The sequence below is a fragment of the Pseudomonas sp. GW822-FHT02E03 genome, assembly GCF_058802325.1.
This window is the reverse complement of the sequence record NZ_JBXAOA010000026.1, coordinates 1-57,671: the sequence shown is the minus strand read 5'-3', so window position 1 is coordinate 57,671 and position 57,671 is coordinate 1. Positions and strand designations below refer to the sequence as shown.

Genomic DNA, 57,671 nt, shown 5'->3' with positions numbered 1-57,671 from the left:
TTGCCCCGCTGGTCGTTGCGCACGTACACCGAGTGCTCGACCGTGTGGCGGAACCCGTCGAACGGGCGCCAGTCACCGAATGAAGCGTAGCCGAGTACGCTGTTGTCGCCGTCGACGATCACCAGGATCGGATAGCCCTGGGTTTGCCGGGCGCTGAACCAGGCCTGGCGGTTGCCCAGGTCCACGGCCTGTTCGTTCCAGATCGCCGTGGTGTTGAGCACGGCGTCGTTGTAGATGTCGCGGATCGCTGGCAGGTCGGCGAGCAGCGCATCACGGATGTGGTAAGTCATGGCGCGGCCTCAGGCGATCGGTTGGTGAACGGTGACCAGTTTGGTGCCGTCGGGAAACGTCGCTTCGACCTGGATCTCCGGGATCATTTCCGGGATGCCTTCCATCACTTGTTCGCGGCTGAGCAGGGTGGTGCCGAAATGCATCAGCTCGGCCACGGTCTGGCCGTCACGCGCGCCTTCGAGCAACGCCGCGGAAATGTAGGCCATGGCCTCCGGGTAATTGAGCTTCACGCCGCGAGCCAAACGCCGCTCGGCCACGAGGCCGGCGGTGAAGATCAGCAGCTTGTCTTTTTCGCGTGGGGTCAGGTCCATCGTTGAGATCCATCAGGGGCAGATTAAAAAGAGTTGGATCTGCTTACACAGATCCCCTGTGGGAGCGGGCTTGCCCGCGATTGGGTCATCACATCCAATAGAGATGTGGTCTGTAAGACCGCTATCGCGGGCAAGCCCGCTCCCACAAAAAGCACACATCAGGTGCTCCATATTCTGGGCGGGACGGCTTCTCGCCCCAGCAACGCCGGGCGCAACAACCGCCACAAATCGATCAGCCAACCACGTGCCAACAGCGCTTCACTGGCCAGGCAACGAGCCACCAAAAGCCCCGGCAACTGCGTCAGATCCCCGCGTACGTCATTGGGCAGCGAGCGGCACCTCTCCAGCAATTCGCTATCAATGTCGCCCGTCACCAGCAACGTCGCAAACACCGGTTGGCCATCCAGCCCTATCGGCGAATCCAGCAAACCATCATTGCCGACAATGCGCTGGCGTTCGTGCCAGAGCAACTGGCCGTCGCGACGGATATCCAGGTGCGCCTGAAAATGCCCGAGGTCAAAGCGCTCACCGCTGGCCGGGCGTCCCAGTGCCACCACGTCCCAGTAGAACAACCGCGCATCGCCCTCAAGGTCGATGCGGGTGCTGAGTTCCGCCTGAGCGTCGCTGAAGATAATCGTCTCTTGCGGCAGCCACTCCAACGTAGCACCGGCGGCCACGCGCAGGTCGAGTTTCTGATAAGCCGGCCCTGCCGCGCGATACCACTTGGCGGCGCCGGGGCTGGTGATTTGCGCCCAGGCATGCGTGCCGACGCAGGCCGAGATGTCCAGCCGATCACCACCGGCAATCCCGCCCGGCGGGTGGACGATGATGTGCTGGCACACCTCGGGGCCTTCGGCGTACAGATGCTTCTGCACCCGCAGCGGGCCTTTGTGGCGACGCTGCACCGGGCGTGTGCTGTCGCCGAAACGGGCGTAGCCGAGTTCCAGCTCGGCATGCCAGCTGGGGGTGAACAGCGTGATAGGGGCAGGTAAATTCATGATTTCTAACTTATCGTCAGGAGGCTGCAGGTTAGATCGTAACCAGACCACGGACACCTTCGGCTTCCATATTTTCGCCGCGCCCTTGTTGCACGATCTCGCCTCTGGACATGACCAGGTACTGATCGGCCAGTTCGGCGGCGAAATCATAGAACTGCTCCACCAGCAGAATTGCCATATCACCGCGAGCCGCGAGCTGCTTGATCACCGCGCCGATTTCCTTGATCACCGACGGCTGGATGCCTTCGGTGGGTTCGTCGAGGATCAGCAAGCGTGGACGACTGGCCAATGCTCTGCCGATCGCCAGTTGCTGTTGTTGCCCACCAGACAAGTCACCGCCGCGCCGCTGTTTCATTTGCAGCAGCACCGGGAACAGCTCGTAGATGAACGCCGGGACTTCCTTGGCTTCGGAGCCGGGAAAGCGCGACAGGCCCATCAGCAGGTTTTCTTCCACGGTCAGTCGGCCAAAGATTTCCCGACCCTGAGGCACGTAGGCGATGCCGGCATGTACCCGTTGGTGCGGCTTGAACGTGGTGATCGGTTTGCCTTCCCAGTTCACCGCGCCCTCCTTGGCCGGCAGCAAACCCATCAGGCATTTGAGCAGGGTGGTCTTGCCCACACCGTTGCGCCCGAGCAGGCAGGTGACTTCGCCGACCTTCACCTCAAACGTCAGACCCCGCAGGATGTGGCTACCGCCGTAGTACTGGTGCAGCGTGTCGACTTGCAGCATGTTCAAAATTCTCCCCCAGTGATCGTTCCCACGCTCTGCGTGGGAATGCATCCCGTGACGCTCCGCGTCACCCGTGCGCAGGACTTGAGCCCTGCATTGTCAGCGGGACGCGGAGCGTCCCCGGCGGCATTCCCACGCAGAGCGTGGGAACGATCATCTCCACAGCTCTCAGCGACCGAGGTACACCTCGATCACCCGCTCGTTATCCTGCACCTGTTCCAGCGACCCTTCGGCCAGCACGCTGCCTTGGTGCAACACGGTGACGTGGTCGGCGATCGAGCCGACGAAGCCCATGTCGTGTTCCACCACCATCAGCGAATGCTTGCCCGCCAGGCTCTTGAACAGTTCGGCAGTGAATTCGGTTTCGGCGTCGGTCATGCCCGCCACCGGTTCGTCGAGCAGCAGCAGTTGCGGGTCTTGCATCAGCAGCATGCCGATTTCCAGAAACTGTTTCTGACCGTGGGACAACATACCCGCCGGGCGATTGACCGAGGCAGTCAGGCGAATGGTTTCCAGCACTTCGCTGATGCGATCTTTCTGCTCGCCACTGAGGCGAGCCCGCAGGCTGGCCCACACCGACTTGTCGGTTTTCTGCGCCAGTTCCAGGTTTTCGAACACGCTCAAGGCCTCGAACACCGTCGGCTTCTGGAACTTGCGACCGATGCCGGCCTGGGCAATCTGCACTTCACTCATCTGCGTCAGGTCCAGGGTTTCACCGAACCAGGCTTTGCCATGACTTGGGCGAGTCTTGCCGGTGATCACGTCCATCAGCGTGGTCTTGCCCGCGCCGTTGGGGCCGATGATGCAGCGCAATTCGCCGACGCCGATGTACAGGTTCAGATCGTTCAGCGCCTTGAAACCATCGAAACTGACGCTGATGTCTTCCAGGGTCAGGATGGTGCCGTGACGGGTATTCAGGCCAGGGCCGACGCGTTGGCCGAGGCCGATGGCATCGCGGCTGCTACCTGCATCTTTGTTGGGCTCTACGGGGAAAAACGCCGGTTCGAGCATGAATTCAGCCGTTGCAGTGATTCTCATGATTCGCCCCTTTTCTTCAGCAGACCGATCACACCCTTAGGCAGATACAACGTCACGACGATGAACAGCGCACCGAGGAAAAACAGCCAGTACTCCGGAAACGCCACGGTGAACCAGCTCTTCATGCCGTTGACCACGCCGGCACCGAGCAGCGGGCCGATCAGCGTGCCGCGACCACCCAGCGCCACCCACACGGCGGCTTCGATGGAGTTGGTCGGCGACATTTCACTCGGGTTGATAATCCCGACTTGCGGCACATACAGCGCGCCCGCCAAGCCGCACAGCACCGCGCTCAACACCCAGACGAACAGCTTGAAACCGCGTGGATCGTAGCCGCAGAACATCAAGCGGTTTTCCGCATCGCGCAACGCGGTCAGCACACGGCCAAACTTGCTTTGCGCCAGCCGCCAACCGATGAACAGGCTCGCCACCAGCAGCAACACCGTGGCGAAAAACAACACTGCACGCGTCCCCGGTTCAGTGATGCCAAACCCGAGAATGGTGCGGAAGTTGGTGAAGCCGTTGTTGCCGCCAAACCCGGTTTCGTTGCGGAAAAACAGCAGCATCCCGGCGAAGGTCAGGGCCTGGGTCATGATCGAGAAATACACGCCTTTGATCCGCGAACGGAAGGCGAAGAAACCGAACACCAGCGCCAGCAGTCCAGGCGCCAACACCACCAGACACATGGCCCAGAGGAAGCTGCTGGTGCCGGTCCAGTACCACGGCAATTCGGTCCACGAGAGGAAGGTCATGAACGCCGGCAAGCCATCGCCCGAGGCCTGGCGCATCAGGTACATGCCCATCGCGTAACCGCCGAGGGCGAAGAACAGACCGTGACCCAGCGACAACAGGCCGGCGTAACCCCAGACCAGATCGAGGGCCAGGGCGACGATGGCGTAGCAGAGAATCTTGCCCACCAACGTCAGGGTGTAGGCCGAGACGTGAAAAACACTGATGGGCGATAACAGCGACAGCAGCGGCAACGCCAGCAGTAAAACAAGGATCACCGCGCCAACAGCGAGGGTGACTTTTGGGCCGGCCTTTTGTGTGGCCGTGAGCAGTAGGGGCTGATTCATCAGTCGATCACCCGTCCTTTCAGTGCGAAGAGGCCTTGCGGACGTTTCTGGATAAACAGAATGATCAGCGCGAGGATCAGGATTTTGCCCAGCACCGCACCGATCTGCGGTTCGAGAATTTTGTTGGCTATCCCTAAGCCGAAGGCGGCCAAAACACTACCGGCCAATTGACCGACACCGCCGAGCACGACCACCAGGAACGAGTCGATGATGTAGCTCTGACCGAGGTCCGGGCCGACGTTGCCGATCTGGCTCAGCGCCACGCCGCCGAGGCCGGCGATGCCCGAGCCGAGGCCGAAGGCGAGCATGTCGACGCGCCCGGTCGGTACGCCGCAGCAGGCGGCCATGTTGCGGTTCTGGGTGACGGCGCGCACGTTGAGGCCCAGTCGCGTCTTGTTCAGCAGCAGCCAGGTCAGCACCACCACAAACAAGGCGAACGCGATGATCACGATGCGGTTGTACGGCAGCACCAGATTCGGCAACACCTGAATCCCGCCCGAGAGCCAGGCCGGGTTGGCCACTTCAACGTTCTGCGCGCCGAACACCAGGCGCACCAACTGAATCAGCATCAGGCTGATGCCCCACGTGGCGAGCAGGGTTTCCAATGGGCGGCCGTAGAGGTGACGAATCACCGTGCGCTCCAGCGCCATGCCAATCCCGGCGGTGACAAAAAACGCTACCGGCAAGGCAATCAGCGGGTAGAACTCAATGGCTTGTGGGGCGAAGCGCTGGAACATCAGCTGCACCACGTAAGTCGAGTAGGCGCCGAGCATCAGCATCTCGCCGTGGGCCATGTTGATCACGCCGAGCAGGCCGAAGGTGATCGCCAGCCCCAACGCCGCGAGTAGCAGGATCGAACCGAGGGACATACCACTGAACGCCTGCCCGAGCATCTCGCCGATCAGCAGTTTGCGCTTGACCTGGGCCAGGCTGGTTTCGGCGGCGGTGCGCACATTGGCATCGGCTTCGACGCCGGGTTCGAGCAACCCTTCGAGGCGGGTGCGGGCCAGCGGGTCGCCGGTTTCGCCGAGCAAGCGCACAGCGGCGAGGCGCACAGTCGGGTCGGTGTCGACCAGTTGCAAATTGGCCAGTGCCAGGCTCAGGGCGGCGTGAACGGTTTCGTCTTTTTCGCCAGCCAGTTGCTGGTCGAGGAATTTCAACTGCGCCGGTTTGGCGCTTTTCTGCAATTGCTGCGCGGCGGCCAAGCGGATTTTGGCGTCGGCGGCGAGCAATTGGTGGCTGGCCAGCGCGGTATCGATCAGACCGCGCAGGCGATTGTTCAGGCGCAGGGTTTTTGGTTGGCCATCGATGGTCAACTCACCTTGTTGCAGGGCGTTGATCAATTCGATACGAACCGGATCGGGCTGCGCGGCCCAGGTTTCCAGGAGTTTGGCTTGCTGCACGGGATTGGCCGCGACGAAGTCTTCGGCGTCGCCGGCGTGGGTGGCCATCGGCAATAACAGCGCGAGGGCGAGGATCAAGCGGTAAAGGGTGGGCATAACGAGTGTCCTGTATTGATCGTTCCCACGCTCCGCGTGGGAATGCAGCCCGGGACGCTCCGCGTCCCAAAGCGGACGCAGAGCGTCCGTTGAGGCATTCCCACGCAGAGCGTGGGAACGATCAGGCTAAGCGGGGTGAATCAGTTGCTCTTCACCGCATAGTCCGGCTTCTTGTCGTTACCCTGAATGAACGGGCTCCACGGCTGGGCGCGGATCGGCCCTTCGGTCTGCCACACAACGTTGAACTGACCGTCGGCCTGAATCTCGCCGATCATCACCGGTTTGTGCAGGTGGTGGTTGGTCTTGTCCATGGTCAGGGTGTAGCCGGACGGCGCGGCGAAAGTCTGGCCGGCCAGGGCTTCGCGGACTTTGTTGACGTCGGTGGACTTGGCTTTCTCCGCCGCTTGCGCCCACATATGGATACCGACATAGGTGGCTTCCATCGGGTCGTTGGTCACCGCTTTGTCAGCGCCCGGCAGGTTGTGTTTCTTGGCGTAGGCCTTCCAGTCGGCGACGAACTTCTTGTTCTGCGGGTTCTCGACCGACTCGAAGTAGTTCCACGCCGCGAGGTTGCCCACCAGCGGTTTGGTGTCGATGCCGCGCAGTTCTTCTTCGCCCACGGAGAACGCCACGACCGGAACGTCGGTGGCTTTCAGGCCCTGGTTGGCCAGCTCTTTATAGAACGGCACGTTGGAGTCGCCGTTGACCGTAGAGATGACCGCCGTCTTGCCACCGGCGGAGAATTTTTTGATGTTGGCGACGATGGTTTGATAGTCGCTATGACCGAACGGGGTGTAGACCTCTTCGATGTCCTTGTCCGCCACGCCTTTGGAGTGCAGGAACGAGCGCAGGATCTTGTTGGTGGTGCGCGGGTAGACGTAGTCGGTGCCGAGCAGGAAGTAACGCTTGGCGCTGCCGCCTTCTTCACTCATCAGGTATTCCACTGCCGGGATCGCCTGCTGGTTCGGCGCCGCGCCGGTGTAGAACACGTTCGGCGACATTTCTTCGCCTTCGTATTGCACTGGGTAGAACAGCAGGCCGTTGAGTTCTTCGAACACTGGCAATACCGACTTACGCGACACCGACGTCCAGCACCCGAACACCACGGCGACTTTGTCCTGCGTCAGTAATTGCCGGCCCTTTTCGGCGAACAGTGGCCAGTTCGATGCCGGGTCAACCACCACCGGCTCCAGCATCTTGCCGTTGACGCCGCCCTTGGCGTTGATCTCGTCGATGGTCATCAACGCCATGTCTTTGAGCGAGGTTTCGGAGATCGCCATGGTCCCGGACAACGAATGCAGAATACCGACCTTGATGGTCTCGGCGGCCTGGACAGTCCAGGCCATGCCCATCGCGGCAATGCTTGCCGATAGTGTGAAAGCCTTGATCAAACTGCGACGCTTCATTGTGCGATCTCCATGAACGTTAAAGTTTTTTATGGTTGGCAGATGCGGACGACTGAAGGGTCTTTAGCAAGGGCTGTGCCCGGTCGGGGAAGGGCAAGGAAATGTCGTATTAGAGCGGTTGCGGGGTTTGGATGACGCACCATGAAGGATCGCGTCTGGCGCGTTGGTGCGAGAAGATGCGCCACATTGGGGCGCAGGTGTCGTGCGCTGAATCTATGCACGACACAAGTCCTGTGGGAGCGGGCTTGCCCGCGATAGCGGTGTGTCAGGGGCGGGGATGTTGAATGTGCCACCGTCATCGCGGGCAAGCCCGCTCCCACAGGGACAGCGGTCATTAACAAAATTTGTGTACGGCACAAATCCTGTGGGAGCGGGCTTGCCCGCGATGAACGATAACGCGGTCTACGCCGGGTCGACGTTGTCCAGCGCCCGGTTCACCGCCAGTTCCGCGAGCATGATGACCTGCTGAATCGCCATCGCTGTATGGCGCTGCGGGCCGATCAGGTTGTTGGCGAAATCGCTGGCCAGGACACTCGCCGAGGCCAACGATTCACAGGCGTGGGCCAGCAGGCTTTCGGTGCCGGCATCCGGGGCAACCAGGAACAGGGTGCTGGGGCGGCGGGGTTTTTCGGTGTATTGCACCGGGGGATCGAGGTAGTAGTCGAGGGCGCGTTTTATGGCTTCGCGATCTTTGAGGAGGTCGTCGTCGCGTGATTTTTCGGCTTCGGGAATGGTGATATCGATGGGTGGATCGGGAACAATTTTCTTACTCATTGAAACGTCCTCTAAGCAATTGGAACCATCACTCGTCGTTTCTCACGCGACGGAGTGGTGGCAGCTATGTGCGGGGTGAGAAACCGGTAGAGAGGACTAATTCCGGCCGGACCGAAGTCCGCCCGCACACAGCCGCCATAGGACATTGCAGGCAGCGGATAAGCTGGCGGCAATTATGGTGGTACTGGCGGTGGATTAAAACCTCTACCGGGTTCTCACACCCGATCGCTGAGTTTTCAGCGACAGCCCAAGACTAGAGGGCCCACGTCCGACGAACAACCTGAAAACCCCGTGGGAAACTTCCCGGTTTCGACACATCCGTTAAACATTCAAAAGCGCAACGCGGAGCGTCCCTGGCGGCATTCCCACGCAGAGCGTGGGAACGATCAAGCAGACGCAGAGTTGCAATCCCTGTGGGAGCGAGCCTGCTCGCGATAGCGGTGGGTCAGCCGAGGTGATGTTGGATGTGCCGCCGCTATCGCGAGCAGGCTCGCTCCCACAATGGATCAGCGGCGGCGCATCAGGCCGATGAAGAACAACCCACCAATCGCGGCGGTGGCGACGCCGATGGGCAAGTCTTCCGGGGCGATCAGGGTGCGTGCGGCCACATCGACCCAGACGAGGAACAGACTGCCAAGCAACACGCATACCGGCAGCAATCGCCGGTGCTCCGCCCCGACCAACCGCCGCGCAATGTGCGGCACCATCAGCCCGACGAACCCGATGGAACCGCTGATGGACACCAGCACGCCGGTCATCAACGAGGCAATCAAAAACACCCGCAAGCGCACGGTGCGAGCATTCAGGCCAAGCGTCACGGCAGTCTGCTCACCGGCCATTAACGCATTCAACGGACGAGCCATCCCCAGCAACAACACCAACCCAAGCAACACACTGGCGGCTGGCACCGCGAGCAATTCCCAACGCGCCAATCCGAGCCCGCCAAGCATCCAGAACATCACCGCAGAACTCGCGCGATGGTCGCCAAGAAACAACAGCAAATTGGCAATCGCCATCATCACGAACGACACCGCCACGCCGCACAACAGCAGCCGATCACTGTCCAGCCGCCCATGACGGTTGGCGATCATCAGCACGATCAACATGCTCAACAACGCGCCGATAAACGCCGCAATCGGCAAGGTCAGCAGCCCGACGATTTCACCGACATGCAGCACCACGATCACCGCACCGAGGGTGGCGCCGGAGGTGACCCCGAGCAAGTGCGGATCGGCCAATGGATTGCGCGTCACCGCTTGCAGCACCGCGCCAATCAACGCCAGACCAGCGCCCACCAGCGCGCCGAGCAACATACGCGGCACGCGGATCAGCCAGACGATGTGTTCCTGGCCGGCCGTCCAGTCCGGCACACCGAAACCCAAAATCTTGTGCAGCAATATTCGCCACACCACGTCCACCGGCACGCGCGCGGGGCCTGCGCCCAGCGACACCACGCACGACACCAGCAACAGCGCGCCGAGGACGGTCAGCAACAAGGCATAGCGACGATCGATCATTCGCCGTGGAAACCCTTGGCCAGGGTTTCGACCGCCAACACATTGTCGATCCCGGGCGTGGCCTGCACGTAAGGGATGACGATGAAGCGCTGGTTCTTGATCGCATCCACCGATTGCAGCGCCTGGTTATTGAGCAGGAATTGCTCTTTCTGCTCCGCGGTAACTTCGCCGTAATCAACGATCACGATCACCTGCGGATTACGCTCGACCACGTTCTCCCAATTGACCCGAGTCCAGCTCGCCTCGACATCATCGAGAATATTGCGCCCGCCCGCCGCGTCGATCAGCGCTTGAGGCATGCCGAGTCGCCCGGAGGTCATGGCCCGATCTTCACCACTGTCGTAGAGAAACACCCGAGGTTTGTCCGTCGGCAGATCCTTGCGCACCTCGGCGACTTGCGCCTGCATCTGGGCAATCACGGCATTGGCGCGGTCCTGCACGTCGAAGATTTTCCCGAGGTTGCGCAGGTCGTTGTAGGTGTCTTCCAGGCTGGCCGGTGGGCGCTTCATCACGAAGGCGCAAGACTCGGTGAGTTCGTAAACGTTGATACCCAGCGGCTGCAGGGTTTGCGGCGTGAGATCACCGCCGACGCGCATGCCGTAATCCCAGCCGGCGAAGAAGAAATCGACGTTGGCGTTGAGCAGGGTTTCCACCGACGGGTACTTGGCCGCCAGCTCCGGCAAGCCGTCGAGGATGGTCTGCATCTCGGGCGTCACCGACTTCCAGCCGGTCACGCCGCTGTAGCCGGCCATCTGCGGTTTGAGGCCGAGGGCGAGCATCATCTGGGTCATGTTGATGTCATGGCTGACCGCGTGTTTCGGCGCTTGCTTGAACGTCACTTCGCGGTTGCAGCTCTGGACGGTCAGCGGGTATTTCGTGGCCTCGGCGAAGGCTTGGGCACTGCCCAGCAACAGAGTGAGACACAGCAGGGAACGCAAAGTCATGGTTGGGTTATCCAGGTGATTCGTGGGTAGCCGTGCAAGGGATGGTCGTCGATCAGGGCGTCGACGCCGAATACGTTGTGCAAAAGTTGGGCGGTCAGGACTTCTTTGGGTGGGCCGCTGGCGACGATGCGCCCGTGATTGATCACGTACAGCCGGTCGCAAAAAGCTGCCGCCAGATTGAGATCGTGAATGCTCGCCAGCGTGCCGATCTGCAGACGCTTGACCAGTTGCAACAGCTCCAGCTGATAGCGCGGGTCGAGGTGATTGGTCGGTTCGTCGAGGATCAGCAATTGCGGTTGCTGGGCCAGGGCGCGGGCGAGGATCACTCGCTGTTTTTCACCACCGGACAGGGTGGCGAAGGCATGGTCTTCGAAGCCTTTGAGGCCGACCGATTCGAGGGCGTGAGCCGCGAGTTTTCGGTCTTCAAGGGTGTCGCCATCAAACAACCCTTTGTGCGGCGTACGGCCCATGACGACCACTTCATCCACGGACAGGCCGAAGGCGTCGGGGAACTCCTGCAACACCACCGCGATGCGTTGCGCGCACCAGCGTGAGGATTGCTTCCAGACGTTGTAATGGTCGAGTTTTACCTCGCCGCGCTCCGGTTTGCTGAAGCGATAGGCGCAACGCAACAGACTGGTTTTGCCGCTGCCATTGGGACCGATCAACCCGACGAACTCGCCAGCAGCCACGTGCAACGATGCGTCACGCAGCTGGAACTGGTGATGGCAATGGCCGTGGCCCAGGGGTGTCCAGGCGAGGTTCGTGAGGTTCAGCGAGGTCATGCGTGTTCCCTTGGCATTTTCGGTGTTGCTGATGGCCCCATCGCGGGCAAGCCCGCTCCCACAAGGATTGCGCGATTCCTGTGGGAGCGGGCTTGCCCGCGATGAGGCCCTTGGATCAAAAGGTGCAGTCAGCGGTGACGAAAAACGATCGCGGATCGCCGAGGATCCACTGCCGGCCGTCATTGTATTGGCTTTACGCGTACGCGTATCTCGCCTGTTTCATGATGAAGGTGAGGTGGATTCAGTTTGTCTCTGTGGATGCCTTTTTAATCGCAAGAGCGCTCGGGGAACTATCAGTTATGAGAGTAGGCAGCCTCACTGAACAACGTTACCGTGACATATCCAGATGCAAAGGACTGCCCCTATGCTCAGGTTCATGTCGCTGATGGTTTCGGTGACAATTATTGCCAGTGTGCAATGCGCTCGCGCTCTGGCAGAGGAGCAATCCTGCTCATCTGCCTGGGAGCAAAGCGCTGCCCGTGCCAGTTGCAAGCCTCTAAAGACGGCGTCGTTGCCAGAGACACCACCAATGGCCGTATCCGAACCGCAAGGATGCCGGATCAGGGTCATCTGCCGGAACCAATTCGGAGGTGGTTCACCGGTCGATTATCCCAACCTTGATCGTCTCAGCGTCCAACGCCTGCGTAACTGCAATGGAGAATTGAAGATCGATGGCTGCTAATGATGAGGGACTGACCCAGGCCAGCCCCCGCACATTCTGAGTCAAGCCGCCGGGCCGGTTTCAGCCAGGCTATTCAGGCGAGAAAGCAGCACTCGATCCAACACCCACACCACCACCAACGAAGCCGCCACCAACGGAAACATCACTGCCAGCCCGAACATGATGACCATCGCGGTTTTCCATTTCGGCAGGTCGTGACGCAACGGCGGTACACCAAATTTTCCCTGTGGCCGGCGCTTCCACCAGATCACCACACCGCTGACGGCGCTGAGCAAAATCATCAGGCAGATCAGCAGCACGATGATCTGATTGAACGGGCCGAACATCTTGCCTTCGTGCAGCATCACGCCGACTTCCGTGGCCCGGGCGACGTTGCTGTAATGCGTCCAGCGCACGTCGGCGAGGACGTCGCCGGTGTACTGATCGACATGCAAGGTGGCATCGTTGCGCGGGTCGTCGGCGAACAAGGCGATGGTGAACACGCCGGTGGCTGTAGTGGGGAAGGTGATGCTGTAGCCGGGCTCGACCTTGCGCTGCACGGCGATGTTTTGCACGTCTTGCAGGCTGATGGTCGGCGCGGCCGGGCCGGCTTTAGTGCCGGTGTGAGCCATGTGTTCGGCGTGGTCGCCGGACATCGGCATCGGCGTGTTTTCCATGGCCCACGGCACGGTCTGGCGCGTGGCGCTGTTGAGGCTGCGGGCCTCGACGTCGGACTTCGGCACGTCATTCCACATGGCTACCGGGAAGCGGTTCCAGAGGTCGGCATATTGCTTGCCCCAGAACCCGGTCCAGGTCATGCCGCTGAGCAGCATCACCAGCAGCAATGCTGCGCCCCAGAACCCGGTCACCGCGTGCAGATCGCGCCAGAGCACTCGGCCGCGACTGTTCAAGCGAGGCCAGAGAATCCCGGCGGACTGGCCGCGCGGCCACCACAAAAATACCCCGGAGACCACCAGCACGACGCCCCAACCGGCGGCCAGTTCTATCAGCCGATCACCGACGGTGCCGATCATCAATTCGCCGTGAATCGAGCGCGCAATCGCTTGCAGATTCTTCTTCGCGTCTTGCTCGCCAAGGATGTCGCCGTGGTATGGATCGATGAACACATTCAGTTCATGACCTTCATTGATCACCACAAATTGCGCACTGCGTTCGGCGTTGACCGGCGGCAGGTACTGTTTGATCTGGCCCTGTGGATACGCCTCTTTCACCCGTTTGAGCAGGTCATCGGCGGAGACTTTGTGGTGAGCGGCCGGGACGTTCAGCAGGCTGCCGTACATCAACGGATCGAGTTGCGGTTTGAACAGGTAGATGATGCCGGTCAGGGCCAGCATCACCATGAATGGCGCGACGAACAGACCGGCATAGAAATGCCAGCGCCAGGCCAGGTTGTAGAAATTCGGTTTGGGCTGTTTCATTCGAGTGCTCCGCTAGGCTTGGGTCTTTTAGTTGTTTGGTAATTGATTGCAGACAAGGGGTGAACACCGGAACCCCTGTGGGAGCGGGCTTGCTCGCGAAAGCGGTGGGTCAGTCGACATCATTGTTGAATGTCAGTCTGCCTTCGCGAGCAAGCCCGCTCCCACATGGCCGGTGTTGAACCTGCCCGCGAAGCTCTTAAAAACTCATATCAACCTTGGTCCAGAGCGTGCGCCCCGGTTCGTTGATGGCTTGCGGATCATTGGCCGGGAAGCCGAAACCGGCGTTGCCGGCCAGGTTCAAGTGTTCGGCGTAAGCCTTGTTAAAGAGGTTGTCGACGCCGCTGCTGACCTTCCAGTTCTTGTTGATCCGGTACGCACCGTTGAGCGAGAACACGCCGAACCCCGAGCTCGTGTCGAAGTCTTTGCCAACCACGTTGCCCTTGTTCTGGTCGATGCGGTTTTGCGCCGCAACCACCCTCCACAGTGCACCGGCGCTCCAGTTGTCTTCGCTGTAGGTCAGGCCGAAACGCGCATCCAGCGGTGGCATTTGCGGCAGGGCGCTGCCGTCGCTGCTGTTCTTGCCCCAGGCGTAGGCCAAGGTCGCGTCGGCTTTCCAGTTGGCCGTCAGCTTGTAGGCCGCCCCGAGTTCGCCGCCCATGATTCGCGCGTCGATGTTCTCGGCTTGCGAGGTCATGCCCATCATCCCCGGCGTGTAGTTGAACAGGATGTAGTCGCGCACCTGTCCGACATAACCTGAGGCCCAGGCTTCGAGGTCTTCGGTCTTGTATTGCAGGCCGAAGTCGAGCTGGGTGGTTTTCTCCGGTTTGATCGAGTCGAAGGCATTCACCGAACCGGCGGGGCCGGACTTGGGCGAAAACAGCTCCCAGTAATCCGGGAAACGCTGAGCATGACCGAGGCCCGCGTACAGCGTGGTCGGGCTGTCAGCCAGGTCATGTTCGTAACGGACGAAACCGCTGGGCAAGGTGTCGGCGCGGGTGTCGTCGGCCGTCGGGTTCGGGCGGGCCATCATCCCGGAGCCAATGGTCTGCCGATAATCCTTGGCCGACGCGCGATCCAGTCGTGCACCGGTGATCAACCGATCACGGTCGGCGGCGTACCAGGTCAGCTCGCTGAACACGCCGTAGTTGTGGAAGTCGGCGTCCTTGTTGCGCGGTACATCCTTGTAGGCGTCGACGCCCATTGCGCTACGTTGGCGATGTTCGTTGGTCTGTGCATCCAGGCCGCTGATCAGTTGCACATCGGCCCAGCGCCAGGTGGCTTTGATCCGCGCGCCGAGGGTCCGGCGGTCGACATTGGAGGCCATGGGACCGGCCATCATCCCGGTGCCGGACGGCGTGCGCAGGGTGTAGTTGTCCATCACGTGGTCGGCGTAGTTGTAGTAGACCTGCGCCTCGACCTTATCCAGCACTTCACCGATATTTGACTGTTCGAAACGCAGGCCCAGGCTTTCGCGCAAGAACTGCGAACCGTCCATGCCGCGCCCGGCGTAACGGGCTTCGCCATCGCCCTTGCCGGCGGTCAGTTCCAGCAGCGTGTCGGCGCTCGGGGTCCAGCCGACAGCGACGTCGCCGTTCCACTTGTCATAGCGCGAGGGCACGGTGTCATTGTTGCCGTCCTTGTAGTCGTCGGAATGGGCGGTGTTGCCGATCACGCGCACGTAGCCCAGCGGCCCGCCGGCAGCGGCGTCCACCACTTTGTCGAAACGACCGTTGGAACCGGCCAGCACGCTGGCGTTCACCCGGGTGCCGAGTTCGCCGAAGCTTTCCGGCTCACGGTCGAACAGGACGGTGCCGGCCGATGCGCCGGGGCCCCAGAGCACGGTTTGCGGGCCTTTGATGACGGTGAGTTTGTCGTAGGTTTCCGGCGAGATGTACGAGGTTGGCGCATCCATGCGGCCGGGGCAGGCGCCGAGCATCATGCTGCCGTTGGTGAGGATATTCAGTCGCGAGCCGAACATGCCGCGCAGTACCGGATCGCCGTTGGTGCCGCCATTGCGCACCAGGGCGAAGCCGGGGATGGTTTTCAGATAGTCGCCACCGTCGCTGGCCGGCACTGGTTGGCGCGGGTCCTTGGGGTTGGTGACGATGGTCAGCGGCGAACTCGGCGCGATGGCGGTGATCACCGTCGGGCTCAGTTCTTCGGTGTGCTCGGCGTGTTCATCGGCCAGCACCATCGGTGTCAGCAGCAAGCCACAAAGAACGGCGGTGGCATGCCTGAAGCGAACGCGGGATTCGTTCAGGGCAAAAGAAGCCTGGGCAGCGCCCAAACGTGTGTCAGCAGAAAACCTGGACATGACAATTTCCATCGAACAGTCGTAAACGACACGGTCGGCAGCCTGCGGCTGTCTTCTAAACCGTGTGAGATCGGAGGTGGGTGTTTACGCGACGATGGGCGGGGCGCGGGTGCGGGCACCGGGGAAGAAGGTTTGCCGGGCGTGGCCCAGGCGGGTGGAGGGAGTGCTGAAAGTGGTTGTCTGTGGACTGTCGAAGGCGACGAAAGACTGACCGCCAGTGAGCGCCGGGCAATTGAACAGCAGGCTGCAATAGCCGCATTTTTCCCAGAGTGCGTGATGGTCGGCTTTGGGTGGGCAGTGCTCGGCGGCGGGTTGCGCGCCATGTTCCATGGCCGACATGTCCATGGGCATGTCCATCGACATGCTCATGGATACTTTCATCAAAGCCGAGGCGCGTTGATCCATCGGCATCGACTGAGAAATCAGCGGGCCGATAAAGATCATCAGCATGGCGAACAGGCTGATCCAGCTGCCGCGCGTCAGGCTCATTGGCTGACGGCGGTGCACGGATGACCGGGTGCCAAGCGGGCGCATGGGCGTTTTCAACGTGGGCGATTACTGAGCGTGCATATGCTCTTGCATGCCGTCAGGCGCCTTTTTCTGCACCGCGACCTCGACCGTCACATCGCCGGATTTTTCGAAGTGCATCGTCAGCGGGAAACGCTTGCCGTCGCTCAACAGGCTGCGGTCTTTCAGTTCCAGCAGCATTACGTGATAGGCCATCGGTGCGAAGGTGACTTCGCCGCCAGCCGGAATCTCGACGCTCGGCACTTGCTGCATTTTCATCAGGTCATTTTGCTTCACGTGCTCGTGCAATTCGGCCTTTCCCGAAATTGGCGAGTCAACGCTCAGCAGTCGGTCGGCGGTTTTGCCCTTGTTGTGAATCACGAAATACGCCGCGACGGTGGGCGCGTTGGGCGGCAACTCTTGCGACCACGGATGGGCGATCTCAAGCTCGCCAGCCTTGTATTCGTGAGCATTGGCAAAACAGGCAGGCAGCAGCAATACAGCCAGAACGATGAGTTTGTTCAACATGGCAGTTCTCCAGAACGATTCAAAACGCAGGTCAATTGCGAGAAGGAATCACACCAGAGGGGACGCACGGGGGTTGAGACTCGGCCATTGCTGGCGCGGTGTAGGGGTGTCGAGCGTGGCAGGTGGCAGGCTTCGATTGGCCTCGAAACGCGCGTAATACAACTGCGGAGCATGCCCTGGCAACGCCACCAATGGCGCAGAACCCGAGCAGCACCAGCAATGCTGCATGTTGGAATGATCGTCGCTCTGCGGAGCTTTCTGCTCGATATCGCCCAGGGAAATCGCCACCAGCCTGGTGCCGTTGGAAGAGCAGAAACTGCCCCACAGCAACTGTTCGGCCGGCGATTTCGCCGTCTGCGCCATCGCTCCGGACATCGGCATGGCGAGCATGTTGAACAGCACTGCAAAGCAGGCGATCCAGGCAAATGCGAGCCGTTGTCGGGACATGAGGGCAGATCCGGTTGAGTGGGCAATCAGGCGCGGGCTATTTAGCCTGATCAGGGGCGATAAGTAAAAAGGCCGCGTGCGGTGTGGTGTCGCAGCAGGCGTTGAAACGAGTGTAGCGGTATCGATTCGAAATGCCGGATGAATTGAGGCTAGTTCACAATCCTGTGGCGAGGGAGCTTGCTCCCGTTGGACTGCGCAGCAGTCCCCTTCTTTTTGGGATAAGAGGGGCCGCTTCGCGGCCCAACGGGAGCAAGCTCCCTCGCCACAATTACTTACACGTCCGTCAAATAGTGCGTCGCCAGTGCGGCCAACACCTCATCCACCGCCCAAAACTCCCGCTCAACCCCCGGCAACACCGGCCGCTTCAACACCAGCACCGGTACTCCACGTTCCCGCGCCACTTCCAGCTTCGGCTCGGTGGCGGTGCTGCCGCTGTTCTTGCTGATCAGCACGTCGATCTGCCGACGCTCGAACAGCTCGCGTTCATCCTCAATCAGAAACGGCCCGCGCGCGCTAATCACTTCGCAGCGCTCGTTGCCCGGATAAACGTCCAGTGCACGCAACGTCCAGAATTGCTCCGGCGGGATTTCGTGCAGGTGCTGCAGCGGTTCGCGGCCGAGGGTGAACAGCGGTCGGCGGAACGGTTTCAACGCTTCGATCAACTCGGCCCAATCGCTGACCTCGCGCCAGTCATCCCCGGCTTGTGGTTGCCAGGCCGGACGCCGCAAAGCCCAGCACGCAATGCCGCTCAACTTCGCGGCGGTGGCGGCGTTCTGACTGATTTGGGCCGCGTAGGGATGGGTCGCATCCAGCAGCAGGTCGATGCCTTCATCGCGAATGAACTGCGCCAGACCTTCAGCGCCGCCATAGCCGCCAACCCGAACCTGGCAGTTCAGATCCGTCGGCACGCGACCGACACCGGCCAGGCTATAGATGTGTTCCGGTCCCAGGGTTCGGGCGATGGCCAGGGCCTCAGTGACGCCGCCGAGCAACAACACGCGCTTCATTGAAAAACTCCTGCATGGCCGACAATCCCGCCCTGGCGATCGATGGCGAACACTTCGATCTGAACCTGCGCTGGCACCACGCTGCGGGCAAAGTCCAGGGCGTGCTGACACACCGCGTCGCCGAGGGCGATCCCGGCAGCGCTGGCCATCGCTAACGCCTGCTGACTGGTATTGGCTTCGCGGATCGCCTGTTGCAACGCCTCATCCGCGCCAACCTCCGCCGCCCATTCGGCCAGTTGCGGCAGGTCGATGCTTGAATGCCGACTGTGCAGATCCATGTGCCCGGCCGCCAGTTTGCTGATCTTGCCGAACCCGCCGCACAGGCTGAGTTTATCCACAGGCACTTTGCGCAAGTGCTTGAGTACCGCGCCGACGAAGTCGCCCATTTCGATCAGGGCGATTTCCGGCAGGTCATAGACCCGGCGCATGGTGTCTTCGCTGGCGTTGCCGGTGCACGCGGCGATATGCAGGTAGCCGTTGGTTTTGGCAACGTCGATGCCTTGGTGGATCGAGGCGATGTAGGCCGCGCAGGAGAAGGGCCGGACAATGCCGCTGGTGCCGAGGATCGACAAGCCGCCGAGAATCCCCAGTCGCGGGTTCATGGTTTTCAGTGCCAGGGCTTCGCCGTCTTCGACGTTCACCGTGACCTCGAAGCCGCCCTGATAATCCAGTTCTTCGGCCAGCAGCGTCAGGTGCTCGCTGATCATCTTGCGCGGCACCGGGTTGATCGCCGGTTCGCCGACGTTCAGCACCAGCCCGGGCCGTGTGACGGTGCCCACCCCACGACCGGCGCTGAAGCGAATGCCCGGATCACTGTGCAAGCGCACTTGGGAGAAGAGCAGGGCGCCGTGGGTCACGTCCGGGTCGTCGCCGGCGTCCTTGATTGTTCCGGCTTCGGCGCCGTCGTTCATCAACCGACAGAATTCCAGGCGCATCTGCACCCGTTTGCCTTTGGGCAGAATGATCTCGACGGCGTCTGCTTCCACGCCACTGAGCAGCAGGCGTGCCGCCGCGAGGCTGGTGGCGGTGGCGCAGCTGCCGGTGGTCAGGCCGCTGCGTAGCGGGGCGGGTTGTTCGGCGGTTTCGTCACGCATCGAGGGGCTTCGTCACGTCCAGCAAAGTAATCGGCAGCGCCTGACGCCAGGTATCGAACTCGCCCAGCGGTTGCGCCTGGGCGACATGAATGCGGGTCAATTCACCGCCATACCGTTCACGCCAGGCCATCAAGGTCACTTCACTTTGCAGGGTGACGGCGTTGGCGATTAGCCGACCACCGGGTTTGAGTTGCGCCCAGCAAGTATCGAGTACACCTTCGCGGGTGACGCCGCCACCGATGAAAACGGCGTCCGGGCGTTCCAGCCCATCCAGGGCTTGGGGCGCGCTGCCGCGAATCAATTGCAGACCGGGGACGCCCAAGGCATCGCGGTTGTGTTCGATCAACAACTGCCGACCTTCATCCGCTTCGATGGCCAGCGCCCGGCAGCTCGGATGAGCGCGCATCCACTCTATGCCGATCGAACCGCTGCCAGCGCCGACGTCCCACAGCAGTTCACCGGGAATCGGGGCCAGGCGCGCGAGGGTAATGGCACGCACATCGCGCTTGGTCAGTTGGCCGTCATGCTTGAAGGCAGAGTCTGGCAATCCGGCGAGTCGGGACAGCCGCGGCGTGTTCGGTTCGGCGATGCATTCGATGGCGATCAGGTTCAGATCGGCAATCAGCGGGTCGTTCCAGTCGTTGGCAACACCCTCGATGCGTCGTTCGGCTTCGCCGCCCAGATGTTCCAGCACGGTGAGGCGACTGGGCCCGAAACCGCGCTCGCGCAGCAATGCCGCGATGGCCGCCGGTGTCTGGCCGTCGTTGCTCAACACCAGCAAGCGCACCCCACCGAACAGATGGGCGTTGAGTGCGGCGATGGGGCGGGCGACCACCGACAGTGTTACCACGTCCTGCAACGGCCAGCCCAGGCGAGCTGCCGCCAGCGACACGGAAGACGGAGCGGGCAGAATCAGCATTTCCGCGCCGGGCAGTTGCCGCGCAAGGCTGGCGCCGACGCCAAAGAACATCGGGTCGCCGCTGGCCAGTACACAAACCGGCTCGCCGCGCAGCGCCAGTAACGGCTCAAGGGTAAACGGACTGGGCCACAACTGGCGTTCGCCGCGAATGCACACCGGCAGCAAGTCCAGTTGGCGTTGGCCGCCGATAATCCGCGAGGCGTCCATCAGGGCGCGCCGGGCGTTCTTGCCCAGGCCCTTGAAGCCGTCTTCACCGATTCCCACAACCGTTAGCCAGGGTGTCATGCCGTTCCTTAATCCAGGGTTGATCTTCAAGGGCGGCATGATAACGCGGCTGCCGGTATCTGACGCGGGTCGGTTGTCGGAGAATGTTTAACCGATAGCGGAAACTTAATGTTGTGCAAAAGCGGTTTGCTTTATGCGTGTTTTTGCTAGTTTGGGTCCAGCTTAAGTCGGGCTTAATGAAAGTTTTGATTTAACGACGAAGCATTTTATTTTTTAATGATTGCCAGGTTGGCAGGAGAGATATGGATATCAATTCAAACACAGATAACATCCGCAGCAATGCAATCGCTGTGAACAATATGTTGTTCACAGGCATCGGGGGCCAGACTGCAGCCGACAACAATTTTGTAAAGAGCTGCGTTCTACTCGCGCAGATCAAGGCGGACGAACTTTATAACAGCAGTACCCAGCCTGCTGAATGGTTCGATCACTTTGCCGGCATTCTCTGGTCATTTGGCTGGAATCTTGAGGAACAGCCCGTCGTTCTGATCCAGCGCGAATTCTCCGGAAGCGTGCAGGAGGCATGGCGAAAGTTGGCGGCGCCGTTGCTCGCGCGTTCCCAACTGGCACAAGTTGAAGCAGGACTTGCAGCGCTGGAAAACGATGCGGCGATCCTGAAAAAGTTTACGGCCCTGAGTGGCAAGACTTTCAACTCGCATATTTTGCCGATCAGTTATAACGCCAGCGGCGAGTTGGTCGTGGTGCTCAGTCACATCCGGTTTATCAAGATGGTCCTCAATACCACCTATCTGTTTTGGCAGATCCATCAGCCGATGTCGCAACTGGATATTCGCGCCAGAAAACTGGTGATCAAGCGCCGGACGATGGATGCCCATCGAGCGAGCGTTGAGCAGGCCCTTCGCGAGCTCCCTTTCAAGCTCGAAGAGTACGAACTCTGAACAGCGCCAGGCTGCGTAATGTGTAGCCTTGGCGGTTTCCGACCGGCAGGCATTTTCATGCGCTCGGGCAAAGCAGGCATAATGGCGACCTTTCGCCCACCACAGCGCTGCCAGCCAGCCGGTCACCCCTTTGAACGAACGCCCGATGTCCACCGCTTTACGCCCCTCGGCCTGCCCGGGGTTGCTGCGTATCGTCCAGGCACTGGATGGCGGCATCTGTCGGATCAAATTGAACGGCGGCTCGATCAGCGCTTCCCAGGCTGAAGCGGTGGCCAGCGCGGCCGAACGGTTTGCCGGGGGCGTGATCGAGGCGACCAATCGGGCCAACCTGCAGATTCGCGGGATCGGCAGCGAGCAGACGGCACTGATCGACAGCCTGCTCGCCGCTGGATTGGGCCCGCGTACCGCCGCTGGCGACGATGTGCGCAACCTGATGCTCAGCCCGGCCGCCGGGATTGATCGGCATAGGCTGTTCGACACGCGCCCGCTGGCTGAACAGATTCTCGCCACCCTGCAAAGCCACGAACGCTTTCACGAGCTCAGCGCCAAGTTTGCCGTGCAACTCGACGGCGGCGAGGCGTTGGCGATGCTCGAACATCCCCATGATCTGTGGTTGTCTGCTGCTGAGCGAGAGGGCGAACGGTTGCTGGCATTCGGTCTGGCGGGTTGCCCCACGGACACGCCCGCAGGTTCAGTGACACTTGAGCAAGGACACGCGTTGGTCGTTGCAGTGCTGGAGTTGTTTCTCGATTTGGCGCGGCCCGATCAAACACGGATGCGTCATGTGCTGGCCGAAATCCCGGTCGCAGAATTTCTCGCTCGCCTGGCCGAGCGTGTGCCCTTGAACCCGATCACCGATTGGCGGCGTTCATTGAGCCCGGATGCCCTGCACATCGGCGTTCATCCGCAGGCTGGAACCGAATATGTCTATATCGGTGCCATACCTCCTTTGGGACGGCTCGATCCCGTCATGCTCAGAGGCGCGGCGCAACTGGCGCGCGAGTTCGGCGACGGGAGCCTGCGTTTCACCCCATGGCAAAGTCTGTTGCTACCCACTGTTGGAAAAGAACGGGCGCCCGAAGTCATTCGGCGCCTGGAGCAACTGGGCCTGCTGTGTGAACCCGATCAGCCCTTGTCACGGTTAATCGCCTGCACCGGCTCCGCTGGCTGCGGCAAAGGCCTGGCCGATACCAAGAGCGACGCCTTGCAATTGGCTGCGCTGTTGCAACGCCACGATCAAACGGTGCATCTGTCTGGCTGCCAGCGTTCCTGCGCCGCCGCCCATGGGGTGCCGGTCACGTTATTGGCCGTCGCACCCGGTCGCTACGACCTCTATTTTCGCGATGCGGGGCAGTCGGGTTTCGGCGCCCTGCACGCACGCAATCTTACTATTGAAGCGGTCGGCGGCTTGCTCGACGCCCGCCCACGGAGTTCCCTTGATGCTTGATTACATCCGCGACGGTCAGGAGATCTATCGCAACTCCTTCGCGATCATTCGCGCCGAGGCCAACCTCGAGCGCATCCCGGCCGATCTGGAGAAACTCGCGGTGCGGGTGATCCACGCCTGCGGCATGGTCGAGGCCATCGACGGGCTGCAATTTTCCGCAGGCGCAGGCAAGGCCGGGCGTGATGCGCTGGCGGCTGGCGCGCCGATTTTGTGCGACGCGCGGATGGTCAGCGAAGGCGTGACCCGTGCGCGTTTGCCGGCCAACAATCCGGTGATTTGCACCCTGCGCGATGACAGTGTCCCGGAGCTTGCCCGTGAGTTGGGCAATACCCGTTCCGCCGCCGCGCTGGAACTGTGGCGCCCGCACCTGGAAGGCAGCGTGGTGGTGATCGGCAATGCGCCGACGGCGCTGTTTTATCTGTTGGAAATGCTCGACGCGGGTGCACCGAAACCGGCGCTGATTCTTGGCTTCCCGGTGGGCTTCGTCGGCGCCGCCGAATCCAAGGCGATGCTCGCGGCGGACAGCCGTGGCGTGCCTTTTGTCATCATGCAAGGCCGGTTGGGCGGTAGCGCCATGGCCGCCGCCGCCGTCAACGCCCTTGCTACGGAGATCGAATGATGCAGCAACCTGGACGTTTGATTGGCCTGGGTGTCGGCCCCGGTGATCCGGAACTGATTACCGTCAAAGCCTTGCGCCTGTTGCGCGAATCGCCAGTGGTGGCGTACTTCGTCGCCAAGGGCAAAAAGGGCAACGCCTTCGGCATCATCGAAGCGCATTTGCAGGACGCACAAACCCTGCTGCCGCTGGTTTATCCGGTAACCACCGAAGCGCTGCCGGCGCCGTTGTCGTACGAACAAGTGATCAGCGATTTCTATGACACCGCTGGCGAACAACTCGCTGCGCACCTGGACGCTGGCCGTGACGTGGCGGTGATCTGCGAAGGCGATCCATTCTTCTACGGCTCCTACATGTACCTGCACGATCGTCTGGCCGAACGCTATGAAGCCGAAGTGGTGCCGGGCGTCTGCTCGATGCTCGGCGGTGCGTCGGTACTCGGTGCACCGCTGGTGTATCGCAATCAGAGCCTGTCGGTGTTGTCGGGCGTGTTGCCCCACGAAGACCTCAAGCGGCGACTGGCCGATGCCGATGCGGCGGTGATCATGAAACTGGGGCGCAACTTTCCCAAGGTCCGTCAGGTACTCGAAGAACTCGGTCTGGCCGAGCGTGCGCTGTACGTGGAGCGCGCGACCATGGCCAATCAGAAAATCGTGCCGCTGGATCAGGTCGAGCCGATGTCCTCGCCGTATTTCTCGCTGATCATCGTTCCCGGTGAAAGGTGGCAAGGCTGATGGCCCATTCCGCTCCGGCGATTGTCATCCTCGGTAATGGCAGCCTCGCGACCGCACGCAAAATTCAGCAGGTGTATCCGGGCGCATTGATCCATGGATTGGCCGAACGGGTCGATGGCGCGGACCGTGTTTATCACGAGTTCGGCGCGACCCTGCGCGAGCTTTATCAACAGGACACGCCGATCATCGCGCTGTGCGCCGCCGGGATTGTGATCCGCACCCTGGCGCCGTTGCTGCTGGAAAAAGGCGCCGAGCCGCCGGTGCTGGCCGTGGCCGAAGACGGCAGCGCCGTGGTGCCGCTGCTCGGCGGCCTCGGTGGGGTGAATGTCATGGCGCGCGAGATTGCCGCCGGCCTCGACGTCGCGGCGGCGATTACCACCAGCGGTGAGCTGCGTTTCGGCACGTGCCTGCTCAATCCCCCCAGCGGCTATGCCCTGGGCGATCTGGAGCTGGGCAAGCGCTTTGTCTCGGACTTGCTGGCTGGCGAACACGTGCGCATCGAAGGCGCTGCGCCGTGGTTGGCGCAAGCACAGTTACCGCAGGATCCCGAGGCTCATTTGTCGATCCATGTCGGCAGCGCCGAACGGACGCCGGCCGCCAATGAGCTGTTGATCTACCCGCGCAGTGTGTTGCTGGCGGTCAGCGCCAGTGTGGCGGATTTGCCCCAGGCGATTCGCGCGGCGCTACGTCAGGCGCGAGTCGCCGTTCAATCGCTGGCGTGCTTGCTGGCGCCGGTCACGGAGATGGCCAGCCCGGCGTTGCGCGAGGCGGCGCTTGAGTTGGGTGTGCCGCTGCGTTTTGCGTCGGCTGCCAGCGATGCCAGCGAGTTGGCTCGCGAGGCTATTCCCGGCGCGACGATTATCCCGATCGACGCGAGCCTGGCGCTGGCAATCGCCGAACAGCCGCTGAACGTTGCGCAGATCGGCCAGCCACGCGGTCGACTGGCGGTGATCGGCCTGGGCCCGGGCGCTGCTGAATTGATGGTGCCTGCGGTGAAGGCTGAACTGGCCAGGGCCACTGATGTGCTCGGTTACGAAACCTATGTGCGCATGGCTGGCCCGTTTCGCCCGGATCAAGTGCTGCACTGCACCGACAATCGCGAAGAGATGCAGCGTGCCCGTCACGCCTTCGAACTGGCGGCCCAGGGGCGGTCGGTGATCGTGGTCTCGTCCGGTGATCCCGGCGTGTTCGCCATGGCCGCCGCGGTGCTGGAAGCCTTGCACGAGTCGACTGACCCGGCCTGGCACAGCGTCGATCTGGAGATCCTGCCGGGGGTTTCCGCTTCACTGGCGACGGCCGCTCAGGCCGGTGCGCCGTTGGGGCATGACTTCTGTGTGATGTCCCTGTCGGACAACCTCAAGCCGTGGTCGATCATCGAAAAGCGCTTGGACCTGGCCGCCGAAGCCGATCTGGCGCTGGCCTTCTACAATCCGATCTCCCGCTCGCGGCCATGGCAGTTGGGCCGTGCGCTGGAGATCGTCGCGCAGCACCGTACCCCGGAAACTCCGGTGGTTCTGGGGCGTGATATCGGTCGGCCCGGCCAGACGCTGCGGGTCACCACCCTCGGGGCGCTCACACCTGAGCAAGTGGACATGCGCACCATGGTGCTGATCGGTTCGTCCACCACTTGCGTGTTCCCCCGCGCCGAAGGCGGTGACTGGGTGTACACGCCGCGCTGGTATGGCAACAAACCCCTCTGCTAAAACCTGGCGGCCCGCCCGGGCCGCCTTCATCACCTCAGTCCGGTTACTTCTCTCGATTGTTTCGGCATTTGTGCGTGTAAGCCTGTTCGGTTGTTTGAGTGGGATTTTGTTACCTGCCACGAAGAATTTTTATTCTGCTTTGTAGGAAGTTCTACTTTGATGCCTGGATTTTTAAGGGTGTGACGAATCATTATTTCAGGCGCTTGTTCTGAGATTCGGCCTATAAAGGGCTTTCCAGTATTCTGGCCCGTGAGTCATGACTAAACGAATAAAAGTGCATAAGTCTGTAACGTTGGATGTAATGTTTGTTTTGTAATTAATTGAATTCCTTGTTGGTTGAGCAGTATTGAATGTCGGGTTAGTTTTGACGTGTGCTTTATTGGTGTTAGTCGATTTTAAAGAAGTTATGTAACGCTTCGGCGATATCTGGCGCTTGGCCAGGCAGCTGCACTTTGTTTGCCTCTAAATGTATTGATGCTCGATGCCCGTCTTGGAATGACGGCGCTTTCTTCGCTTTATTTATAACAGGTTGAATGCCCGGGTACCTGAGTGCCCTTGTGGAATCATCATTGTCTAGAGTCGGTCTCGGCTTTTTATATACGATAAATGGAAGTGTTGTTTATGAGTGAGTCTAAGTTTTCGTTGGCGGATGGCTACGTCAATTTTGTGGATTTGTTAAAAGTGGTGGACCTTGAACAGGCGTTAGCATCGCACAAGGGCACCGATCAATATGATGCGGTGTTCCGATATTATTTTGGTTGTATCGGTTTGCTGGATTCTCCACAACTGTTGGAGCCGTTAGGTCTGCTCAAGCAAGCGTTGGGGGCGTTGGAGCACGGTAGCCGACACCGCCGCGCGGCAGAGTCGGGATCGTCTATGAGTTCTGATGCCGCTGGGGCTGCTGATTTGGCGGATATCTACAACAAAGTAGCGGGGTTTGAAACGCGTCTGCACAACAGCCTTGAGCAACTGAAGACGCCTGTCATCGAGGTGCCGAAAAATCTGCATTTTGTCTGGCTTGGGGGTGGCGTCGGGACGATTCAGCGCGACTACATCAACATTTGGAAGCAGGTGATGGCCGCAGAGAGCTATCACCTCAATCTCTGGTACGACAGCGACGCGCTGCTGGCCTATGAAACCAACCGGATCATTGTCGAAGCCGCCAAGGCCGATGCCATGCTCAATGGCGGGCAAACCAGTGCTGACGCGATTGAACTGGGCGACCGCTATGAAGAACGCGCCATTGTTCTGAAGCAGCAAATGCATGCACACATTACGCAGGCGGTGGAAAACGGTGGCAGCGCCGATGACGCCAGAGTCGATTTACTGGTTCGAGCCTATGGCCAGGATGAGGCGCGCCTGAGCGCCCTTAGGAGCGATAACCAGCTTAGTCTCTCGGCATTGGCCGAGGGTGGTCTGGCGCTGCGCGATCTCGCCATTGATGAGGCGCCGCTGTATCTGCAGGATATCTACGAGCGAGAGATCAGCCTGCGCGGTAATTTTGCGGCAGCCTCTGACGTTGTGCGTGCCGAGGCTTTGTTCGCTGAGGGCGGCAGCTACGCTGATGTCGATAATCTGCCGCCGCTGTTGGAAAAGCTGGGCGAGGTGGATATTCGGGCGTTCAAGACAGACGCGCGCCTGGGCGTGCTGCAGTTGATGCTTGACCGCAATCCCCAATGGATGCCCGGCCGTCAGGCTCTGCGCAGCCGCTACACCAACTACTTCGAGCAGATTCCACTGGAACATCGCGAGGCGCTCGAGCGTTTCGCCGATAGCCAACCCAGGCTGAGTGATGTTTTTCGTCCCCCGGTGGAGCGTCTGGTTCTATCGGATGGGCTGCGAGCCGTCGCCGAACAAAGCACTTTGAGTAACGCTTTCCTGATGGCCCATCCTGGCTCAGCAATGCTCAAGACCGTGCTTGAGCGTTTCAGGCTCAATTATGAAATCATCGACGCCACCGCTCGCCTGGCGGATGAGCAAAACATTCCCCTCACCGATGCCGAAGCCATGAGCGGTCTTGCACTCCAGGCGGCGACGCAGGTGTTTGGTGCTTTGCACGAACTGTCGCCGGAAGAAGAACTGGCAGTGTCTTTTCTGGTTCAGGCTGCCGCCACCTACTATAGCGACGGCATCCGGCCTCAGAGCGAAGTGACGATCTATCTGACCGGACCTGCCGCCCTGCGTGCGGGAATGGCGGATTACGAAAGGACGCATTTTACGCCTCGAACTGCCGAAGAGTGGCGAGTGGAGGTTGCCATTCCGGCCATCGCCACCGTCAACCGGGCTACCGAGGAGGAGCTGGATCACTCCTGGAAAGAGAACGAAAGTGACACCGAACAATGGTTGATTAACGAGACTAAACGCTGGCAAGAGGGACAGTTCAAAGCCCGTTACGCGGGCGACCTGGCCCAGTTGCTCAAATACCGGACCATCGACTTTGAGGAAGGCTGGCCGGTCATCGAGGGCCGCCATGTGCTGTCCACCGATCTGTTGCAGCATCTGGCCGATGAGCTGGGCGAGCCGTTCATGCGGACGATGAATCGTAGCCATAACGGTGCGGTGACCTTCGACAAGGCTGTACCCCTGAGTTTCGATGACCGCCAATCGATCCTCGCTCAAAGCCCCGATGCGCTGCCGCCTGCATCATTGAGCGATCCGCAGACACAACAGTTGCCTATCGATGAACTCTTGAGCCGACTCGCCAAGGGTAGCCTCGAAGTCGCTCAGTTGAGCCCCTTGCAGCGTCTGCTGCTCGGCGCCTTGACCGGTGCGCAGGTATTGGATAATCGCAGCTTCGATACGGTTCGTCCGCAGCTGGAAAACCTGGCCAACAGCTTCAGCGAACTAGGCGCGGCGGGCCGCTACGCGACGATCGAACACGCGCTGTATCAACGCCAGGCTCCCGGGTTTCTGGCCGGGCTGGTCAGCCCTCTCGATCATCCGCCAGCGCTTTCCGAAACCGCCCTGGGGTTGAAGAAAAACGCGCTTGAGCAACCTTTGACGCTGCGCCGGTGGGGCAAGCAAGTGGCCCGAATCCAGCAGGTGGCGAAACTCGAATACCGTGACCAGATTGTCGAGCGCCTCGGTGTTGTTCTGGACGGTTTTGAAGCGGGCGCCGTCAAGCTTGTCCCGCAGGATTTACTGCTTCAGGGCGCCGGTGACAGGGTAGGTGGGCGTTGTTATCCACTGGCCCTGGTGATGGCGGCAGCCTTGTCGGAGGGGAAGGCCGCGGCCAACATTCTGCGCGAGCGATTCTACCTGGGGGTTATCGAGCCGCAAGGGAGTGATTCAGCGCTCTTTCTGCACAGCCTGGAGGCGTTGCGGGATGTGCAGATCAGCGAGGTGGGCAGCGCGCTGGGGCGTTCGGATCTGAGTCAGGTTGTGGACATTCTGCAAGCCAGAACAGCCACCAGTACGCTGATGCTCAACTCCGATAATCACGCCATGCTGGTGGCCAAAACCATTGAGGGCGAACGCAGCACTTATCACTTCTATGATCCGAATTTTGGCGTATTCGAGTTTGAACATCCGACCCAGTTCAGACAGGCGCTGGAACAGTTCTTCCTCCGGCAAGAGATGGCCCGGCATTACGCGGCCTATGGCGATGCGGCGCGTCCGACCTTCGATCTGATCGAACTGGAAGGCTCGCGGGTGTCGAGAGTGGCATTGCCTGGCTCAACTCCAGTCTCGGAACTGCTGCAATCCGGCACGTTGACGGGACAGTCGCAACGTCCTGTCAGGCAGCGTCTGGCCAGTGCCCGCGGACAATCATTGATGAGTAACGCTCGCCTGGGCAGTTGTCTATTGGCGCTGGACAGTCACGGGTGGGGGCAACAGATCGCGCAAGTGACGACCCGCCTTCAGCAGCAGAATCAGCTGGCCCCCCACCTTGTACCGTTGTTCGAAACCCTGGAGATCATGCCTGACGGGATGTACCGGATGAGCTTGGTCGACCCTGCAAACCCTGAGCACGTGGTACGAGTCTTCACTGATGACCCTAGACTCTTGCGCATAAAAAACTACCTCTCGGAACGTTTTGCAGCCTTGGCCAATAAATCATCCGTTCCGGGCGATCCTGTCGATCCCACCGATGTTGGTAGTGTCCATACCCTGAACGCCGGCTTCGCCATACAAGCGCTGATGAACGCGTTGAGGGAACAGGAAGGACCCGATCGGTCCCTGACCCTGGCTGTCCGGTTGCATGCCTATGTCAATTACGCGCAGTTGGGGCATGGCGTCGTGGTCGATTTTGCAGGCTTGGTAGGCCTGGTTCGACAAGGCCTGGCCGAAGAAAAACTGATTGCCCGTACTGTCGCTCCGGTGGTCAAAGCCGCTGTGGGGCCGAGCGTGAGCGAAGCGACCGGAGGATTGCTGCAGCTGGCAAATGTCGGGTTCGACATCTACCAATTGACGACCGCGCATAACGATGTCGAGCGGGCGCAGTTTGGGACGCAACTGGCTTTCGACTCGGCCGGTCTGGTGTTGTCGGTAGGCGCCTATGCCGCCGGCGTCACAACTGCCGGGGCGTTTCTGGGTGGGGCTGCTGTGATGCTGGCCGGGTTGGCAGTGGGGGTAGCGGCACTGGCTCAGGGTTTTGCCGCCATCGCCGAAGAAGCCAAACAGGTCGGGCTGTTTTTCGATGAAGTTGAAAAGGCTTATCGCCAAGCCTATCGATTCGACAGCGCTTTGACCGCGTGGATACCGCGCTCGTCGTTGATTGTTCAGACGCTGGATCTGAACGCCGGCAAATTGCTGCTCGACAGCCCCAGGCTTTACCCGTTACGCGATCATTTCGGGGTGCCGACCTTTGATGGCGATTACGAGCGGGCGATCAATATTCGTCAAGAACTGGGCCTGCCCGGTCGCATAACCTTCACTCCGCCCGCCGGGCAGGCCATCGTGCTGCCTTGCACACCGCAAACCTGTTATGGCTACGAGTACAAGGCATTGCCTTTCGCTACGCTGCGCCATGACACCGGGTTCGACACGGCTCGGCGTCTGGAGAAAAAGAAGGCGGATGGAGGGTGGCTGTTCCTGTTTTCCTTCTATTCATTTCCCAGTGATTACATCCTTTATCGCCTGTTCCCGGTCTATCGACCAACAGTGATCAATGTGCTGCTCGATGCCGTCGAGCGCTCGCTGGTAGTGCCTGTTCTTCCTCCGATCTGGCACGGGAAAGTCACTTATCAGATTCAAGGCGCCGGTAAGCACTGTGCATTGGTGCTCAATCCTGGAGTGAATCTGACACTCGAGTCGCCGAGCCTGCAGCTATCGAGTTGGGTGCTGGAGGCGTCTTGGGCCAGTGAGAGCGACATTCGGCTGGAGCGATTCGGGGCATTGTTTATCGGTGACGTTCAGGTGGAATTCGCAGGAAAAGGTCGTCACGAAATCCTGATCCGGATCACGGACAACCAAGTGTTCCAGGTCGACCGCGGCAAACAAGTGCTCACCCTTGTCGAGCAGGATGTGCCACCAGGCATGGATCGGCAGACGCTGCAGGAGCATTTCAAGGTATTGGCTCAAGAGCATCGTCTGGTGATGCCGTATACGCCGGTTCATCACTATCTGATTCCCTTCGAGAAGCCGGACGAACCCCGATATACCACCGCTTGGTATGACGCGAAGGAGGAGCGCTTCCTGTATATCCGTAACGAGGAGGTACTGGCCTCTGATGAAGCACTGCTGGGAGTGGTGGCTGGTGGCTACGCCTATTTCTACATACCGCAGAATTACGAGATCTGGCAAGTCGAGGCGGTCACGGGGCTGCTCACTCATTGTTATCGGTTGCTGCCTAAAAGTACGGAAGCCACCATCAAGCGCATCGAGGCAGATGCCCGGGGGGGGATTCACGTCGTACAGGAAATCGCTCGCGAGAATCAGAGCAGCGATGTACTGGTCTACGTGATCCATGACGGGCAACTGCTGCTGAGTTCGGTCACCCGCGACATGGATCGGACCCTGGAATCGGTCTTCAGTGCCAGTGACACACTGACTGACTGGTCGCAGGTACTGGGCAGCTATCACCCCTTTACGCCAGTCACTGGCGAAAGCACCTTTGCCACCGTCGACTGGCAGCCGGCCCCCTTTGTTTCGGTTTGCTGGAAGTTCGAAGCGAACACACGGGACATGGCCTGGGTTCGTGACAGTGACCACTTGATCATCCGTCCCTCCCCAAGACTTCATCATGACCGCGGATGGGCCGACTCGATCAGCAACATGACTGATCTGACGCTACTCACACCGATGGACGAGGGCGATGTATTTGTCATCTACGACAGGCTCGAACAGCGTCTGTGCCGCAAGCAGCGCACCGTGGTGGGGGGCAAAGGACAGTGGTCCCATACGTGGGTGCAGCCCGAGAAGCTGGAGAATGTCGTGGCTGTTGAAGGTGGGAACGTGGCGCTGACGTCTGATGGTCTGTTCTTCAACGTGACTGGCCAGGGATACCTTGAGTTGGGAGGCTTGAGTGAACCGTGGCTCAAGGATCGCGTGCATTGGTGGTCCGCATTGGAACCGCTTGCCCGGCAACACGCGGCCGAGCGTTTTGCCCTTGTCGGCTTGACCAACTTCAGTGGCGACGCGAGTTTGTGCGCCTGGTACGTCGGCAATCGGTTGCTGCTGGCTGATCTCGGACATGGAAAGGAGGTGCGTTTACTGAGCGTAACCCCGGATAGCGAGGCGGCCTGGTTGTTCGATGTCTCGAGCGGCGAGATCTATCGTCAGGCATTTATCGATCCGCAGAAACTGGAGCCTGCATTCGGTCAGGGGATGCGATTGCTCTTGGCGGACGCGTTACCCACCGCGCAGCGTGAGTGGGCGCCCTGGCAGTTTGTCGAGCTGACGGTAGAAGTGGCTGGACTGCGTGGCACAACGTTCGACGGCGTGATGGTCGAGCTGCGTGATCAAGAACCGGCATGGATTACCGGTGTCACTCGTGAGTGGGTCATTGCTCAGGATGGCCGAATGCACGAGGGCCTCAAACAACTGGTGGACAGCCAACCTCATACCGCGCTGCTGTCGGTGGAGGAACCCGGTAGCCTGATGTGGTTCGTCACCGGGACCGAGCGTGTGATTCGGGTGGCAAAGGCTGCGATTCCGGAGTCCTTTGAGCTGCTGGGTACGCAACAACAAACCAACGTGTTGCTTCATGAAGACAAGGACGGATTACTGCTGACCTACCCGGGCATGGGGCATGCGGGACCCCTCAGTTATGTCCAGCGCGATGCCGAGGTATTGGTCATTGAAGGCCAGATGAAGATCGGCGATGTCCTGCCGCTGATACCGGACGATGTCACGACCCTGATCCTGCGCATGGGGCAAGGAGCGGTGAGTTACCAACTGTCAAAGGCGGCCTGGCTGAGGCTCGAATCGGTCATCCTCGACTGCCGGCATTCGCTGGGCAGCGCGGCGCCGATTCCCGGCAAGTTGATCTGGGAACTGGATGCCCCTGAAAAATTGTTGCTGAGCATCGTCCAGGAACACTTGGTGATCATTGATCCGGACAGCGGGCACAATGTGATCTTTCGTGAGGTGTATGCGACGGATGTCAACTTGCGAGGCGAAGTCTTGCTCGGGTTCGCGAGGCATCAACCTTATTCCGTTTCGACATTGGTCAACAGGTTGCTCGCTCGTCGACACATGTATGACAGCGCAACGCTGGGTGAACTTCTGACGGTACCTGCTGCTGAGTTGGAAAGCAGTCCGGCGGGATAGCCAGAGGGCTGAGTCCTGGAAGTGATGGATCCATCACTTCTTGGGTTGGTTAACAACTCTCCATTGTTACTGATGGCCATAGTCTTGATCGACTTGAAGTCGTGTGAGCTCGCGTGTGCGTGTTTGGCTCTAAGTAAGCTGAACTATTAGTTCATAAGTTTTGCATCTTGATGGGTCGTCAGTCGATTTAAAAGGATATTAAGTTGAACAGTGAAAAAGAAATGTTGCTGGGTAGCGACTGGACGAAGGTTCTTGGGCGGGTTGAATTGGAGGCTGTTGTAAAACACTTCCTCACGGTGGAGTCTCAAGCCAACGCCTTGCGCTACTACGAAGGTGCTGTTCAGGCCTCCAGCGTTGCCGAGCAACTGACAGCGGTCAGTTTGCTCAAGGAAACCATCCGAACAATTCCCGGCTCGAATTCCGCAGTACAACAACTTCAAGGAAAATTGGCCAGTTACCACCAACGCTTGTCCAACACGGTGGGAATGCTAAGTACTGGCAAACCTGTGCCGAGGAAACTGCACTTTGTCTGGGTGGGCGGTGGCATTGGTGCGATTCAGCGCGATTACATCAATGTCTGGAAGCAGATGACGGGGCCCGATGGGTACCGTCTCAATCTCTGGTACGACAGCGATGGCTTGCTGGCTCATGAGACCAACAGGATCATCGTCGAATCGGCCAAGGCGCTTGGGGGACGCTCGTCGCCTGATCTCGCACAGGAGAAGTCGTTCACCCTCGGCAATCGTTATGTTGAACGCGCCCGCGTGTTGCGCAGGCAAATGTTCGAACACATTCAGAAAGCCGTTGGAGCAGGTGAGAGTGCAGATCAGGCGCGAATCAATCTGCTGGTCAGTGCATACGGCCAGGATGAAGCTGCGCTGAAGGCTCTCAAGGCACGCAATCTACAATCTTTCGAGGGCCTGCAGGCCAATGGCATTGCACTTCGCGACATTCGCGCGGAGTTAATCGATCAACCCTTGTTCGATATCTATGAGCGGGAGCTGTCCTTTCGCGGCAATCTGGCGGGGGCTTCGGACATTACACGCTTTCAGGCTTTGAACCTGGAAAGCGGTACTTACCTTGATACCGATCTTTTGCCGTCGCTGCATGAAAAAATCGCTGGCGTGGACCTGGCCAATTTAGATTTATACGCGCGAATAGGGGTCATGCAGATTTTGCTCGACCACAATCGGCAGATACTGCCGAATCGAGGCGCGGAGTACGCCGATTATCGCCATACAGTTCCGGAGTCGTTCAGACACGGTTTGACCGAGTTTGCAAAGAAAGTCACGTCCATCACGGAAATCTTTGCTCCCTTCAATGATGTGCTTGTCGCCGAACACGGATTGCGCGTAGGTAACAAGAACAACGCTGGAGACCCGACACCCTTCAATGGTCTGTCCAATGCCATGTTGAGTGGTCATGCCGGATCTGCCGCCCTGGCCGGTGTCTTCGACAAGATTCGCAGCAATTATGCGTTCCTGGATCGGATACAGCGGTTGGCTCACGAAGAGCACATCTCGGTTGTAGACCCAGTAGCATTTCCCGGTTTGATTCTCCGGGAGATGGAAAGGTTGCACGGTCCTCTGTCCGGTTGGACCGACGACCTGAGAGCACGCAACAGTTTTTTAAATGCCGTGGCGAGCTACGATGCCGACGGCATCAAGTTCGGTGCCCAATCGGCCATCGTCATGAGTGGCCCATCAGCGGTTTCGCAAGGCTTGAATGATTTCGTCAACGAGCAGTTGATCACCGCTGCCCGTCGGCAAATCAGTGATCGGGTCGATCTCCGTGACGGCTTCAACCTGGCGACCGAAGAGGAAACCCATCACAGCTGGAAGGACAACGCCGAGACCGAGCAAGACTGGCTAGAACTGGAAACCACCAGGCTCAAGGACGGGGTCTACAAAAACCACTATCTGGGCAACGTGGATGAGCTGCTCAAAGGCCAGACACTGACCTTCAAAAGGGGATGGCCAGTCATCGAAGGCAAGCCAGTATTGTTGACGTCGGTGCTGCAGCAATTGCTGGATGAACTGGGCGAACCCTTCATTCGGGCAATGAATGACAGATTGAGCGGCGATATTGCATTCAATGACCCGTTCTCCATCGATTTCGAGACGCGTCAGCAGATTCTGAAACAACCGACCAGCGAACTTCCGAGCTCGAAAGGAGCCGAGTCGCTGGGCAGTTTGAATGAGGCGTTGGCGCGTATCGCTGCGGGCAAGTTGCCTCTGGATCAGTTGAGCCCGCTGCACCGTGTGGTGTTCGGCGGGCTGTTCGGCGCAGCGATGCTGGATCAGGATGGTTTCGCTCCCGCCTGGGAGTCCACGGTAGCGCTCGCTGAAAACACCCAGGATCGCGGGTTTGCCGCGCGCTATGACTTGATCGAACAGGCGTTGCTCAGCCGCGATCCGGCGCCGTTCGACGCCGGTTTGCATGGCGCATCATCGATTGGGCAAGTGGCGCAGAACTCTCGGGTTCTGAAGGCTCGGGCCCTGGCCGAGCCTTTGAGCGTACGCCAATGGGGCGAGCACATTGCCCGTATCGAGACAGCGGCAAAGCACGAGTACCGGGCGTCGATACTGCAGCGTGGCTACCCGCTTGGACAGCGGCTGTTGGCGGCCGGTGCGATCGCCGCCAGCCAGTTACCGCAGGAGTTGCTGGTGCGCGGTGCGGGTGATCCGGGGCGGCGTTGTTATCCCCTGGCCCTGGTCATGGCCGCCGCCGTCGAAAAGGGCGGCGGCGCTCTGCGTACGCTGATCGGCAAACTGGCCAATGCCAATCTCGCCCCTGAATATCCCGAGTCCCACGCACTGTTGCGGGTGCTGGATGAGTTGCGCGGTGTACCGATGGCGCAGTTCGGAGAAAAACTGGGGCCGATGAGTCTGTCGGCCGCCATTCGAACCCTTGAAGCGAAAACCTCGACCGGCAGCTTGATGTTGAACACCCCGAGTCATTCGTTGTTGGTGTGCAAAGCCGTGGAAGCGGGGGCAACCTCCTATCTTTTCTATGATCCGAATTTCGGCTTGTACACATTCGTGCGGGCCGCTGATTTGCAGCGAGGTATTGAGGAGGCTTTGGCGGACAGGAAACTCGCCGGGCTTTATGGCATCGAGGACCTGTCGACGACGCATTTCGACCTGGTTGCTCTTGATGGCTCGCGGATCGCCGATAGAGCATTGCCCTCGCAGGTGGTGGCGGGCGATCTGTTGCGTAGCGAGCCGGTCATGCCATGGCAGCACCATGCTGCATTGCGCACCCGCGCATTATCGGAGAACGCTCGTCTGGGACGCAGTGTGGCGGAGCTTGAAGGGATGCGCTGGGCCCAAGTGATCGAATCGGCCACCCATCATCTGCTCACGAGCCAGTCCCTGGAACCTGACTATGTGCCGTTGTATGAAACCGTGAAGCCGACGGCGAAAGGGCAATGGACGCTGTCGATGATCAATCGCAGGAATCCGTCGAAAGTGCTGAGCGTTACCGTCAATGACCCGCGCTTTCAAGACATCAAAAACTGGCTGCAGGAGCGCTTCCGGACGATGGGGGAAATGCCGTCGGAGGCGCTTCCCCATGGACCGGAAGCGATCAACACACTGAACACGGGGTTTGCGATTCTGGCGCTGATGGAGATCCTGCGTCAGCGTGAAGGGAACGGTAGCACTGCGGTGGGTGCATCGATGACACTGGCGGTGCGCCTGCACAGTTATGTGATTTACAGCCAGTTGGCCCATGGCGTCGTGTCTGACGTGATCGGGGTCATCAAACTGGTCAGGCTGGCATTGCTGGATGAGCGCCTGATTGCGCAGACCACCTCGAGCGTATTGAGCCGCACGATGGGGCGAGTGGCGGGTGAGGGGGCGGGCAGTCTTCTTGCACTGGTCAACGTCGGCTTCGATATCTATGAGTTGGCCACCGCAGACAATGCGCCGGCCAGAGCCGGGGCGGCTGTCCAGTTGAGTTTTGACGTGACGGCTGTGGCCTTGGCCGGCAGTGCGTATGCCGTGGGTGGTTCCTTCGCTGCGTTTGCCGGTCCGCTGGCGGTCGTTGTCGGCGCGGTGGGTTTTGGCGTGGGTGCCCTGGCACGCAACTACAGTGCGATTCTGGTCGGAGCCCAGGAGGTCGGCAAGTATATATACGCCCTGAAGAAGGCTTACAGAGAAGGCGGTTGCAAGGTGGAGGGGGGAACGCTGTCGCCGATGTCGGATGCGGTGATCAATGCCATTGACCTGCGCACCGGGACCGTGAGCCTGGGCAGTCAATTCCTGTGGGGGGCGATACGGCCCGGACCAGGGCTGCCAGAGGTGGGTAGTGGCGACTCCGTGCCGTTCAACATGAGGGAGCGCTGGGGCTTGTCTCACCAGTTCCAGCTGTCTGAGCCTGTCAAGACGCTGATCCTGCCTTGCACCCCGACCTGTGAATACAGTTATGACTATCAGCTGTTGCCGGGGGCGACTCACCGTCATGACCTGGGCTTTGACGAGGCTCGCGAGCTGGAGCGCGACAGTCAGGGCAATCGAACATTCTGGTTCGATCCCTGGACACCGTTCGAGTACCTCGTTTACAAGCTCTTGCCGCGCTATCGGTCGACACGGGTCAGGGTCGTGCTGGATGAGCAGTGCCGCTCTCTGTATGTCCCGCCGATGCCCGCCGAATGGCATGGGAAACTGTCGTACGACATTGAGGCCGTGACGGGACAGTATTCGCTGTCACTCACGCAAGGGGTGGCCGCTGTGCAGCTGTCCACCGGGCATGATTCCGCCTCGTTGCGCTGGGTGATTCGTGCGACCTGGCTCAGCGATGCGCAGGTGAGTGTCGATGCCGACGGCTTCAAGTTGGGGGCTACCGAGGTGCATTGCGTCCCGGGGAGCGAGCTGTACCTCGAACTCGAGCGGGGCCAGATATACCAGATGGATTGGTCCAACCAGCGGTTTACGCTGCTGGAGCAGGAGCTGCCGGACGAAAATGACGCCAGTCAGTTGAAGAAGAATCTGGCCTGGCTCAATCATGGCCACCGCCTGGCCAGCCCGTATCTGCCATTGCATCACTTCAAGGTGCCGCTGGGCGACCCTTTGCATCCAGTGCACACCAATGCCTGGTATGAGGCGGCCGGGGAACGCATTCTGTATGCACGGGACCTGCCGGAGCGCCTCAATGCCGAAGTCCGACTGGGGGCAGTAATGGGCGATGATGTGTATTTTTATCATCCTGATCAGCCGACCTTGTTCCGTGCCGATGCACTCACCGGTCTGGTCAACCGGCGTTACCGATTGTTCAACCCGCGAACGGATTCGACGGTGGTCTCTTGCCAGGAACTCGGCGAGGCCATCCGGGTCGTTCAGAAGGTCACCGACCAGGAAGGTGTCAGCTATCTTTTCGACTACCTGGTGCACATGGAAAAGGTCGAGCTGATCGCCGTTTCCTGCACGCTGGACTCAAGCCTGCCATTGGATCACAACGACTTCCAGTGGCAAGGCTGGAACACCTTTCTGAAGCGGTTCGATGGTGGCGAGACAGGTGACGACGCCTCGGTTTCGATGGGCGGCGACATTAAAACCTGGACCACCGCGAAGTTTATCTCAATGCAGATTCATGCCCAGGCACAAACCTGGTCAGCATGGGTCCGCAGTCGCGATGACTGGTTCGTGACCGGCCATGACCTCGGTCTGCCGAACCCGCTGTTGATGGCGTCGCACCGCGATGATGAAGACAGCATGGTCTTCTATGATGCCGGACAAAAACGCTTGTGCGTGTGGCAGCGCGAAGCGGGTGCGCAAGGTGGGGTGTTGCTTGATCTGCTCAATGAGGTGAGCAGTGTGGTATCGGTCGCTGACGGCTACTTGGCACAGACTGACGCCGGCCTGGTATTCGATTTGCGCAACGCAGAACTGACACTGCGGGCGTTGAGTGAGCAATGGCTGCACAAGCAAGTTGACTGGCTGAAGGCCTTGGCGACCGTTGCCGTGCAATACGGGCATCACCTATTCGATGTCATCGGTTTGTCCGATGCCATCGGTGCGCCGTTGTATGCACGGTATGTGGAGGGACGGATTTTGCTGGTCAGCTCCGAACAGGCGGGCAATCCGCACTCCCTGGGGCGGACACCGGATAAACAAGCCGAATGGCTGTTCGTACCTGAAACCGGACAGGTGTTCCGACAACCGCTAATGACGGTTGAACAGATGAGCGTGTTGTTCGGCAACGCCACGCAGCTCTCACGGCACGATCTGCCGGCCCCGTTGCAGCGGGTCTGGCGCGAATGGTCGTTCGCTGAGGTCAGCGTGCTGGGCAGCGGCCTGCAGGGCCGGACCCATGACGGTGTCATCTTGGAGCTGAACGATGGGCAGCCGGCGCGCATCACTGGAGTGACACGCGAGTTCGTCGATGCCCCGGGCACTGTGAACACGCCGCAGCAACGGATCGCCAGCCTGATCGAGCGTACGCCTCATGCCCCTTTCCTGCGCGCCGGTTCACAGCAGAGTGTGTTCACCTGGTATGACTCCATTGCTCGAAGCCTCTTTTCAGTCGATGCGAGATCCGATGGTCAATGGGTCACCTATCTGGGGAAACCGCATGACCACGGCTTCTTGATGTACGACGCGATCGACCGTCTCCTGTTCAGCAATGACAAGAAGCTCTTTACCCACCGGATCAGCGCGCGCCGCAACGGACAAGTGTTGATGATCGAGAGCTCGGATCGCTCCAAAGCGTTGCAGTCCATTCTGATGGATGAGGTGGATAGCCTGGTGTTGGGATTTGGACATCAGGGAATGACCTGCCAGGTTTCGGCCGCCGACTGGAGCCGGCTGGACTGCATTGTTGTCGACTTGCCCGATCTGCTGCAGCAGCATCTGGACAGCATTACCGGCAGCGAGTTGGCGTTTGAGATGCAGGGGCTCGATCATTGGCAAGTGGTTCTGGCGGGCGAACACTTGGTGCTGACGGACCCCGATTGCGGACACAGCCTGATAATACGCAATGCCCGGACGCTGGCCGCGACGACGGGAGTGATACTGGAGCTGAAACTGCATCTGTGGGGACGCTACTGGCATCTCAGCGTGCTGGAGCTGCTGAACGGCTGGACATCGGCGAACGTCGATGGCGCTCCCTGTGAGTTGGCAATGGTGCTGGATGCATCAAACGAGGTCTGAAAGCCGTCGGCTCAGTCCTGACCGGTGATGAAAAAAAGGCCGCGAGTGAAGTCACTCGCGGCCTTTTGCATTCCGGCCTCAGGGAACCAGATAGCCCTTCACCCCGGTAAAAATAATCTGTGCCGCCAGCGCACAAACGAACAACCCCATCAATCGGCTGACAATCTGCAGGCCTTGATCGCCAAGAATCCGTTCTATTCGGCTGGACAGATAAAGCACCACGCCGACGGTGAAACTGGCCAGCGCAATGCTGAGGATGGCCGTCAGCTTGTCATCCCAGTGGGGCTGACTCACGCCCATGACCAGCAGAGCTCCGATGGTCCCGGGGCCGACCGTCAGGGGGATGGTCAGCGGGACGATGGTCACGTCCTGTTGCACGTTGTCGGTCTGCACCGCCGACTTGCCTTGAGCCATGCCGAGTGCCGAGATGAACAGCACGCTGCCGGCACCGATACGGAACGCGTCTACGGTAATGCCGAAGACACTGAATATGACTCGCCCGAACAGGTATAGCAAAACGCTGGAAACCAGCGTGGCGACCGCTACTTTCCAGGCCAGGCGTCGCTGTTCCTTGCGCGAATAACCGCGGGTCAGGCTGATAAAGCAGGACAACACGAAGAACGGGCTGTAGAGCACCAGCATCTTCAGGTAAACGCTGAACAACACGTGGAGCATGATTTCGGCTCGTAGCGGCAGATGGGCAGAACGGAGTCTATCAGTCGGTTTAATGTTTGGGGGGATGGCGTGAGGAAACGGGGGGTAAATGTAAGTTGTTTAGGTTGAAGTTTGTTAGTTGACGAAATGTTGATATCAATAGGTTACATGTTCTTGTTTGGCGTTTCTTCTGTCTTTGGTTATTGTTGTTTGGCGGGTTCAAGAGGAGCCTGTTTTAATTAATAAGGAATTGCTAATGAATGTTCATGATATCGAAGATTGCACTGTAGCCGAATGTATTCATCGTTTGGAAAGTTATGAGCTGGACGGCGCTGAAGTTATGCGCCCTCGCAGTTTTTCGGTGCCGGTTGTCGATGAGCCCGGCAAAGGTTCCATCGTGGGTGAGGGCATCTTGTCCTTTACCGGCAACCTGAGTGAGCAAAATCGGGAAGATGTTCAACACGCTTTTCTATTCGCGAGTCTGGTCGCAAACAAAAAGTACCCGTACGAGTATCAGGGCAAGGAATGGTATTACCAGTTCCTGGAAGTCATGACCCATGCAGGCTGGCTGCCGACCAGTAAGTACTACAACGACATGAATATCAGCGGTAACACCGTACGGATGGATCAATTGGTGCTGGAGATCCTCGGCAGTGTGGTTGCCGGGCTTGCCGTGCCTGGCTCGGCCTCCGTCCTGATGCTGAAGGTGGCAGGCGATGCAATCACCGCATTGAAAAAGCGCGAAACCGCATTGACCCTGTATGAGCGCAACATGCTGGACCACGGTGTGGGTGGCATGGCGGCCGGCACCTGCACCGAAGTCAACGGTGAAGTCACCATGGCATTGGGTACTGTTCGTTTCATCCGCAAGAACACCGAAACGCAAGTGCTGTTCATGGATTGGGACTCCCGTGAGGTGAAACTGTATCGTGGTGACTCAGTCTTCAGGAAAGTGCCTTCCATTGTCGAGCAAACCCGCGACACGATTCGTACAAAACTTGGCTTGAATGCGAAAACCAAGATCGAAGACTACGAGATCTGATCGAATGTTTTAAAAGGGCGGCGGCTTCTCGGTCGCCCTTTTTTCATTGAGGGTTTGCTATGGCTCAGTTATACAGCTTGTTGAGGGTGGGTAACGCCGTTGTTGCTTTGTCGGATATTGAAAAAATATCGGCTTATGATGATGTTGTACATTCAAGTCTGCTGGCGCAATTGGTTGCCAACAAAAAAATCGAAAGCATGAAAGTTGAAAGCTGGTATGACGCTTATGTTGCGGTGCTGGATGATTTCTGGATCCGCAACTTTAAGTTTCGCCAGGACTTTTCTCTCAACGGGCTAAACGCCTCTTCAGCGCTTGAATGGGCCTCGGCCGCAATGGCAAATAGCGGTAGCGAAGATCATGCTCTTGGCGGGTTTTTGGCGTATGCGGCGCAATTGCCGTGTTATGTCCCTGCCATCCAGATATGGCCCGAGGAGCGTTGCGAAGAGGAGATGCAAGAACCTTGTTTACCGCTCAAGGCTGTGCGCCTGCTGGCGATTGTGGGGCAAAGCCCGACCTCGATCAGCAGCATTTATCTCGAATTCAAGACCCGGCAGGCGCTGACCCTGAATCCGTGGTCGCAGCGTTTTGAGGTCGATGACGTAGAAGGTCAGGTGTGCGTGCGATATGCACGGGCGAATCTGTCCGAAACCCTCTACGCGTTATCCCGCGAGGCGATTACCCACAAGCTCGGGAATCGATTGGCGGACAACGTGGCGCTTCTGGTCGAGAAGGTCGATATGGGGCAGTGATACGTCCTGCCCGATTGTTGAAACCACTTTCGGGCACCGGACTGCATCGTCAGAACGTCGAAGCCGTACGATTCTGCTGATCACGTTGGGCAACCCAATGCTCGATCAGGTCGCGCAGTTGTGACAGCTCGACCGGTTTGGCCATGTGTCCGTCCATGCCCGCCTGGCGCGCGCGCTCTTTGTGCTCGGCGAGGATGTGTGCGGTCAACGCCACCACGGGGGTGCGAATCCGCTGGTTGCCGACTTCCCAGGCACGCAGTTGCTGGGTGGCGGAGAAACCGTCGAGGATCGGCATTTCACAGTCCATCAGCACCAGGTCGTAGCGCTGGGCTTTCATCGCCACCAGGGCTTCTTCGCCATTGCTGGCGGTGTCCGGTTGCAGGTTGAGTTTGCCCAGCATGCCACGTATGACCTTGGTCGAGATGCTGTTGTCTTCGGCCACCAGAATGCGGAAATCGCTGGGCACCTTGACCGGAAGGGTAGGGCCGGTGGGCAGCTGCTGCGAGACGGAGAGGCCTTTATTGCGCTGGTTCAGTTCGTCCGCCAGCGTGGTCTTGAGTGTATAGCCGGCCACCGGTTTGGCGAGAATTCGCTTGATCCCGCAGTTGCGCGCGATGATTTTGCTCGGGGCGTTGCTGATGCCGGTGAGCATGATCAGCAGAATGTCATGGTTCAGGCTCGGGTCTTCCTTGATCTTGGCCGCGAGCTGCATGCCGGTCATGCCAGGCATGTTCTGATCCAGCAGGACCACGTCGAAGTAATCGCGCAAGTGGGCCTTGGTGCGCAGCAGCGCCAGGGCCTCCTTGCCGGATGGTACGGCACTGACGTTCATGCCCCAGGCGCTGCACTGCTGCACCAGCACCTTGCGACAAGTGTCGTTGTCGTCCACGACCAGTACGCGTGCGCCTTGCAGCGGACCGTCCAGGTCCGAGGTCGGATGTTCGAGACGGTCTGGGTCCAGCGGCAGGGTCAGCCACAAAGTGCTGCCCTGGTTGGCGCCGCTCTTGATGCCGAACTCGCCTTGCATCAAACGGATTAGCTGACGGGCGATGACCAGTCCAAGATTGCCCCCCAGGCTGGTGGCCGAGAGGAAGTGTTTGCTGTGCAGTTCGGCATGCATCAACGCATCGCGCTCTTCCGCCTCCATGGGCTGGCCGCTGTCTTGCACAGCGATGCGCAGCCGCGGTTTGGCGCTGCGTTCATCCAGGGCGACAACGATCAGGATCTCGCCTTCATCGGTTTTCTTCAGGGCGTTTTCCAGCAGGCTCAGCAGGGTCTGGCGCAGGCGCGTGGGATCTCCGCTGATGACGCGTGGTACCTGCGGCTGGATAAAGCTGATCAGCTCGACGTTCTGCTGTTCAGCCTTGGCGCGGAAGATGCTCAGGCAATCTTCGATCAGGGCGTTGAGGTCGAACTGCACGTCGTCCAGTTCGATCTGCCCGGACTCGAGTTTGGAGATGTCGAGAATTTCGTTGATCAGTGTCAGCAGCTCGTTGCCGGCGCTATGGATGGTCTGTACATAGTCGCGTTGCTTGACCGACAGTGGTGTGCCCAGCAGCAATTCGGTCATGCCCAGCACACCATTCATCGGGGTGCGGATTTCGTGGCTGATCTTCGCCAGAAATTCGGCTTTGGCGTTGATTTCGGCGTTGCTGGCGGCCAGGTCGCGACTAACGCTGAAACGGTCTTCGGTGATGCTGCGCTGTCGCTCGCCCAAGGCAATACTCATCAACAGGCCACTGATACAGATAAACACCAGCAGAATAATGATCAGGCTTTGTGGGGCGACCAGGGTCAGCCCCTGCAGTGCCGGCAGAATAATCAATGTGCCGAGGTTGAACACCACCATGGCTGCCACGAACAAACGCGCCGGACGATAACCTTTTTGCCAGTGATGGGCGCTGACGAACAACATGCTCAGACCGGCCAGAGCAACCAGCCCATACGTAATCAGGTTCAGCGGCAGTGTGTTGACGAACAGCAACAGCAGGCCGCAGACCATGATGAACAGAATGTTCCCCAGTAGCAGCTTGTTCAACGGGTGAGGACCGAGCGGGGCGAAGAAACGGTAGGCGAACATCAGGCCGCAAGGCGCGGTCATCAGCAAGGCGAGGTAGGCACCGGGTGTTTGCACGACGGACCAGTTCGGTAACCATGGCCGGGCCAGGTTCAGCAGCAACACCAGGCTGAGCATCAGCAGCCCTTCGCATGCTGCCAGCCAGAGGCTGCTGCGCGAGCGGGTGTAGAGGTAACGGGTCAGGTTGTGCAGGATCAGCATCCCCAGGCAGCCGAAGAGCAAGCCGTAGATCAGCGTCTGGTACTGAGTGGCTGCGGTCATGACTGCCGATTGCAGCGTGATGTAAGGCCGGAACTGGTGTTCGGAGACCAGCCGCAGGTAGACGTCGAGGGTTTTGTCACTTTGTGGCAGCGGCAACATGAAGTCGCTGCTGGGAAGGGGGGGCTTAGCCTGGAGCTGCGCGGTACCGGTATTCAATTGATCGATCAACTGGTCGCCGTCGAGCACATACAGATTGAGGTGCACCAGGTCCGGTGCGAACACTCGCAGCAACTGTTCATGCTTGCCGGGCGCGAGCTTGAAACGCAGCCATAGCGCGCCATCGGGTGCGGCCGCGGTGAGGTGATCAAGTTCAATGGGGCTGAATTGGTTGGTGTAGCGGCTGGAGCGGATGTCGCTCAGCTGCAGGTCGCCCTGTTCGTCGAGCAATACCGCCCAGCCACTGCCTTGCGCGGCCTGGGCCGGGAGCATGCAGAGCAAGGTCAGCAGAGTGACGGTGAAGCCTATGGCAATCCTGAGCCAGCGCACGGCGAAATCCCTTCGTAGATTAATGCCAAAGTATAACTATGCGCGGCACCGGAATAGTCAGGCAAGGGCCGCAAGCCCTTACCTGGCCGGATGGATGGCTTATTCCTGATTCTCGCCACGCTCGCGGGCAATGGCGCGGTAGCCAATGTCCTTACGGTAGAAGCAGCCTTCCCAGTCGATTTTAGCCGCCAGTTTGTAAGCCTGCTGCTGGGCTGCATCGACGCTGGTGCCCATGGCGGTTGCGCACAGCACCCGACCACCGGCGGTTACCACCTGACCGTCCTTGAGCGCAGTACCGGCATGGAAGACTTTGCCTTCCAGTGTCGCGGCTGCATCCAGGCCGTTGATGGCAACGCCTTTGGCGTAGTCACCCGGGTAACCGCCAGCGGCCAATACAATACCGACGCTCGGACGTGGATCCCATTGTGCTTCGACCTTGTCCAGCGCTTGCGCCAGGGCCGCTTCGACCAGCAACACCAGGCTAGACTGCAAACGCAGCATCACCGGTTGGGTCTCAGGATCGCCGAAACGGCAGTTGAACTCGATGACTTTTGGGTTACCAGCCTTGTCGATCATCAGGCCAGCATAGAGGAAGCCGGTGTAGACGTTACCTTCCTCGGCCATGCCCCGTACGGTCGGCCAGATCACCAGGTCCATGACCCGCTGATGGACTTCGGCCGTGACGACCGGGGCCGGGGAGTAAGCGCCCATGCCGCCGGTGTTCGGGCCGGTATCGCCGTCGCCGACACGTTTGTGGTCCTGGCTGGTGGCCATCGGCAATACGTTCTTGCCGTCGACCATGACGATGAAGCTGGCTTCTTCGCCGTCCAGGAACTCTTCGATCACCACGCGTGAACCGGCGTCGCCAAATGCGTTGCCGGCGAGCATGTCGCGCACCGCGTCTTCGGCTTCGCCCAGGGTCATGGCAACGATCACGCCTTTACCGGCGGCCAGACCATCGGCCTTGATCACGATAGGTGCGCCTTTTTCACGCAGATAAGCCAGGGCTGGCTCGATCTCGGTGAAGTTCTGGTAGTCGGCGGTCGGGATCTTGTGGCGCGCCAGGAAGTCTTTGGTAAAGGCTTTCGAGCCTTCCAGCTGAGCAGCGCCCGCGGTCGGGCCGAAGCAATCCAGGCCACGGGAGCGGAACAGATCGACAACACCGGCGACCAGCGGCACTTCCGGGCCGACGATGGTCAGGGAAACATTCTTCTGGGCAAAGTCAGCCAGCTGCTCAAGGGCCAGCACGTCGATGGCGACGTTCTCGCACTTGGCTTCAATGGCGGTGCCGGCGTTGCCCGGGGCAACGAAAACTTTCTGCACGCGCGGATCCTGAGCCACTTTCCAGGCCAGGGCGTGTTCACGGCCACCGCTGCCAATGATCAAAACATTCATTTCAAAAACCTCGGATGACGCTAATTCTGTGGGGGCCGATCGTTCCCACGCTCCGCGTGGGAATGCCTCAACGGACGCTCCGCGTCCGAGGGACGCGGAGCGTCCCGGGCTGCGTGCCCACGCAAAGCGTGGGTACGATCAAGCAAACAAATCAGTGGCGGAAGTGGCGCATGCCAGTAAAGACCATGGCGATGCCGGCTTCATCAGCAGCTGCAATCACTTCGTTGTCACGCATCGAGCCACCTGGCTGGATCACCGCAGTTATGCCGACCTTGGCCGCGTTGTCGATGCCGTCACGGAACGGGAAGAATGCATCCGATGCCATGACCGCGCCCTGCACTTGCAGGCCGGCGTGTTCTGCCTTGATCGCGGCGATACGCGCGGAGTTCACGCGGCTCATCTGGCCGGCGCCGACACCAATGGTCTGACGGTTCTTGGCGTAGACGATGGCGTTGGATTTAACGTACTTGGCGACTTTCCAGGCGAAGATCAGGTCATTGATTTCCTGTTCGGTCGGTGCGCGCTTGGTCACCACTTTCAGGTCTTCGCTGCCAATCATGCCGATATCGCGGCTCTGCACCAGCAAACCACCGTTGACGCGCTTGTAGTCCCAGGCCGGAACGCGGTCAGCCGACCACTCGCCGCAGGCCAGCAGGCGTACGTTGGCTTTGGCGGCGACAATGGCGCGGGCTTCTTCGCTGACGCTCGGTGCAATGATCACTTCGACGAACTGACGCTCGACGATGGCCTTGGCGGTTTCAGCATCCAGCTCGCGGTTGAAGGCGATGATGCCGCCGAATGCCGATTCGGTGTCGGTGGCGTAGGCCAGTTCGTAGGCCTGACGGATGCCGCCTTCTGCGTCCGGGCTCACGGCCACGCCGCACGGGTTGGCATGCTTGACGATCACGCAGGCCGGTTTGACGAAGCTCTTCACACATTCCAGCGCGGCGTCGGTGTCGGCCACGTTGTTGAACGACAGCTCTTTGCCTTGCAGCTGGGTCGCAGTAGCAATGCCCACTTCGGCTGGCTTGGCTTCAACGTAGAACGCCGCGCTCTGGTGCGGGTTCTCGCCGTAGCGCATTTCCTGGGCCTTGATGAACTGGCTGTTGAAGGTGCGCGGGAATTCGCTGCGACCTTCAGTGGAGAGGGTTTCAGCCGCCTGGTTCACGGTGCCCATGTAGTTGGCGATCATGCCGTCATACGCGGCGGTGTGTTCGAAGGCCTTGAGCATCAGGTCGAAACGCTGAGCGTAGGTCAGGCCGCCGGCCTTGAGGCTTTCCAGGACGTTGGCGTAATCGCTGGCATTCACCACGATGGCCACGTCTTTGTGGTTCTTGGCTGCCGAACGGACCATGGTCGGGCCGCCGATGTCGATGTTTTCGATGGCGGTCGGCAGGTCGCAGCCTGGCTTGTTGATGGTGGCTTCGAACGGGTACAGGTTGACCGCAACCAGGTCGATCGGCTTGATGCCGTGCTCATTCATGATGGCGTCGTCGATACCGCGACGACCGAGGATCCCGCCGTGGATTTTCGGGTGCAGGGTTTTCACCCGACCGTCCATCATTTCTGCGAAACCGGTGTAGTCCGCGACTTCCACTGCGGCAACGCCGTTGTCGCGCAGCAGCTTGAACGTCCCGCCGGTGGAGAGGATCTCGACGCCCAGGGCTTCGAGCTCCTTGGCGAATTCAAGGATCCCGGTCTTGTCGGAAACGCTGATCAAGGCGCGGCGGATCGGCAGGCGGGTAGTCTGGTCGGTCATTTCAATTTCCATCAAAAGCAAGGGAAGTCAGCAAAAAAGGCGACCGGTTTTACGCGGGCGCCTTTCTGGTTTGATTGAATGCTTACAGCAAATCGTACTGCTTGAGTTTCTTGCGCAGGGTGCCCCGGTTCAGCCCGAGCAGCTCACTGGCCTTGGTCTGGTTGCCCTTGACGTAGTTCATCACGCATTCGAGCAGGGGAGCCTCGACTTCGGAGAGCACCAGGTTGTACACATCCGTGACGGCAGCGCCCTCAAGGTGGGCGAAATAATTGTGCAGCGCCTTCTCGACACTCCCGCGAAGGGTCTGACCTTCTTCGCTCGGCGTATTGAGGTGCTGTTTCAAATTCACGTTGTCGCTCACGGGTGTTGTTCCACTCACTAAAGTCTCGGTCATCATCGTCATGCGGCCACCCCTTCTCCGTCCCCTGTCAGGCTCTTGTAACGTTCGGCGAAGAAGGCCCGAACGTAGGCGCATTGTGCTTCCGTATCTTCCAAACGATTGAAGTGGGCGCGGAACTCCCTGGCGCCCGGCAAGGTTGCGAGATACCAGCCCACATGCTTGCGAGCTATGCGCACGCCCATGACGTCGCCATAGAAGGCATGCAGCGCGGCCAGATGCTCAAGCAGAATACGTTCCACCTCGATCAGTTCCGGTGCCGGGAGTTTTTCGCCGGTACGCAGATAATGGTCGATTTCACGAAAAATCCATGGCTGCCCCTGAGCAGCCCGACCCACCAACAGGCCATCGGCACCGGTCGCGTCGAGCACGTACCGGGCCTTCTCGGGCGAATCGATATCGCCATTGGCGAAGACCGGAATCGACACCGCCTGCTTGATCGCGGCAATGGTGTCGTACTCGGCTTCCCCGGTATACAGATCGGCACGGGTGCGGCCATGTACCGCCAACGCCGTAATGCCTGCCTGTTCGGCAATCTTCGCCACGGTCAGGCCATTCTTGTTCGCCCGGTCCCAGCCGGTGCGGATCTTCAAGGTAACCGGCACATCGACCGCGGCCACTACGGCCTGCAGGATCTCGGTCACCAATGCTTCATCTTTCAACAGGGCGGAACCGGCGGCCTTGTTGCAGACCTTCTTCGCCGGACAGCCCATGTTGATATCAATAATCTGCGCGCCCAGTTCGACGTTGGCCCGGGCTGCATCCGCCAGCATCTGCGCATCTCCGCCGGCGATCTGTACCGAGCGAGGCTCGGGATCACCTTCGTGGATCATGCGCATCCGCGATTTGCGGGTGTTCCACAAGCTCATGTCGCTGGTGACCATTTCCGAGACTACAAGGCCCGCGCCCAGTCGCTTGCACAGCTGACGAAAGGGCTGATCGGTGACACCCGCCATGGGGGCGAGAATCAAGCCGTTGTGCAATGTATATGGACCGATGCGTACCGCCGACATAGGACTTCCCTGTTGTGGGGCCGGATCATGAGAGTTCGAAAAAGGGTTGGCATGATACCCGCTCTCGATGACTGGATAAAGGCTGAATTGAACAAAATCTGAACAGTAATTTTGTTATCGCCAGCGGTTTGGTACTAGCAATCAAAGTCAGAAATATGCCGTCAAGCCTGTAACACTTGAGCGTTTCACTCGGGGGAATGGAAGCTCAGGCTGTAGTTCACTGCTTTGGGGCCTGGATCGAGAATGTCCAGCGCGATGTGGATTGGCGTTTGCGGCGGCATTTCCGCCATCCCTTCGAGATCACCGTTGAGGTACTCGCCGGGCTTGAAGCGACGGCTGGCGATCAGGTGGCCGTTGAGGTCAGCAAAACGCAGCTCAAGCAGTGGGAAAGGCTGGGAGAAGGGCGCGCGATTGTAGATGATCGCGTCGACCACCAATGCGCCATTGAAGTCCGGGTGGCTGCGGACCACCAGGTTGCTGCTTTTGACTTTTGCGATGTCGACCTTGGACGGCACGGTGCAGCCGATGTGCGGGCACAGTTGCTGGAACCACGGACGGTACTGGTCCTGGCGTGCCAGTTCGTCAAAGTGATAGGCGACGTATTGACCGGCGAGGCCGGCGGTGCCGAGCAGGATCAGCAGCAGCCAGAAAAAGCGCCGGCCCCAGGGGGAGCGACGTTTTTGCCAGTCCAGTTGCAACGGATCGTCGGTCAGATCCTCCAATACTTCCGCGCGCAGCGCCGGTTCGCTGCGTTCACGTCGCTTGCGCAGGGGTTCGACCGAGGGCAGGTCATCGTCGACTTCATCGGGAGTCGCCGACAGGTTGCCAAAGGGGATCGGGGCGTCAAGCGGGTCGTGCAGGCGCAGCTGTTGGATCTCGGGTTCGTCGTCCAGATCCGCGGGCTCCAGCGACAGCGAAGGCTCGGTGCGCGAATGTTTGCCTGATTCGATCGTGGGTTCTGGCGTGGGCGTGTCGGCGATTTTTGCACGATCGGCGGCCGATTCACTGAAGAGGCTGTCGGACCAGGGCTCCTGGTCGTGCTCGGTGGTATCGCGGCGAGCGCTGAGGCTGTCTTCGCGGGGCCGGGTGAATTCCGTTGTTGGCTGGATTTCCCGCTGTTCGAGCCGGGCGAGCTCTTCGTCCAGATCCAGGCTGTCCAGATCCATTTCTGCAGCCGTCCATTGCTTTTGGCTGATGGCTCGCTGCACGGGCGGTTCGACGGGCGCCGGTGCAACCGGTTTGACCGTTTCCTTGCCGGCCCGCTGCTCGAGTAACTGCTTGGCGGCGTTGAATACCTGCAAACACGAGCCGCAACGAACCACTCCACGGGCCACGCTCAACTGAGTATGGCTGACGCGGAAGCTGGTTTGGCAATGCGGGCACTGGGTGACGAAGCTGTCGGTCATGCGGCAATCCGGTTTATGCAGGCGCTCATTCTAGCGCCGACGGCCAGTAATGCGTACCCAGCCGTCGCGATTGGCAATCGGATCCAGATCGAAGTCCTGAGCGTAGGCGGCGGCGACTTCTTCACCTTGTTCGGCGAGGATGCCCGACAGTGCCAAACGACCGCCCGGCTTGACCAGGCTGGACAACTGCGGCGCCAGGGAAACCAGCGGGCCGGCAAGAATGTTGGCGACCAGTACGTCGGCCTGAACCTGTGGCAGGTCTTGCGGCAGATACAGCGGGAAGAGTTCGTCAGCAATATTGTTGCGCCCGGCATTGTCGCGGGAGGCTTCCAGCGCCTGCACGTCGATGTCAGTGCCGACGGCTTCCTTGGCGCCCAGCAACAGGGCGGCAATCGCCAGAATCCCCGAACCGCAACCGAAGTCGAGCACGTTGCAACCTTTCAGGTCCTGACCGTCGAGCCATTCCAGGCACAGTGCGGTGGTCGGATGAGTGCCGGTGCCGAACGCCAGGCCCGGGTCCAGCAGCAGGTTTACTGCGTCCGGCTCAGGCGCGGCGTGCCAGCTCGGGACGATCCACAGGCGCTGACCGAAGCGCATCGGCTGGAAACCGTCCATCCAGCTGCGTTCCCAATCCTGGTCTTCGATCACTTCGCTGTGATGCTCGGGCAGCGGGCTGCCAGTCAGCAGCTCAAGATGGGCCAGCACCGGACCAGGCTCGGTGCCGCCTTCGAACAAGGCCAGCAAGTGAGTGTGCGACCACAGCGGGGTGGTGTTGAGTTCCGGCTCGAAAATCGGCTGATCTTCGGCGTCCATGAAAGTCACCGACACGGCGCCCACTTCAAGGAAAGCGTCTTCGTAGGTTTCGGCTTGTTCTGGGCTGATGGCGAGACGGACTTGCAGCCAAGGCATGGCGGGCACCTTTGAAAAATATAGATTGCAGCCTAGCGGGCTGCGAGAAGCGCGCAAGTTTACGCGAGCGCGAGGCAGAAGACGACCGGGTAGACGGAGTTCGCAAGTGAGCGAATGACCTGTGGCGAGGGAGCTTGCTCCCGCTGGGGCGCGAAGCGGTCCCAAAATGGCAGATGCGGATCTGCCTGACACAGCCGGTTGAATGATCTTGCGGTTGCTGCGCAACCGAGCGGGAGCAAGCCCCCTCGCCACAAGGGTTTTGCGTTCGGCAATCTCCAGAAACAACAAAGCCGCTCGAAAGCGGCTTTGTTGGTATGGATCACAGCTTAATGCTTTTCGCCAGCCAGCTTGTGTTCCAGGTAGTGGATGTTGACTCCGCCTTCGCAGAAGCCAGCATCGCGGACCAGGTCGCGGTGCAGCGGGATGTTGGTCTTGATCCCGTCGACAACGATTTCGTCCAGCGCATTGCGCATGCGCGCCATGGCTTCGTCACGGGTGGCGCCGTAGGTGATCAGCTTGCCGATCAACGAATCGTAGTTCGGCGGAACGGCATAGCCACTGTACAGGTGCGAATCGACGCGAACGCCGTTGCCGCCTGGAGCGTGGAAATGCTTGACCGTGCCTGGGCTAGGCATGAAGGTTTTCGGGTCTTCGGCGTTGATCCGGCATTCCAGCGCGTGACCGCGGATAACGACGTCATCCTGGGTGTACGACAGCTTGTTGCCAGCGGCGATGCTGAGCATCTCCTTGACGATGTCGATGCCGGTGACCATTTCCGATACCGGGTGCTCTACCTGGACACGAGTGTTCATCTCGATGAAGTAGAAGTGGCCGTTCTCGTACAGGAACTCGAAAGTGCCGGCGCCACGGTAGCCGATGTCGATGCAAGCCTTGACGCAGCGAGCGAGGACTTCAGCGCGTGCTTTCTCGTCGATGCCCGGTGCCGGCGCTTCTTCGAGAACCTTCTGGTGGCGACGTTGCAGCGAGCAATCGCGGTCACCCAGATGGATGGCATGGCCTTGGCCGTCGGAAAGTACCTGAACTTCCACGTGACGTGGGTTGGTCAAGAATTTTTCCAGATAGACCATCGGGTTGCCGAATGCTGCGCCCGCTTCGGAGCGGGTCAGTTTCGCCGAGGAGATCAGGTCTTCCTCTTTGTGCACCACACGCATGCCACGACCACCACCGCCGCCAGCGGCTTTGATGATCACTGGATAGCCGACTTCGCGGCCGATGCCCAGAGCGGTTTCTTCGTCTTCCGGCAACGGGCCGTCGGAACCCGGAACGGTCGGCACGCCGGCTGCGATCATGGCGTGCTTGGCCGATACCTTGTCGCCCATCAGGCGAATGGTTTCGGCTTTCGGGCCAATGAACGCGAAGCCGGAGTTCTCGACCTGTTCGGCAAAGTCGGCGTTTTCCGCAAGGAAGCCGTAGCCTGGGTGGATGGCGGTAGCGCCAGTCACTTCAGCGGCGGCGATGATGGCCGGAATGTGCAGGTAAGAGTGCGCGGCCGAGGCCGGGCCGATGCAGACGGATTCGTCTGCCAGGCCCAGGTGCATCAGCTCTTTGTCGGCCTTGGAGTAAACGGCGACAGTCTTGATGCCCATCTCTTTGCAGGCACGCAGAATCCGCAGGGCGATCTCACCGCGGTTGGCGATCAGAACTTTTTCCAACTTCGCAGTCATCAAAGTTTCTCCGCGGTTCAAACGATGGTGAACAGCGGTTGGTCGTACTCAACCGGCTGGCCGTCTTCGACGAGGATGGATTCGATCACACCGCTGGCTTCCGCTTCGATGTGGTTCATCATCTTCATGGCTTCGACGATGCACAGGGTGTCGCCTTTCTTCACGGTCTGGCCGACTTCAACGAAGGACGGCGAGGACGGCGAGGATTTGCGATAGAAAGTACCGACCATCGGCGAACGGGCAACGTTGCCGTTCAGCGCAGGTGCGGCTGGGGCTGCAGGCGCAGCGGCGGCAACCGGAGCAGCAGCGACAGGCGCAGGCGCCGGTGCCGGAGCATGCATAGGAGCGGGAGCGTAGTACTGCTGAGCCGGCGTCTTGCTGTGACGGCTGATGCGTACGGACTCTTCGCCTTCCTTGATCTCGAGCTCGTCGATACCGGACTCTTCCAGCAATTCGATCAGTTTCTTAACTTTACGGATATCCATGAATCATCAACTCCCAAGGGTCGGTCAGGGGGCGTTTAACGCTTGTTGTTCAAGCTGTTGCCTGTCTTTCAAGCTGCTCTAGGGCGGCCTCCAGGGCCAGTCGATAACCGCTGGCGCCAAGGCCGCAGATCACTCCCACCGCAACGTCGGAGAAGTAAGAGTGATGGCGGAAAGGTTCGCGTTTGTGCACGTTAGACAAATGCACTTCGATGAATGGGATGCTCACTGCCAGCAGCGCGTCACGTAATGCGACACTTGTATGCGTAAAAGCTGCTGGATTGATCAGAATGAAGTCCACACCTTCGCCGCGAGCAGCGTGGATGCGGTCGATCAATTCGTACTCGGCGTTGCTTTGCAGATAGAGCAAATGGTGGCCGGCATTGCGCGCCCGCTGTTCCAGATCCTGGTTGATTTGCGCCAGGGTGGTGGCACCGTAGACGCCCGGTTCCCGGGTGCCGAGCAGGTTCAGGTTGGGGCCGTGTAAAACCAATAAGGTCGCCATCTGCTGCTCCTTTGTCATCTGTGTGCAATTGTCAGAACCCGGCGACTATGCCGCAAAGCCTTTGTGACTGTCCAGTTCTATGCAATAGCCAGCACGATGGCCGATGTTTACGCGAAATATATGACCGGGTAATTAAATCCGGTCATTTGCTTTCGCAACACGTTCGGCGAAGTTTTTCGCGCTGATCTCGCCAATCACCCGCACATCGCCACGTTCGACACCATCCTTGCCGAAAAACATCAGCGCCGGAGGACCGAATAGCTTGTAGCGGTCGAGCAGGGCGCGTTGTTCGGCGTTGCTGGCGGTGATGTCGAAACGGATCAATCGATAACCTTTGAGGCGTTCGACGACCTTGGCATCGTTGAGCACTTCGTGTTCGATGACTTTGCAACTGATGCACCAGTCGGCGTACCAATCGAGCAGCAGCGGTGTAGCGGAGGACTTGGCTTCGGCGAGGACGCGGTCCAGTTCGGCTGGTGTGGTAATGGTTTGCCAGTTGCCGGCGATTGGCGGTTGACCGTTGCTGGCGACATTGCGTGGTTGGCCAATGGGGTTCAACGGATCGGTCTGGCCACTGAAGGCGCCGTACCAACAGGCCAGGGCATAAAACAGCAGGAACATCCCGAGCAATTGCCCCAGGCGTTTTCTTGGCGGTTTATAGACGAATTCCAGCGCGCCCATAAACAACCCGACGCCACCGGCGAGCAAGCCGATCAACAGCAAGGTGATTTGGCCCGGCAATACCCGGCTGAGCAAAGCGATCGCCAGCCCCAGCAGCAGCACCCCAATCGCGTTTTTCACGTAGATCAGCCAAGGTCCGCTTTTCGGCAGCCAGGCTGCGCCGCCGGTTGCCACCAGCAACAGCGGCGCGCCCATGCCCAGACCGAGCATGAACAATTTCAATCCGCCACCCAGAGCATCGCCGCTGGCGCTGATGTACAGCAGCGCGCCGGCCAGTGGTGCCGATACACACGGCGAAACCAGCAGGCTCGACACCACGCCCAGCACGGCCGCGCCCCACAATGAGCCGCCTTCGGTACGCCCGGCGATCCGGTCCAGGCGGCTGCTGATGGCGTGGGGGAGTTTCAGTTCGAATACGCCAAACATGGCCAGGGCAAATACCGCGAAAAACATCGCGAACGGCACCAGCACCCAAGCCGACTGCAAGCGCGCCTGAAGATTGAGCTGTGCGCCGAACATTCCCATCAGCGCACCGAGCAGGGCGAAACAAGCGGCCATCGGCAGCACGTAAGCCAGCGACAGGTTGAAGCCACGTAACCCGCCAACCTGTCCACGCAGGACCACCCCGGAGAGGATCGGCAGCATTGGCAGCACGCAGGGGGTGAAGGTCAGGCCAACACCTGCAAGAAAAAACAGCGCCAGTTCGCGCCAGCTCCAGGATGTGGTCGCGGCGCCGCTGCCATCAATATTCAGGCGTTCGGTCTCAGGCGGATAACACAGGCCTTTGTCGGCGCAGCCCTGATAGGTCACGACCAGCGTAAAGGCGCGTGAGTCGGTGCGTGGCAGTTCTACATCGAGAATGCCGTGGTAAACCTCGACATCGCCGAAGAACTCATCGTGCTTTTGTTCGCCTTTGGGCAGTTGCGCCGCGCCGAGGCCAATCTCGGCCGGGTCGGCACGAAACTGGAAGCGATGGCGATAGAGGTAGTAACCCTCGGTGGCGACGAAACGCAGCTTGATCGATTGCGGCGTGCTTTCTACCAGACTCAACTGAAAGGCTTCGCGCACCGGCAGGAAGTCGGCGCTGTTGTTGATCGAGCCCAGGGTGGAACTGGGCCGACTCTCCAGCAACCCGGCGGCGGAGGCCGGCAGGGCGAGCACTAATAACAGCAGGCAAAGCAAACGGCGCATGACAATCTCGCGTATCGGAATTGGGGGCATGATAGCGGACGCAGGCGTGTGTTGCCTCGTAACCCGGATCTGTAGGAGCGGGGGGGGGGGGGGGGGGGGGGGGGGGGGGGGGGGGGGGGGGGGGGGGGGGGGGGGGGGGGGGGGGG

41 protein-coding genes (1 of these 41 running past the window's edge) are annotated in these 57,671 nt (G+C 59.8%); 9 read left to right on the top strand and 32 right to left on the bottom strand.

Translation table 11 applies throughout. The features are described 5' to 3' along the window. From AC1RQB_RS19285 to AC1RQB_RS19190, 20 genes are all read right to left on the bottom strand, one after another. A protein-coding gene (locus AC1RQB_RS19285) for a GNAT family N-acetyltransferase (protein WP_063341715.1) crosses the window boundary here: on the bottom strand, positions 1-290 show its 5' portion. The gene continues 244 nt to the left of window position 1, outside the view; 290 of the gene's 534 nt are visible here — the first part of the coding sequence; it begins with the start codon at positions 288-290; the stop codon falls past the left edge of the window. 9 nt (positions 291-299) lie between these two features. Beyond that, positions 300-602, bottom strand: coding sequence for an urease subunit gamma (gene ureA / locus AC1RQB_RS19280; protein WP_007907366.1), 303 nt, complete (start codon positions 600-602; stop codon positions 300-302). 158 nt (positions 603-760) lie between these two features. Further along, positions 761-1,600 (bottom strand): urease accessory protein UreD, encoded by an 840-nt coding sequence (locus AC1RQB_RS19275; protein WP_063341714.1) that lies wholly within the window; start codon positions 1,598-1,600, stop codon positions 761-763. Positions 1,601-1,631: 31 nt separating this feature from the next. Then, positions 1,632-2,330: an urea ABC transporter ATP-binding subunit UrtE gene (gene urtE, locus AC1RQB_RS19270; RefSeq protein ID WP_063341713.1), complete on the bottom strand. Its 699-nt coding sequence runs from the start codon at positions 2,328-2,330 to the stop codon at positions 1,632-1,634. A 168-nt stretch (positions 2,331-2,498) separates the two neighbouring features. Continuing rightward, positions 2,499-3,368 carry an urea ABC transporter ATP-binding protein UrtD gene (gene urtD / locus AC1RQB_RS19265; protein WP_063341712.1) on the bottom strand — a complete coding sequence of 290 codons (870 nt, stop codon included), beginning with the start codon at positions 3,366-3,368 and terminating at the stop codon, positions 2,499-2,501. Beyond that, positions 3,365-4,444, bottom strand: coding sequence for an urea ABC transporter permease subunit UrtC (urtC, locus tag AC1RQB_RS19260; RefSeq protein WP_063341711.1), 1,080 nt, complete (start codon positions 4,442-4,444; stop codon positions 3,365-3,367). Before urtC ends, urtD begins: the two co-directional genes overlap by 4 nt. Further along, the gene (gene urtB / locus AC1RQB_RS19255) at positions 4,444-5,943 is read right to left on the bottom strand and encodes an urea ABC transporter permease subunit UrtB (RefSeq protein ID WP_063341710.1); all 1,500 of its coding nucleotides are present in this window, start codon (positions 5,941-5,943) and stop codon (positions 4,444-4,446) included. The genes urtC and urtB overlap by 1 nt, the downstream gene beginning before the upstream one ends. 140 nt (positions 5,944-6,083) lie before the next feature. Beyond that, a complete protein-coding gene (gene urtA / locus AC1RQB_RS19250) occupies positions 6,084-7,349 on the bottom strand; it encodes an urea ABC transporter substrate-binding protein (RefSeq protein WP_007907378.1) in 1,266 nt (421 codons plus the stop codon). Between the two features lie 402 nt (positions 7,350-7,751). Continuing rightward, positions 7,752-8,123: a DUF6124 family protein gene (locus AC1RQB_RS19245; protein ID WP_063341709.1), complete on the bottom strand. Its 372-nt coding sequence runs from the start codon at positions 8,121-8,123 to the stop codon at positions 7,752-7,754. Between the two features lie 506 nt (positions 8,124-8,629). Next, positions 8,630-9,640 (bottom strand): FecCD family ABC transporter permease, encoded by a 1,011-nt coding sequence (locus AC1RQB_RS19240; protein WP_063341708.1) that lies wholly within the window; start codon positions 9,638-9,640, stop codon positions 8,630-8,632. Then, complete coding sequence (locus AC1RQB_RS19235; protein WP_063341707.1) at positions 9,637-10,584, bottom strand: ABC transporter substrate-binding protein; 948 nt, start codon at positions 10,582-10,584, stop codon at positions 9,637-9,639. Before AC1RQB_RS19235 ends, AC1RQB_RS19240 begins: the two co-directional genes overlap by 4 nt. Next, the gene (locus tag AC1RQB_RS19230; protein WP_063341706.1) at positions 10,581-11,369 is read right to left on the bottom strand and encodes an ABC transporter ATP-binding protein; all 789 of its coding nucleotides are present in this window, start codon (positions 11,367-11,369) and stop codon (positions 10,581-10,583) included. The genes AC1RQB_RS19235 and AC1RQB_RS19230 overlap by 4 nt, the downstream gene beginning before the upstream one ends. A 723-nt stretch (positions 11,370-12,092) precedes the next feature. Beyond that, the gene (locus AC1RQB_RS19225) at positions 12,093-13,469 is read right to left on the bottom strand and encodes a PepSY-associated TM helix domain-containing protein (protein ID WP_063341705.1); all 1,377 of its coding nucleotides are present in this window, start codon (positions 13,467-13,469) and stop codon (positions 12,093-12,095) included. A gap of 196 nt (positions 13,470-13,665) precedes the next feature. Then, complete coding sequence (locus tag AC1RQB_RS19220; RefSeq protein ID WP_063341704.1) at positions 13,666-15,783, bottom strand: TonB-dependent copper receptor; 2,118 nt, start codon at positions 15,781-15,783, stop codon at positions 13,666-13,668. Positions 15,784-15,867: 84 nt separating this feature from the next. Next, positions 15,868-16,317 (bottom strand): DUF2946 domain-containing protein, encoded by a 450-nt coding sequence (locus tag AC1RQB_RS19215; protein WP_063341703.1) that lies wholly within the window; start codon positions 16,315-16,317, stop codon positions 15,868-15,870. Positions 16,318-16,338: 21 nt separating this feature from the next. Next, complete coding sequence (locus AC1RQB_RS19210; RefSeq protein WP_063341702.1) at positions 16,339-16,818, bottom strand: copper chaperone PCu(A)C; 480 nt, start codon at positions 16,816-16,818, stop codon at positions 16,339-16,341. A gap of 48 nt (positions 16,819-16,866) precedes the next feature. Further along, positions 16,867-17,265 carry a DUF2946 domain-containing protein gene (locus AC1RQB_RS19205; protein ID WP_063341701.1) on the bottom strand — a complete coding sequence of 133 codons (399 nt, stop codon included), beginning with the start codon at positions 17,263-17,265 and terminating at the stop codon, positions 16,867-16,869. Between the two features lie 272 nt (positions 17,266-17,537). Next, positions 17,538-18,272 (bottom strand): cobalt-precorrin-6A reductase, encoded by a 735-nt coding sequence (locus AC1RQB_RS19200; RefSeq protein WP_063341700.1) that lies wholly within the window; start codon positions 18,270-18,272, stop codon positions 17,538-17,540. After that, on the bottom strand, positions 18,269-19,366 hold the full coding sequence (locus AC1RQB_RS19195; protein WP_063341699.1) for a cobalt-precorrin-5B (C(1))-methyltransferase: 1,098 nt from the start codon (positions 19,364-19,366) through the stop codon (positions 18,269-18,271). The genes AC1RQB_RS19200 and AC1RQB_RS19195 overlap by 4 nt, the downstream gene beginning before the upstream one ends. Further along, positions 19,359-20,570, bottom strand: a complete 1,212-nt coding sequence (locus AC1RQB_RS19190) for a bifunctional cobalt-precorrin-7 (C(5))-methyltransferase/cobalt-precorrin-6B (C(15))-methyltransferase (protein ID WP_063341698.1) — start codon at positions 20,568-20,570, stop codon at positions 19,359-19,361. Before AC1RQB_RS19190 ends, AC1RQB_RS19195 begins: the two co-directional genes overlap by 8 nt. A 242-nt stretch (positions 20,571-20,812) precedes the next feature. Here AC1RQB_RS19190 and AC1RQB_RS19185 point away from each other — a divergent pair, with 242 nt between their 5' ends. The 7 genes from AC1RQB_RS19185 to AC1RQB_RS19155 all read left to right on the top strand — a co-directional run bounded on the left by AC1RQB_RS19185 (position 20,813) and on the right by AC1RQB_RS19155 (position 40,833). Then, positions 20,813-21,469 (top strand): hypothetical protein, encoded by a 657-nt coding sequence (locus tag AC1RQB_RS19185; protein ID WP_063341697.1) that lies wholly within the window; start codon positions 20,813-20,815, stop codon positions 21,467-21,469. A 145-nt stretch (positions 21,470-21,614) separates the two neighbouring features. Next, the gene (gene cobG / locus AC1RQB_RS19180; RefSeq protein ID WP_063341696.1) at positions 21,615-22,916 is read left to right on the top strand and encodes a precorrin-3B synthase; all 1,302 of its coding nucleotides are present in this window, start codon (positions 21,615-21,617) and stop codon (positions 22,914-22,916) included. Further along, entirely contained in the window at positions 22,909-23,535 is a 627-nt protein-coding gene (locus tag AC1RQB_RS19175; RefSeq protein WP_063341695.1) for a precorrin-8X methylmutase, read from the top strand. The genes cobG and AC1RQB_RS19175 overlap by 8 nt, the downstream gene beginning before the upstream one ends. Further along, positions 23,535-24,266, top strand: a complete 732-nt coding sequence (locus AC1RQB_RS19170) for a precorrin-2 C(20)-methyltransferase (protein WP_063341694.1) — start codon at positions 23,535-23,537, stop codon at positions 24,264-24,266. Before AC1RQB_RS19175 ends, AC1RQB_RS19170 begins: the two co-directional genes overlap by 1 nt. Continuing rightward, a complete protein-coding gene (gene cobJ / locus AC1RQB_RS19165; RefSeq protein WP_063341693.1) occupies positions 24,266-25,969 on the top strand; it encodes a precorrin-3B C(17)-methyltransferase in 1,704 nt (567 codons plus the stop codon). The genes AC1RQB_RS19170 and cobJ overlap by 1 nt, the downstream gene beginning before the upstream one ends. Positions 25,970-26,590: 621 nt before the next feature. Next, positions 26,591-33,682 carry a TcdA/TcdB pore-forming domain-containing protein gene (locus AC1RQB_RS19160; protein ID WP_207267441.1) on the top strand — a complete coding sequence of 2,364 codons (7,092 nt, stop codon included), beginning with the start codon at positions 26,591-26,593 and terminating at the stop codon, positions 33,680-33,682. Between the two features lie 203 nt (positions 33,683-33,885). Beyond that, complete coding sequence (locus AC1RQB_RS19155) at positions 33,886-40,833, top strand: TcdA/TcdB pore-forming domain-containing protein (protein WP_492570818.1); 6,948 nt, start codon at positions 33,886-33,888, stop codon at positions 40,831-40,833. 78 nt (positions 40,834-40,911) lie between these two features. Here the strand turns inward: AC1RQB_RS19155 and AC1RQB_RS19150 are convergent, their stop codons facing one another. Beyond that, positions 40,912-41,508, bottom strand: a complete 597-nt coding sequence (locus AC1RQB_RS19150; RefSeq protein ID WP_008069021.1) for a MarC family protein — start codon at positions 41,506-41,508, stop codon at positions 40,912-40,914. Positions 41,509-41,743: 235 nt separating this feature from the next. Here AC1RQB_RS19150 and AC1RQB_RS19145 point away from each other — a divergent pair, with 235 nt between their 5' ends. Together AC1RQB_RS19145 and AC1RQB_RS19140 are read left to right on the top strand one after the other, a co-directional pair. Then, positions 41,744-42,529 carry a hypothetical protein gene (locus tag AC1RQB_RS19145; RefSeq protein ID WP_063341690.1) on the top strand — a complete coding sequence of 262 codons (786 nt, stop codon included), beginning with the start codon at positions 41,744-41,746 and terminating at the stop codon, positions 42,527-42,529. A gap of 59 nt (positions 42,530-42,588) precedes the next feature. Further along, positions 42,589-43,278: a hypothetical protein gene (locus AC1RQB_RS19140; protein WP_063341689.1), complete on the top strand. Its 690-nt coding sequence runs from the start codon at positions 42,589-42,591 to the stop codon at positions 43,276-43,278. Positions 43,279-43,327: 49 nt separating this feature from the next. Here the strand turns inward: AC1RQB_RS19140 and AC1RQB_RS19135 are convergent, their stop codons facing one another. The 11 genes from AC1RQB_RS19135 to AC1RQB_RS19085 form a co-directional block, all read right to left on the bottom strand. Beyond that, the gene (locus tag AC1RQB_RS19135; protein WP_063341688.1) at positions 43,328-46,102 is read right to left on the bottom strand and encodes a hybrid sensor histidine kinase/response regulator; all 2,775 of its coding nucleotides are present in this window, start codon (positions 46,100-46,102) and stop codon (positions 43,328-43,330) included. Positions 46,103-46,201: 99 nt separating this feature from the next. Further along, positions 46,202-47,497 (bottom strand): phosphoribosylamine--glycine ligase, encoded by a 1,296-nt coding sequence (purD, locus tag AC1RQB_RS19130; RefSeq protein WP_063341687.1) that lies wholly within the window; start codon positions 47,495-47,497, stop codon positions 46,202-46,204. A gap of 151 nt (positions 47,498-47,648) precedes the next feature. Beyond that, on the bottom strand, positions 47,649-49,256 hold the full coding sequence (purH, locus tag AC1RQB_RS19125) for a bifunctional phosphoribosylaminoimidazolecarboxamide formyltransferase/IMP cyclohydrolase (RefSeq protein ID WP_063341686.1): 1,608 nt from the start codon (positions 49,254-49,256) through the stop codon (positions 47,649-47,651). Between the two features lie 82 nt (positions 49,257-49,338). Beyond that, on the bottom strand, positions 49,339-49,659 hold the full coding sequence (gene fis, locus AC1RQB_RS19120; RefSeq protein ID WP_007907419.1) for a DNA-binding transcriptional regulator Fis: 321 nt from the start codon (positions 49,657-49,659) through the stop codon (positions 49,339-49,341). Further along, positions 49,656-50,666 (bottom strand): tRNA dihydrouridine synthase DusB, encoded by a 1,011-nt coding sequence (gene dusB / locus AC1RQB_RS19115; protein ID WP_007907421.1) that lies wholly within the window; start codon positions 50,664-50,666, stop codon positions 49,656-49,658. The genes fis and dusB overlap by 4 nt, the downstream gene beginning before the upstream one ends. A gap of 185 nt (positions 50,667-50,851) precedes the next feature. Then, a complete protein-coding gene (locus AC1RQB_RS19110) occupies positions 50,852-52,072 on the bottom strand; it encodes a DUF3426 domain-containing protein (protein WP_063341685.1) in 1,221 nt (406 codons plus the stop codon). 30 nt (positions 52,073-52,102) lie between these two features. Further along, positions 52,103-52,981, bottom strand: coding sequence for a 50S ribosomal protein L11 methyltransferase (gene prmA, locus AC1RQB_RS19105; protein WP_063341684.1), 879 nt, complete (start codon positions 52,979-52,981; stop codon positions 52,103-52,105). 326 nt (positions 52,982-53,307) lie between these two features. Then, positions 53,308-54,666: an acetyl-CoA carboxylase biotin carboxylase subunit gene (gene accC / locus AC1RQB_RS19100; protein ID WP_008069032.1), complete on the bottom strand. Its 1,359-nt coding sequence runs from the start codon at positions 54,664-54,666 to the stop codon at positions 53,308-53,310. 17 nt (positions 54,667-54,683) lie between these two features. After that, complete coding sequence (accB, locus tag AC1RQB_RS19095) at positions 54,684-55,151, bottom strand: acetyl-CoA carboxylase biotin carboxyl carrier protein (protein WP_008069033.1); 468 nt, start codon at positions 55,149-55,151, stop codon at positions 54,684-54,686. Between the two features lie 49 nt (positions 55,152-55,200). Continuing rightward, a complete protein-coding gene (gene aroQ, locus AC1RQB_RS19090; protein ID WP_007937215.1) occupies positions 55,201-55,653 on the bottom strand; it encodes a type II 3-dehydroquinate dehydratase in 453 nt (150 codons plus the stop codon). A gap of 132 nt (positions 55,654-55,785) precedes the next feature. Next, positions 55,786-57,525, bottom strand: coding sequence for a protein-disulfide reductase DsbD (locus tag AC1RQB_RS19085; protein WP_063341683.1), 1,740 nt, complete (start codon positions 57,523-57,525; stop codon positions 55,786-55,788). Positions 57,526-57,671 lie beyond the last annotated feature (146 nt).

What these genes read in the sequence shown, in the direction of transcription:
- AC1RQB_RS19245 (WP_063341709.1), bottom strand. Translation starts at nt 8,123, where the DNA reads ATGAGTAAGAAAATTGTTCCCGATCCACCCATCGATATCACCATTCCC.
- AC1RQB_RS19160 (WP_207267441.1), top strand. Translation starts at nt 26,591, where the DNA reads ATGAGTGAGTCTAAGTTTTCGTTGGCGGATGGCTACGTCAATTTTGTG.
- AC1RQB_RS19140 (WP_063341689.1), top strand. Translation starts at nt 42,589, where the DNA reads ATGGCTCAGTTATACAGCTTGTTGAGGGTGGGTAACGCCGTTGTTGCT.
- AC1RQB_RS19275 (WP_063341714.1), bottom strand. Translation starts at nt 1,600, where the DNA reads ATGAATTTACCTGCCCCTATCACGCTGTTCACCCCCAGCTGGCATGCC.
- cobG (WP_063341696.1), top strand. Translation starts at nt 21,615, where the DNA reads ATGTCCACCGCTTTACGCCCCTCGGCCTGCCCGGGGTTGCTGCGTATC.
- AC1RQB_RS19215 (WP_063341703.1), bottom strand. Translation starts at nt 16,317, where the DNA reads ATGCGCCCGCTTGGCACCCGGTCATCCGTGCACCGCCGTCAGCCAATG.
- fis (WP_007907419.1), bottom strand. Translation starts at nt 49,659, where the DNA reads ATGACGATGATGACCGAGACTTTAGTGAGTGGAACAACACCCGTGAGC.
- AC1RQB_RS19190 (WP_063341698.1), bottom strand. Translation starts at nt 20,570, where the DNA reads ATGACACCCTGGCTAACGGTTGTGGGAATCGGTGAAGACGGCTTCAAG.
- aroQ (WP_007937215.1), bottom strand. Translation starts at nt 55,653, where the DNA reads ATGGCGACCTTATTGGTTTTACACGGCCCCAACCTGAACCTGCTCGGC.
- ureA (WP_007907366.1), bottom strand. Translation starts at nt 602, where the DNA reads ATGGACCTGACCCCACGCGAAAAAGACAAGCTGCTGATCTTCACCGCC.
- AC1RQB_RS19150 (WP_008069021.1), bottom strand. Translation starts at nt 41,508, where the DNA reads ATGCTCCACGTGTTGTTCAGCGTTTACCTGAAGATGCTGGTGCTCTAC.
- dusB (WP_007907421.1), bottom strand. Translation starts at nt 50,666, where the DNA reads ATGTCGGCGGTACGCATCGGTCCATATACATTGCACAACGGCTTGATT.
- AC1RQB_RS19185 (WP_063341697.1), top strand. Translation starts at nt 20,813, where the DNA reads ATGGATATCAATTCAAACACAGATAACATCCGCAGCAATGCAATCGCT.
- AC1RQB_RS19225 (WP_063341705.1), bottom strand. Translation starts at nt 13,469, where the DNA reads ATGAAACAGCCCAAACCGAATTTCTACAACCTGGCCTGGCGCTGGCAT.
- urtA (WP_007907378.1), bottom strand. Translation starts at nt 7,349, where the DNA reads ATGAAGCGTCGCAGTTTGATCAAGGCTTTCACACTATCGGCAAGCATT.
- AC1RQB_RS19230 (WP_063341706.1), bottom strand. Translation starts at nt 11,369, where the DNA reads ATGACCTCGCTGAACCTCACGAACCTCGCCTGGACACCCCTGGGCCAC.
- purD (WP_063341687.1), bottom strand. Translation starts at nt 47,497, where the DNA reads ATGAATGTTTTGATCATTGGCAGCGGTGGCCGTGAACACGCCCTGGCC.
- AC1RQB_RS19210 (WP_063341702.1), bottom strand. Translation starts at nt 16,818, where the DNA reads ATGTTGAACAAACTCATCGTTCTGGCTGTATTGCTGCTGCCTGCCTGT.
- cobJ (WP_063341693.1), top strand. Translation starts at nt 24,266, where the DNA reads ATGGCCCATTCCGCTCCGGCGATTGTCATCCTCGGTAATGGCAGCCTC.
- urtC (WP_063341711.1), bottom strand. Translation starts at nt 4,444, where the DNA reads ATGAATCAGCCCCTACTGCTCACGGCCACACAAAAGGCCGGCCCAAAA.
- urtE (WP_063341713.1), bottom strand. Translation starts at nt 2,330, where the DNA reads ATGCTGCAAGTCGACACGCTGCACCAGTACTACGGCGGTAGCCACATC.
- accC (WP_008069032.1), bottom strand. Translation starts at nt 54,666, where the DNA reads ATGACTGCGAAGTTGGAAAAAGTTCTGATCGCCAACCGCGGTGAGATC.
- prmA (WP_063341684.1), bottom strand. Translation starts at nt 52,981, where the DNA reads ATGCCTTGGCTGCAAGTCCGTCTCGCCATCAGCCCAGAACAAGCCGAA.
- AC1RQB_RS19085 (WP_063341683.1), bottom strand. Translation starts at nt 57,525, where the DNA reads ATGCGCCGTTTGCTTTGCCTGCTGTTATTAGTGCTCGCCCTGCCGGCC.
- AC1RQB_RS19110 (WP_063341685.1), bottom strand. Translation starts at nt 52,072, where the DNA reads ATGACCGACAGCTTCGTCACCCAGTGCCCGCATTGCCAAACCAGCTTC.
- AC1RQB_RS19200 (WP_063341700.1), bottom strand. Translation starts at nt 18,272, where the DNA reads ATGAAGCGCGTGTTGTTGCTCGGCGGCGTCACTGAGGCCCTGGCCATC.
- AC1RQB_RS19205 (WP_063341701.1), bottom strand. Translation starts at nt 17,265, where the DNA reads ATGTCCCGACAACGGCTCGCATTTGCCTGGATCGCCTGCTTTGCAGTG.
- AC1RQB_RS19145 (WP_063341690.1), top strand. Translation starts at nt 41,744, where the DNA reads ATGAATGTTCATGATATCGAAGATTGCACTGTAGCCGAATGTATTCAT.
- AC1RQB_RS19240 (WP_063341708.1), bottom strand. Translation starts at nt 9,640, where the DNA reads ATGATCGATCGTCGCTATGCCTTGTTGCTGACCGTCCTCGGCGCGCTG.
- AC1RQB_RS19195 (WP_063341699.1), bottom strand. Translation starts at nt 19,366, where the DNA reads ATGCGTGACGAAACCGCCGAACAACCCGCCCCGCTACGCAGCGGCCTG.
- AC1RQB_RS19235 (WP_063341707.1), bottom strand. Translation starts at nt 10,584, where the DNA reads ATGACTTTGCGTTCCCTGCTGTGTCTCACTCTGTTGCTGGGCAGTGCC.
- accB (WP_008069033.1), bottom strand. Translation starts at nt 55,151, where the DNA reads ATGGATATCCGTAAAGTTAAGAAACTGATCGAATTGCTGGAAGAGTCC.
- urtB (WP_063341710.1), bottom strand. Translation starts at nt 5,943, where the DNA reads ATGCCCACCCTTTACCGCTTGATCCTCGCCCTCGCGCTGTTATTGCCG.
- AC1RQB_RS19175 (WP_063341695.1), top strand. Translation starts at nt 22,909, where the DNA reads ATGCTTGATTACATCCGCGACGGTCAGGAGATCTATCGCAACTCCTTC.
- AC1RQB_RS19220 (WP_063341704.1), bottom strand. Translation starts at nt 15,783, where the DNA reads ATGTCCAGGTTTTCTGCTGACACACGTTTGGGCGCTGCCCAGGCTTCT.
- AC1RQB_RS19170 (WP_063341694.1), top strand. Translation starts at nt 23,535, where the DNA reads ATGCAGCAACCTGGACGTTTGATTGGCCTGGGTGTCGGCCCCGGTGAT.
- urtD (WP_063341712.1), bottom strand. Translation starts at nt 3,368, where the DNA reads ATGAGAATCACTGCAACGGCTGAATTCATGCTCGAACCGGCGTTTTTC.
- purH (WP_063341686.1), bottom strand. Translation starts at nt 49,256, where the DNA reads ATGACCGACCAGACTACCCGCCTGCCGATCCGCCGCGCCTTGATCAGC.